This is a genomic window from Streptomyces plumbidurans, assembly GCF_019857225.1.
GTDB classification, from domain to species: Bacteria; Actinomycetota; Actinomycetes; order Streptomycetales; family Streptomycetaceae; genus Streptomyces; species Streptomyces plumbidurans.
In genome coordinates, this window is record NZ_JAFJSY010000033.1 from 1 (window position 1) to 55962 (window position 55962).

Annotated in this window: 56 protein-coding genes (1 of these 56 only partly in view); 23 read left to right on the top strand and 33 right to left on the bottom strand. The window is 70.4% G+C overall.

Annotation, left to right across the window (positions count from 1 at the left end):
- From pta to pyk, 3 genes are all read left to right on the top strand, one after another.
- Window positions 1-1373 (top strand): phosphate acetyltransferase (pta, locus tag JYK17_RS21425; RefSeq protein WP_222811013.1); only part of this gene is annotated, 1373 nt, incomplete at its 5' end.
- Window positions 1370-2575 carry an acetate kinase gene (locus JYK17_RS21430; protein ID WP_108014947.1) on the top strand — a complete coding sequence of 402 codons (1206 nt, stop codon included), beginning with the start codon at window positions 1370-1372 and terminating at the stop codon, window positions 2573-2575. The genes pta and JYK17_RS21430, both read left to right, overlap by 4 nt.
- Window positions 2576-2679: 104 nt before the next feature.
- The gene (gene pyk / locus JYK17_RS21435; RefSeq protein WP_108014946.1) at window positions 2680-4107 is read left to right on the top strand and encodes a pyruvate kinase; all 1428 of its coding nucleotides are present in this window, start codon (window positions 2680-2682) and stop codon (window positions 4105-4107) included.
- 109 nt (window positions 4108-4216) lie between these two features.
- Here pyk and JYK17_RS21440 read toward each other — a convergent pair whose 3' ends face one another.
- The 4 genes from JYK17_RS21440 to JYK17_RS21455 form a co-directional block, all read right to left on the bottom strand.
- The gene (locus JYK17_RS21440; protein ID WP_222811014.1) at window positions 4217-5557 is read right to left on the bottom strand and encodes a hypothetical protein; all 1341 of its coding nucleotides are present in this window, start codon (window positions 5555-5557) and stop codon (window positions 4217-4219) included.
- Window positions 5547-6104: a DUF6114 domain-containing protein gene (locus JYK17_RS21445; protein WP_108014944.1), complete on the bottom strand. Its 558-nt coding sequence runs from the start codon at window positions 6102-6104 to the stop codon at window positions 5547-5549. The genes JYK17_RS21440 and JYK17_RS21445 overlap by 11 nt, the downstream gene beginning before the upstream one ends.
- A 131-nt stretch (window positions 6105-6235) precedes the next feature.
- A complete protein-coding gene (locus tag JYK17_RS21450; protein WP_108014943.1) occupies window positions 6236-6868 on the bottom strand; it encodes a DUF6230 family protein in 633 nt (210 codons plus the stop codon).
- A gap of 645 nt (window positions 6869-7513) precedes the next feature.
- On the bottom strand, window positions 7514-8494 hold the full coding sequence (locus JYK17_RS21455; RefSeq protein ID WP_128801907.1) for a tetratricopeptide repeat protein: 981 nt from the start codon (window positions 8492-8494) through the stop codon (window positions 7514-7516).
- A 209-nt stretch (window positions 8495-8703) separates the two neighbouring features.
- On the opposite strand from JYK17_RS21455, the gene JYK17_RS21460 reads away from it, so the two are divergent.
- Window positions 8704-9333, top strand: coding sequence for a TetR/AcrR family transcriptional regulator (locus tag JYK17_RS21460; protein WP_108014941.1), 630 nt, complete (start codon window positions 8704-8706; stop codon window positions 9331-9333).
- 52 nt (window positions 9334-9385) lie between these two features.
- Here the strand turns inward: JYK17_RS21460 and icmA are convergent, their stop codons facing one another.
- The 5 genes from icmA to JYK17_RS21485 form a co-directional block, all read right to left on the bottom strand.
- Window positions 9386-11086, bottom strand: a complete 1701-nt coding sequence (icmA, locus tag JYK17_RS21465) for a coenzyme B12-dependent isobutyryl-CoA mutase large subunit (RefSeq protein WP_128801908.1) — start codon at window positions 11084-11086, stop codon at window positions 9386-9388.
- Between the two features lie 108 nt (window positions 11087-11194).
- Window positions 11195-11533 (bottom strand): DUF3817 domain-containing protein, encoded by a 339-nt coding sequence (locus JYK17_RS21470; RefSeq protein WP_108014939.1) that lies wholly within the window; start codon window positions 11531-11533, stop codon window positions 11195-11197.
- 67 nt (window positions 11534-11600) lie between these two features.
- Window positions 11601-12110 carry a MarR family winged helix-turn-helix transcriptional regulator gene (locus tag JYK17_RS21475; protein WP_108014938.1) on the bottom strand — a complete coding sequence of 170 codons (510 nt, stop codon included), beginning with the start codon at window positions 12108-12110 and terminating at the stop codon, window positions 11601-11603.
- 105 nt (window positions 12111-12215) lie between these two features.
- Window positions 12216-12509 carry an MTH1187 family thiamine-binding protein gene (locus tag JYK17_RS21480; RefSeq protein WP_108014937.1) on the bottom strand — a complete coding sequence of 98 codons (294 nt, stop codon included), beginning with the start codon at window positions 12507-12509 and terminating at the stop codon, window positions 12216-12218.
- Complete coding sequence (locus tag JYK17_RS21485) at window positions 12506-12850, bottom strand: DUF3817 domain-containing protein (protein ID WP_128801910.1); 345 nt, start codon at window positions 12848-12850, stop codon at window positions 12506-12508. Before JYK17_RS21485 ends, JYK17_RS21480 begins: the two co-directional genes overlap by 4 nt.
- 207 nt (window positions 12851-13057) lie before the next feature.
- On the opposite strand from JYK17_RS21485, the gene JYK17_RS21490 reads away from it, so the two are divergent.
- From JYK17_RS21490 to JYK17_RS21505, 4 genes are all read left to right on the top strand, one after another.
- The gene (locus tag JYK17_RS21490; protein WP_108014935.1) at window positions 13058-13690 is read left to right on the top strand and encodes an AIM24 family protein; all 633 of its coding nucleotides are present in this window, start codon (window positions 13058-13060) and stop codon (window positions 13688-13690) included.
- Window position 13691: 1 nt separating this feature from the next.
- Window positions 13692-14342 (top strand): AIM24 family protein, encoded by a 651-nt coding sequence (locus tag JYK17_RS21495; protein ID WP_108014934.1) that lies wholly within the window; start codon window positions 13692-13694, stop codon window positions 14340-14342.
- A gap of 2 nt (window positions 14343-14344) precedes the next feature.
- Window positions 14345-15139 (top strand): AIM24 family protein, encoded by a 795-nt coding sequence (locus JYK17_RS21500; protein WP_108014933.1) that lies wholly within the window; start codon window positions 14345-14347, stop codon window positions 15137-15139.
- 93 nt (window positions 15140-15232) lie between these two features.
- The gene (locus JYK17_RS21505) at window positions 15233-15709 is read left to right on the top strand and encodes a MarR family winged helix-turn-helix transcriptional regulator (RefSeq protein WP_108014932.1); all 477 of its coding nucleotides are present in this window, start codon (window positions 15233-15235) and stop codon (window positions 15707-15709) included.
- A 536-nt stretch (window positions 15710-16245) separates the two neighbouring features.
- On the opposite strand, the gene JYK17_RS21510 is transcribed toward JYK17_RS21505, so the two are convergent.
- The 3 genes from JYK17_RS21510 to JYK17_RS21520 all read right to left on the bottom strand — a co-directional run bounded on the left by JYK17_RS21510 (window position 16246) and on the right by JYK17_RS21520 (window position 19836).
- The gene (locus tag JYK17_RS21510; protein WP_222811015.1) at window positions 16246-17490 is read right to left on the bottom strand and encodes an MFS transporter; all 1245 of its coding nucleotides are present in this window, start codon (window positions 17488-17490) and stop codon (window positions 16246-16248) included.
- Window positions 17491-17645: 155 nt separating this feature from the next.
- On the bottom strand, window positions 17646-18602 hold the full coding sequence (gene meaB, locus JYK17_RS21515; RefSeq protein ID WP_108014930.1) for a methylmalonyl Co-A mutase-associated GTPase MeaB: 957 nt from the start codon (window positions 18600-18602) through the stop codon (window positions 17646-17648).
- Between the two features lie 34 nt (window positions 18603-18636).
- Window positions 18637-19836, bottom strand: coding sequence for an acetyl-CoA C-acetyltransferase (locus tag JYK17_RS21520; RefSeq protein ID WP_108014929.1), 1200 nt, complete (start codon window positions 19834-19836; stop codon window positions 18637-18639).
- A 149-nt stretch (window positions 19837-19985) separates the two neighbouring features.
- Here JYK17_RS21520 and mce point away from each other — a divergent pair, with 149 nt between their 5' ends.
- From mce to JYK17_RS21555, 7 genes are all read left to right on the top strand, one after another.
- Window positions 19986-20426 (top strand): methylmalonyl-CoA epimerase, encoded by a 441-nt coding sequence (mce, locus tag JYK17_RS21525; RefSeq protein WP_108014928.1) that lies wholly within the window; start codon window positions 19986-19988, stop codon window positions 20424-20426.
- A 211-nt stretch (window positions 20427-20637) separates the two neighbouring features.
- Window positions 20638-24483: a polarized growth protein Scy gene (scy, locus tag JYK17_RS21530; protein ID WP_108014927.1), complete on the top strand. Its 3846-nt coding sequence runs from the start codon at window positions 20638-20640 to the stop codon at window positions 24481-24483.
- A 183-nt stretch (window positions 24484-24666) separates the two neighbouring features.
- Window positions 24667-25602, top strand: coding sequence for a coiled-coil domain-containing protein (locus tag JYK17_RS21535; protein WP_108014926.1), 936 nt, complete (start codon window positions 24667-24669; stop codon window positions 25600-25602).
- Between the two features lie 123 nt (window positions 25603-25725).
- On the top strand, window positions 25726-26724 hold the full coding sequence (locus JYK17_RS21540; protein ID WP_108014925.1) for an ABC transporter ATP-binding protein: 999 nt from the start codon (window positions 25726-25728) through the stop codon (window positions 26722-26724).
- A complete protein-coding gene (locus JYK17_RS21545; RefSeq protein WP_108014924.1) occupies window positions 26721-27491 on the top strand; it encodes an ABC transporter permease in 771 nt (256 codons plus the stop codon). Before JYK17_RS21540 ends, JYK17_RS21545 begins: the two co-directional genes overlap by 4 nt.
- 113 nt (window positions 27492-27604) lie before the next feature.
- Complete coding sequence (locus tag JYK17_RS21550) at window positions 27605-28831, top strand: ABC transporter ATP-binding protein (RefSeq protein ID WP_108014923.1); 1227 nt, start codon at window positions 27605-27607, stop codon at window positions 28829-28831.
- Entirely contained in the window at window positions 28828-29703 is an 876-nt protein-coding gene (locus tag JYK17_RS21555; protein WP_108014922.1) for an ABC transporter permease, read from the top strand. The genes JYK17_RS21550 and JYK17_RS21555 overlap by 4 nt, the downstream gene beginning before the upstream one ends.
- Before the next feature lie 16 nt (window positions 29704-29719).
- Here JYK17_RS21555 and JYK17_RS21560 read toward each other — a convergent pair whose 3' ends face one another.
- Entirely contained in the window at window positions 29720-30061 is a 342-nt protein-coding gene (locus tag JYK17_RS21560) for an Rv1322 family protein (RefSeq protein WP_108014921.1), read from the bottom strand.
- 222 nt (window positions 30062-30283) lie between these two features.
- Between JYK17_RS21560 and JYK17_RS21565 the strand changes: the two genes are divergently transcribed.
- Window positions 30284-31315, top strand: coding sequence for an LLM class flavin-dependent oxidoreductase (locus JYK17_RS21565; protein ID WP_108014920.1), 1032 nt, complete (start codon window positions 30284-30286; stop codon window positions 31313-31315).
- Between the two features lie 130 nt (window positions 31316-31445).
- Here JYK17_RS21565 and JYK17_RS21570 read toward each other — a convergent pair whose 3' ends face one another.
- On the bottom strand, window positions 31446-31838 hold the full coding sequence (locus JYK17_RS21570; protein ID WP_016438217.1) for an SCO5389 family protein: 393 nt from the start codon (window positions 31836-31838) through the stop codon (window positions 31446-31448).
- Window positions 31839-32149: 311 nt separating this feature from the next.
- Between JYK17_RS21570 and nucS the strand changes: the two genes are divergently transcribed.
- Complete coding sequence (gene nucS / locus JYK17_RS21575) at window positions 32150-32821, top strand: endonuclease NucS (protein WP_016438218.1); 672 nt, start codon at window positions 32150-32152, stop codon at window positions 32819-32821.
- A gap of 68 nt (window positions 32822-32889) precedes the next feature.
- Here nucS and JYK17_RS21580 read toward each other — a convergent pair whose 3' ends face one another.
- The 4 genes from JYK17_RS21580 to JYK17_RS21595 form a co-directional block, all read right to left on the bottom strand.
- A complete protein-coding gene (locus tag JYK17_RS21580; protein WP_222811016.1) occupies window positions 32890-35424 on the bottom strand; it encodes an ATP-binding protein in 2535 nt (844 codons plus the stop codon).
- Window positions 35425-35691: 267 nt separating this feature from the next.
- A complete protein-coding gene (locus JYK17_RS21585) occupies window positions 35692-36015 on the bottom strand; it encodes an STAS domain-containing protein (RefSeq protein ID WP_016438220.1) in 324 nt (107 codons plus the stop codon).
- Window positions 36016-36184: 169 nt separating this feature from the next.
- The gene (locus JYK17_RS21590) at window positions 36185-37033 is read right to left on the bottom strand and encodes a 3-hydroxyacyl-CoA dehydrogenase family protein (RefSeq protein WP_108014917.1); all 849 of its coding nucleotides are present in this window, start codon (window positions 37031-37033) and stop codon (window positions 36185-36187) included.
- A gap of 137 nt (window positions 37034-37170) precedes the next feature.
- Window positions 37171-37812 (bottom strand): TetR/AcrR family transcriptional regulator, encoded by a 642-nt coding sequence (locus tag JYK17_RS21595; protein WP_222811017.1) that lies wholly within the window; start codon window positions 37810-37812, stop codon window positions 37171-37173.
- An 80-nt stretch (window positions 37813-37892) separates the two neighbouring features.
- Here JYK17_RS21595 and JYK17_RS21600 point away from each other — a divergent pair, with 80 nt between their 5' ends.
- Genes JYK17_RS21600 through JYK17_RS21610 form a run of 3 tightly spaced genes read left to right on the top strand, consistent with a single transcriptional unit; the run spans window position 37893 to window position 40044 of the window.
- Window positions 37893-38678 (top strand): ABC transporter ATP-binding protein, encoded by a 786-nt coding sequence (locus JYK17_RS21600; RefSeq protein ID WP_108014915.1) that lies wholly within the window; start codon window positions 37893-37895, stop codon window positions 38676-38678.
- Window positions 38679-38708: 30 nt separating this feature from the next.
- Window positions 38709-39458, top strand: a complete 750-nt coding sequence (locus tag JYK17_RS21605) for an ABC transporter permease (RefSeq protein ID WP_108014914.1) — start codon at window positions 38709-38711, stop codon at window positions 39456-39458.
- A gap of 13 nt (window positions 39459-39471) precedes the next feature.
- The gene (locus JYK17_RS21610; RefSeq protein WP_128801913.1) at window positions 39472-40044 is read left to right on the top strand and encodes a cob(I)yrinic acid a,c-diamide adenosyltransferase; all 573 of its coding nucleotides are present in this window, start codon (window positions 39472-39474) and stop codon (window positions 40042-40044) included.
- Window positions 40045-40384: 340 nt separating this feature from the next.
- Here the strand turns inward: JYK17_RS21610 and JYK17_RS21615 are convergent, their stop codons facing one another.
- From JYK17_RS21615 to JYK17_RS21635, 5 genes are read right to left on the bottom strand one after another with little or no spacing between them, the layout of a single operon-like run.
- Window positions 40385-40603 (bottom strand): hypothetical protein, encoded by a 219-nt coding sequence (locus JYK17_RS21615; protein ID WP_108014912.1) that lies wholly within the window; start codon window positions 40601-40603, stop codon window positions 40385-40387.
- Window positions 40603-41010: a hypothetical protein gene (locus JYK17_RS21620; protein WP_108014911.1), complete on the bottom strand. Its 408-nt coding sequence runs from the start codon at window positions 41008-41010 to the stop codon at window positions 40603-40605. The genes JYK17_RS21615 and JYK17_RS21620 overlap by 1 nt, the downstream gene beginning before the upstream one ends.
- A 55-nt stretch (window positions 41011-41065) precedes the next feature.
- Window positions 41066-42544 (bottom strand): sensor histidine kinase, encoded by a 1479-nt coding sequence (locus tag JYK17_RS21625; RefSeq protein ID WP_128801914.1) that lies wholly within the window; start codon window positions 42542-42544, stop codon window positions 41066-41068.
- A gap of 7 nt (window positions 42545-42551) precedes the next feature.
- Window positions 42552-43244, bottom strand: a complete 693-nt coding sequence (locus tag JYK17_RS21630) for a response regulator transcription factor (RefSeq protein WP_108014909.1) — start codon at window positions 43242-43244, stop codon at window positions 42552-42554.
- Between the two features lie 11 nt (window positions 43245-43255).
- The gene (locus JYK17_RS21635; RefSeq protein WP_108014908.1) at window positions 43256-43834 is read right to left on the bottom strand and encodes a hypothetical protein; all 579 of its coding nucleotides are present in this window, start codon (window positions 43832-43834) and stop codon (window positions 43256-43258) included.
- 161 nt (window positions 43835-43995) lie between these two features.
- Here JYK17_RS21635 and JYK17_RS21640 point away from each other — a divergent pair, with 161 nt between their 5' ends.
- The 3 genes from JYK17_RS21640 (at window position 43996) to JYK17_RS21650 (ending at window position 47765) form a co-directional block, all read left to right on the top strand.
- Window positions 43996-45168, top strand: a complete 1173-nt coding sequence (locus JYK17_RS21640) for a sensor histidine kinase (protein ID WP_108014907.1) — start codon at window positions 43996-43998, stop codon at window positions 45166-45168.
- Complete coding sequence (locus JYK17_RS21645; protein ID WP_222811018.1) at window positions 45165-45815, top strand: response regulator; 651 nt, start codon at window positions 45165-45167, stop codon at window positions 45813-45815. Before JYK17_RS21640 ends, JYK17_RS21645 begins: the two co-directional genes overlap by 4 nt.
- A gap of 123 nt (window positions 45816-45938) precedes the next feature.
- Window positions 45939-47765 carry a glycoside hydrolase family 18 chitinase gene (locus tag JYK17_RS21650; protein WP_128801916.1) on the top strand — a complete coding sequence of 609 codons (1827 nt, stop codon included), beginning with the start codon at window positions 45939-45941 and terminating at the stop codon, window positions 47763-47765.
- A 14-nt stretch (window positions 47766-47779) separates the two neighbouring features.
- Here the strand turns inward: JYK17_RS21650 and JYK17_RS21655 are convergent, their stop codons facing one another.
- The 10 genes from JYK17_RS21655 to JYK17_RS21700 form a co-directional block, all read right to left on the bottom strand.
- Window positions 47780-48226: a DUF2550 domain-containing protein gene (locus JYK17_RS21655; protein WP_108014904.1), complete on the bottom strand. Its 447-nt coding sequence runs from the start codon at window positions 48224-48226 to the stop codon at window positions 47780-47782.
- Between the two features lie 153 nt (window positions 48227-48379).
- Window positions 48380-48754: a F0F1 ATP synthase subunit epsilon gene (locus JYK17_RS21660; protein WP_108014903.1), complete on the bottom strand. Its 375-nt coding sequence runs from the start codon at window positions 48752-48754 to the stop codon at window positions 48380-48382.
- 111 nt (window positions 48755-48865) lie between these two features.
- A complete protein-coding gene (gene atpD / locus JYK17_RS21665) occupies window positions 48866-50302 on the bottom strand; it encodes a F0F1 ATP synthase subunit beta (protein WP_108014902.1) in 1437 nt (478 codons plus the stop codon).
- Window positions 50302-51243, bottom strand: coding sequence for a F0F1 ATP synthase subunit gamma (locus tag JYK17_RS21670; protein ID WP_222811019.1), 942 nt, complete (start codon window positions 51241-51243; stop codon window positions 50302-50304). The genes atpD and JYK17_RS21670 overlap by 1 nt, the downstream gene beginning before the upstream one ends.
- Window positions 51244-51264: 21 nt before the next feature.
- Entirely contained in the window at window positions 51265-52857 is a 1593-nt protein-coding gene (gene atpA, locus JYK17_RS21675; protein WP_128801917.1) for a F0F1 ATP synthase subunit alpha, read from the bottom strand.
- Between the two features lie 149 nt (window positions 52858-53006).
- Entirely contained in the window at window positions 53007-53822 is an 816-nt protein-coding gene (locus JYK17_RS21680; protein ID WP_128801918.1) for a F0F1 ATP synthase subunit delta, read from the bottom strand.
- The gene (locus JYK17_RS21685; protein ID WP_108014977.1) at window positions 53819-54364 is read right to left on the bottom strand and encodes a F0F1 ATP synthase subunit B; all 546 of its coding nucleotides are present in this window, start codon (window positions 54362-54364) and stop codon (window positions 53819-53821) included. Before JYK17_RS21685 ends, JYK17_RS21680 begins: the two co-directional genes overlap by 4 nt.
- A 37-nt stretch (window positions 54365-54401) precedes the next feature.
- Window positions 54402-54647: an ATP synthase F0 subunit C gene (atpE, locus tag JYK17_RS21690; RefSeq protein ID WP_016438241.1), complete on the bottom strand. Its 246-nt coding sequence runs from the start codon at window positions 54645-54647 to the stop codon at window positions 54402-54404.
- Between the two features lie 85 nt (window positions 54648-54732).
- Entirely contained in the window at window positions 54733-55539 is an 807-nt protein-coding gene (gene atpB, locus JYK17_RS21695; RefSeq protein WP_108014898.1) for a F0F1 ATP synthase subunit A, read from the bottom strand.
- A 294-nt stretch (window positions 55540-55833) separates the two neighbouring features.
- A protein-coding gene (locus tag JYK17_RS21700; RefSeq protein ID WP_108014897.1) for a hypothetical protein crosses the window boundary here: on the bottom strand, window positions 55834-55962 show its 3' end. The gene runs 324 nt beyond the window's last position; 129 of the gene's 453 nt are visible here — the last part of the coding sequence; its start codon lies off the right edge, out of view; the stop codon is at window positions 55834-55836.

The window sequence follows — 55962 nt, forward strand, 5'->3', positions numbered from 1 at the left end:
TGCCGAACTTCCTCACCGCCCTGACCCCGGGCTGCCTGGTCGTCACCCCCGGGGACCGCGCCGACCTGGTGGTGGGCTCGCTGGCCGCGCACAGCGCCGGCACCCCGCCGATCGCCGGTGTGCTGCTCACCCTGAACGAGGTGCCGCCCGAGGAGATCCTCACCCTCGCCGCCCGGCTCGCGCCGGGCACGCCGGTGCTCTCGGTGGCCGGCACCAGCTTTCCCACGGCCGCCGAACTCTTCTCCCTGGAGGGGAAGTTGAACGCGGCCACCCCGCGCAAGGCGGAGACCGCGCTCGGCCTCTTCGAGCGCTACGCCGACACGGGCGAGCTGCTGAAAAGGGTCTCCGCGCCGAGCAGCGACCGGCTCACGCCGATGATGTTCGAGCACAAGCTGCTCGAACAGGCCCGCTCCGACAAGCGCCGGGTCGTCCTCCCGGAGGGCACCGAGGAGCGCGTCCTGCACGCGGCCGAGGTGCTGCTGCGCCGCGGCGTGTGCGACCTGACCCTGCTCGGGCCGGTCGAGCAGATCCGCAAGAAGGCCGCCGACCTCGGCATCGACCTGGGCGACTCGCAGCTGATCGACCCGGCCACCAGCGAGCTGCGCGACTCCTTCGCCGAGCAGTACGCCCTGCTGCGCGCCCACAAGGGCGTCACCGTGGAGCTGGCGTACGACGTCGTCTCGGACGTCAACTACTTCGGCACGCTGATGGTGCAGGAGGGCCTGGCCGACGGCATGGTGTCGGGCTCGGTCCACTCGACGGCGGCGACCATCCGGCCCGCCTTCGAGATCATCAAGACGAAGCCGGACACCGCCATCGTCTCGTCCGTCTTCTTCATGTGCCTCGCCGACAAGGTCCTGGCCTACGGCGACTGCGCCGTGAACCCGGACCCGGACGCGCGGCAGCTCGCCGACATCGCCATCCAGTCGGCCGCCACGGCCGCGCAGTTCGGCGTGGAGCCGCGGATCGCGATGCTGTCGTACTCCACGGGCACCTCCGGCACGGGCGCGGACGTGGACAAGGTGCGCGAGGCCACCGATCTGGTGCGCTCGCGGCGGCCCGACCTGAGGATCGAGGGGCCGATCCAGTACGACGCCGCCGTGGAGCCGAGTGTCGCGGCCACCAAGCTGCCGGACTCCGAAGTCGCCGGTCAGGCAAGCGTGTTGATCTTCCCCGACCTGAACACCGGCAACAACACCTACAAGGCCGTGCAGCGTTCGGCCGGCGCGATCGCGGTCGGCCCGGTGCTGCAGGGCCTGCGCAAGCCGGTCAACGACCTCTCCCGGGGCGCCCTCGTCTCGGACATCGTCAACACCGTCGCCATCACGGCCATCCAGGCCCAGCACCCGAACGAGAAGGCAACCGCCCAGTGAGCCCGTCCCGCGTCCTCGTCCTCAACTCCGGCTCCTCGTCGGTGAAGTACCAGCTGCTCGACATGCGCGACAGCAGCAGGCTGGCCGCGGGGCTCGTCGAGCGGATCGGCGAGGAGACCTCGCGGCTTCGGCACACACCGCTGGCCCGGGGCGGCGAGACGCGCGAGTGGAACGCCCCGGTCGCCGACCACGAGGCGGCGCTCAAGGCCGTGTCGCAGGAGCTGGCGAGGGACGGGCTGGGGCTCGACTCGCCGGAACTGGCCGCGATCGGCCACCGGGTGGTGCACGGCGGGAAGCGGTTCACCGAGCCGACCGTGGTCGACGAGGCCGTGCTCGCCGAGATCGAACGGCTGATCCCGGTGGCACCGCTGCACAACCCGGCGAACCTCACCGGCATCCGCACGGCCCAAGCGCTGCGCCCGGACCTGCCGCAGGTCGCGGTCTTCGACACCGCCTTCCACACCACGATGCCGGAGTCGGCCGCCCGCTACGCGATCGACGTGCGCACCGCCGACGAGCACCGCATCAGGCGCTACGGCTTCCACGGCACCTCGCACGCCTATGTGTCCCGGGCGACCGCGAAGCTGCTCGGCAGGGCCCCGGAGGAGGTGAACGTGATCGTGCTGCACCTGGGCAACGGCGCGTCCGCCTCCGCCGTGCGGGGCGGCAGGTGCGTGGACACCTCCATGGGGCTGACGCCTTTGGAGGGACTGGTGATGGGTACGCGCTCGGGGGACGCCGATCCCGCCGTCATCTTCCATTTGGCGCGTGTTGGCGGAATGTCCATCGATGAAATCGACACTCTTCTCAACAAGAAGAGCGGGCTGGTCGGCCTGTGCGGCGACAACGACATGCGGGAGATACGACGTCGTATCGACGAGGGCGACGCTCAAGCACAGCTCGCCTTCGACATCTACATTCACCGTCTGAAGAAGTACATAGGCGCCTATTGCGCCGTTCTCGGTACGGTGGACGCGATCGCGTTCACCGCCGGAGTCGGCGAGAACGCCGCGCCGGTGCGGGAGGCGGCCGTCGCGGGCCTGGAGATCCTGGGCCTCGCGGTGGACGGCGCACTGAACGCCGTGCGCAGTGACGAGCCGCGGCTGATCTCCCCCGAGGACGCACGGGTGAAGATCGCCGTGGTGCCGACCGACGAAGAACTGGAAATCGCGACGCAGACCTTCGCCCTGGTCGAAGGGTGACGATATGCGGCTGCCCCGGGTGGGCAACTGAGCACCCGGCCGCCCATTTGTATCTTCCGCCAGACGGAATATTCCGCGGCGAAACAAACCGATAGGATCGCCCCATGCGCCGTTCGAAAATCGTCTGTACTCTCGGCCCCGCGGTCGACTCCCACGAAATGCTGGTCTCGATGATCGAGGCCGGAATGAATGTGGCCAGGTTCAACTTCAGCCACGGCTCCCACGCCGAGCACCAGGGGCGGTACGACCGCGTCAGGGCCGCGTCCAAGGAGACCGGCCGGGCCATCGGCGTCCTCGCCGACCTGCAGGGCCCGAAGATCCGCCTCGAGACCTTCGCCGAGGGCCCGGTCGAGCTCGAGCGCGGTGACGAGTTCGTCATCACGACCGAGGACGTCCAGGGCGACAAGTCCGTCTGCGGTACGACGTACAAGGGCCTGCCCGGCGACGTCGACCGCGGCGACCAGATCCTGATCAACGACGGCAACGTCGAGCTGAAGGTCCTGGACGTCGAGGGCCCGCGGGTGAAGACGATCGTCATCGAGGGCGGCGTCGTCTCCGACCACAAGGGCATCAACCTGCCCGGCGCGGCCGTCAACGTGCCCGCGTTGTCCGAGAAGGACGTCGAGGACCTCCGCTTCGCGCTGCGCATGGGCTGCGACATGGTCGCGCTGTCCTTCGTGCGGGACGCCAAGGACGTCGACGACGTCCACAAGGTGATGGACGAGGAGGGCCGCCGGGTCCCCGTCATCGCCAAGGTGGAGAAGCCGCAGGCGGTGCAGAACATGGAGGGCGTCGTGATGGCCTTCGACGCCGTCATGGTGGCCCGTGGCGACCTGGCCGTGGAGTACCCGCTCGAGAAGGTCCCGATGGTGCAGAAGCGCCTCATCGAGCTGTGCCGCCGCAACGCCAAGCCGGTGATCGTGGCGACCCAGATGATGGAGTCGATGATCACCAACTCCCGTCCCACGCGCGCCGAGGCGTCCGACGTCGCCAACGCGATCCTGGACGGCGCCGACGCGGTCATGCTGTCCGCCGAGTCGAGCGTGGGCGCGTACCCGGTCGAGACCGTGAAGACGATGTCGAAGATCGTGACCGCGGCCGAGGAGGAGCTGCTCTCCAAGGGCCTGCAGCCGCTGGTGCCGGGCAAGAAGCCGCGCACGCAGGGCGGTTCGGTCGCCCGTGCCGCCTGCGAGATCGCCGACTTCCTCGGCGGCCGGGGCCTGGTGGCCTTCACGCAGTCCGGCGACACCGCCCGCCGGCTGTCGCGCTACCGCGCCCAGCAGCCGATCATCGCCTTCACCACCGACGAGAACACCCGCAACCAGCTCACCCTCAGCTGGGGCGTGGAGTCGCACGTGGTGCCGTTCGTGAACACCACGGACGAGATGGTCGACATGGTCGACCAGGAGATCGCCAAGATCAACCGCTTCAACCCCGGCGAGATCGTCATCATCACCGCCGGTTCACCCCCCGGCGTCCCCGGCACCACCAACATGCTCCGGGTGCACCACATCGGCGGCGGCAGCAACTGACGTATCCGCACGGGGCCTTGAAGGCTCCTGTACGCCGCTGAGGGCGCCCCCTGCGACAGGGGGCGCCCTCAGCGCTTGTGCGGCTCCCGAACGGGCCTGTGCGTGGCGCTCAGCCGATTCCGTCGGTCGTGTACACGTGCATACCCGGCACGTGCAGGGTTCCGCCGAACTGCGCGGCCTGGACGACCTTCACGTTGGTGAAGTAGATCAGCGGGATGTTCAGCGGCGGCGGGAAGCCGGGCGTGAACGTGATCGGGATGAGCCCGAACAGGTTCCCGGAGATGGACTCCGTGTACATCGTCGTGTCGCCGTCACGGATCGTGGACGTCGTGCCCGAGCCGGCCTGGACGTGGTACGTCTTGCCCTGCTGCTTGTCCTTGACCGTCTGGTGCAGGTCGCCGATGTCGGTGCCGCCGGAGACGACGTACTTGAGCACCTTCTTGGTGGTGCCGTTGGCCGTCCTCACCTTGACGACGCCCTGGTAGTCGGCGCCCTTCAGGGTCAGCGAGCTGGCGCTCAGGTACCAGGGGTCGTCCGCCACCGGCACCTTGTTGTCGACGCCGCCCTCGTCGTCCGTGGCGGTGGGGCAGTCCCCCGCGTCCGCGCTCGAACTCGGCGAGGGGTCGGCCGCCTTGGTGGCCGAATCGGCCGCCTTCTCGGCCGCCTTGGTGGCGTCGTCCACCGCCTTGGAGACCTTGTCGGTCGTGTCCTTCACGGTGCCGTCGACCGTGTCGGTGACCTTCTTGGTCGTGTCCTTGACGGTGCCCGCGAGACCCTTGCCGGACGAGTCCGAGGACGCGCTCGCGCTCGGCGTGGCGGACGCGGACGGTGTCGCGCTCGCGCTCGGCGAGGAGCTGTCGCTGCCGCCGCCCAGCAGACCGCCGAGCGCGTCACCGAGGCCGCCCAGCAGACCGCCTCCGCTGCTCGCGGACGCCGAGGGGCTCGACGAGGCGGTGGAACCGCTCGACGTGTCCTTGCTCGAACTGCCCGACGCGGACGGCGAAGGCGTCGCCTTGTCGCCCGAACCGGAGTCCGACGAGTCCGCCTTGTCCGAGCCGGAGGGGCTCTTCGAGGAATCCGAGGAGTCCTTCGAGGAGTCCGACGCGGACGGCGAGGGCGAGGCCTTGTCGTCCTTGCTCTTTGAGGCGGAGGGCGACGGCGAGGCCGAGGCGTCGTCGCCGAGGGCGGCGACACAGTCCTTGTACTCGTCCGCCGTCAGGCTCTTCGCCGTCGGGGACGGCGTACCGCCACCCCCGGCCGCGAGGGCGAGCGAGGACGTGAAGCCCATGCCCACGAGCACCGCGGTCGGCATCGCGGCCATGGCTATCGCCTTGCCCGCAGGCATGTGGAACCTGGTGAACAACGGCTTCTTGGGAGCCGCGTGGCGGGCCCTGGTTCTCTCACGGGACTCGTCCACATCAGCCCCGTGGATCACCTCGTCAGCCGGCACTGTGCCTCCCGTTCACCCCGTTGGCCGGGCTCGTTCCTGACAGATCGTGCGGCTCGCCCACCACGGGCTTGAGGATGGTGGTGTCCGTGTCCATGGCCTGCGGAGCACCGCCCGTACCCGGCGTGTCCTCCCGCTCCTCCTCCACGGGCGGCTCGCCCGGCGCCCAGGCCACGGCCATGGATCCGCCGATCAGCGAGAGCAGGAAGCCCAGGAGGAATCCACCGAGGTTGGACACGGGGATGGACACCAGCCCCAGAAGGATCGCCGCGATACCCGCGAAGGTACGCACGTGCTTCTGGAACCAGAGGCTGAAGCCCAGGACGACCAGCAGCACCCCGATGATCAGGGACCCGGCACCGGCGGTGGTGGCCATCGCCAGCGTCAGGTGCCCCACCTGGAGGTGGGCGTACGGGAAGTAGGCGATGGGGAGTCCGGCCAGCATGACGAACAGGCCGGCCCAGAACGGCCGCGTGCCCCGCCAGGCGCGGAACTGCACCCTCCGGCGGCTGAACTGGCCGGCGGGCTCGGCAGGAGTCTCGGCGCTCATGGAATACAGCTCCCTGGTGCGGCTTTGCTGTGGTGATGGTGCTGTGGTGGTGGGTTGTAGTACGTGTGAAGACAGCCCTGGAAGGGTGACGGGCGGGGGCGCCATCGGCTCCCCCGCCCGTCAACGAGCGCCTAGTAGCACTCGTGCGTACCCGTCTTCACGGACATCTTCAGCCCGCTGAGCTTGAAGGTTCCGGCGGTGGTCGCCCACGCCGTCTGCTTCACACCGCTCAGCGTGGCCGAGTCGGCCTGCTGCGCGAACCCGTTCGGGTTCGCGGCGTCACCGCTGTGAATGCCGGGACCCTTGCTGGCGTCCTTGGCGGCCACACCGATGTCGATGTTCTTGAACGTCGCGTCGGCGCTCAGGTCATCGAGGTCGATGTACAGGTTGTCGGCCTCGACGGGGGTGCTGCCACCGCCCGCCTTCAGCACGAGGCTGACGGTGCCGATCACCGGGATGTCCGGGGTGACCACGGACTGGCACAGGTCCTTGATCGACGCGGACTTGAACGCCGAGACGGCGACCGGGTGGGCCGTCTTCTTGCCGTCGAGGGTGTACCCCGAGTCAACGGCGCCGTACTGCGAGAAGCCGGTGCCGGTCAGCTGGTCGGCCGTCACCTTGAACTGCTGGCCGGACACGCTGAATGACGCGGCGAGAGCGCCCTGCGCGAGGGCGACACCTATCGCGGCCGTAGCGGCGACGCTGGGCACCATGACCACAGCGAACCGCTTCCATCTGGTCCCGCCACGCACCTGGGACTCCATATTTCCTCCTTCTCGGACGTACATCTCCTGGTCCCGACCGCCCCTTTGTCGGCGGCTCGGCCGGGCAGGGATGGGAGAAGTGCTACGTCCTCGGGAAGGAGAGCGCCTGTCTCGGAGGCGCGAACCGCGCACCGATCACCGGCGATCACCCCCGAGCGACAACCACTGGTCGCGCCTGACACGCATCACGCACAACCTTGCTGGACAGGCTTCGCCGCCTGGACGAAGACCCCCCTGCCCAAGAGCCGGCGTCAGGGACGTCGGCTCTGCTCGGTGGGGACCCAGGATCTCCCGCGACCCAACCGGCTGTCGGGGTACGGGATAGGACCGAGCGTCGCCGATCGTGGTGCATTCTCGCCGCCCGCACAAGGGGCTTCGTTACTGGGTAGTAACGGCCGGATAACCGAAGGACGACCCACAGGTCTCGGCCGACGACGGAGGGTGCTGCCGGGGGCGCAGACAAAACCATTGATCATTGGACAGAAACCGACAGATCAACGCTCGGAACTTACTGGCAGTAACAGCGGCCGCGTTTACCAAGTTTTGGTAAAGCACGGCCGCACTGACGTTCCGTCGGCAAATCTTTCACTTGGGCATCACATGCCCCAGCGTTTAGCGACTGGTCAGAACCGGCCCCACGCCCTGCTAGAAGAGTGCGCGCGCGAGTGCCCTGCGTGACGACGCCACTCTCGGATCATCGGTCCCGACAACCTCAAAAAGCTCCAGCAGTCGCACCCGTACCGTGTCCCGCTCGTCACCCGCCGTGCGCCGGACCGTGTCGATGAGCCGCCCGAAGGCGTCCTCGACATGACCGCCGACGAGATCCAGATCGGCCGCGGCGATCTGCGCCTGGGCGTCGCCCGGCCGGTCCGCGGCGTCCCTGCGCACCTGCTGCGGGTCAAGACCCTGCACCCGCTGGAGCAACTCGGCCTGGGAGAGCCCGAGTTTGGCCTCGGGGTGGCCCGGGTCCTCGCTCAGCACGTTCTTGTACGCCTGCACCGCGCCGGCCAGGTCGCCCGAGTCCAGGGCTCGCACGGCCGCCTCGAGGAGCGCGTCGTACGGCCCGGCCGGAGCCGTCTCGGCCGCGGCGGGGCCGCCGCCCGGCTCGGCGTCCGGGTCGACCGTCAGGCCGGTCAGACCGAAGCGCTGCTCGGCCACCTGCACCAGCTGGTCCAGGGTCTGGCGGATCTGGGCCTCGCCGGCCGCCCCCTGGAAGAGCGGCAGCGCCTGCCCGGCGACGACCGCGAAGACCGCCGGGATGCCCTGGATCCCGAACTGCTGCATCAGCATCTGATTGGCGTCGACGTCGACCTTTGCGAGCAGGAAGCGGCCGTTGTACTCGACGGCGAGCCGTTCGAGCACGGGGCTCAACTGCTTGCAGGGCTCGCACCACTCGGCCCAGAAGTCGATGACGACGGGCACCTCGGTGGACCGCTGCAGGACGTCGTTCTCGAATCCGGCCTCGTCTACGTCGATCACCAGGTCGGCCGGAGAGACGGCACCCGGGCCGCCGCCCTGCCGCGCGGCTTCGGCGCGCGCCTGCTCCGCCTTCGCCTTGGCCTCCTGGGCCGCCTTCACCGCGGCGAGGTCGACGACTCCGCTCATGGACATGTTCCGTGGCTGCATGCGTCTATCCTCCCCCGTCCGCCCGCGGTGTGTGAAAAGCCGTGTGAAAGCCGGTCGTACTGCGTTGTGTTCCGCGCCGGGTCCCCACCCCGCGCCACGCCAGTGGTTTCGCTACGAGTCGTAGCGTAATGGCTTCGGGTGCCCGTCCGCGACCACCCCCCGGTGATCTCCCTCACGGCTTCACGAGAACGGCCGGTTATGGTCGATGGATGCAGAGCCGCACCCCCGCCACCCGTGCCTCGGGACGCCCGCGCAGCGTCGAGGCCGATGCCGCGATCCTCGCGGCCACGCGGGAGGCGCTGGTGGAGCTGGGCTGGTCGAAGCTCACCCTGGGAGACGTGGCGACGCGCGCCGGGGTTGCGAAGACGACCCTCTACCGTCGCTGGGCGGGCAAGAACGAGTTGGTGGTCGACGCGGTGGCGGAGCTCTTCGACGAGCTCGCCCTGCCCGACCGCGGCACCCTCGCCGCCGACATCGAGGGCGTGGTCCTGCAGTTCGCGGCGATCCTGGCCCGCCCGGAGGCCAGGAGCGGCCTGATGGCGGTGGTCGCCGAAGGGACCCGCGACGAGGCGCTGCGCGAACGTATCCGCGAGTCGATCGTCACCCGTCAGAAGCGGCTGGTCGTGGAGGGGCGGGCGCGCGCCCAGGCGCGCGGCGAACTGCCCCCGGAGAACGACCCCGTGGAGGCGGCCCGCACGGTCGACCTGATCTTCGACGTGGTGGCCGGCGCGGTGGTGCACCGCACCCTGGTGAGCGCGGAGCCGGCCGACGAGGAATGGGTGCGCGACTTCACGCGCGTACTGCTGCTGGGCCTGAAGGGGGCCTCCCAGGCCGGCTAGGGGCCCCTCGGACTGTCAGAGGCCCCTGCGGCGGCTTCGGAACTCGACTGGTTCAGAACCCCGCGGGTTCCGTGTACACCCCCCACTCGTCCCGCAGCACCCCGCAGATCTCGCCCATGGTGGCCTCTGCGCGCACGGCGTCCAGCATCGGCTCGATCATGTTGGCGCCGGAGCGGGCCGCCTCCAGCATCGCGTCCAGGGCCGTGCGCACGGCGCTGTCGTCCCGGGCGGCCTTGCGGGCGGCCAGCGCCCGCACCTGCTCCCGCTCGACCTCGTGGCTGACGCGCAGGATCTCCAGGTCGCCGGTGACGGACCCGGTGTGGACGTTCACGCCCACGACCCTCTTCTCGCCCTTCTCCAGCGCCTGTTGGTACTGGAAGGCGGACTCGGCGATCTCGCCGGTGAACCAGCCGTCCTCGATGCCGCGCAGGATCCCGGAGGTGATCGGGCCGATCGGGTGCCTGCCGTCGGGATGCGCCCGCAGACCCCTCTCCTTTATCTGCTCGAAGATCTTCTCGGCGTCCGCCTCGATCCGGTCGGTGAGCTGCTCGACGAACCACGAACCGCCCAGCGGGTCGGCGACGTTGGCGACGCCGGTCTCCTCCATCAGCACCTGCTGCGTGCGCAGCGCGATCTCCGCCGCCTGCTCGCTGGGCAGCGCGAGGGTCTCGTCCAGGGCGTTGGTGTGCAGCGAGTTGGTCCCGCCGAGCACCGCCGCGAGCGCCTCCACGGCCGTACGCACGACGTTGTTGTACGGCTGCTGCGCGGTCAGGGAGACGCCGGCGGTCTGCGTGTGGAAGCGCAGCCACTGCGCCTTCTCGCTCTTGGCGCCGTAGACGTCGCGCATCCAGCGGGCCCAGATGCGGCGCGCGGCGCGGAACTTGGCGATCTCCTCGAAGAAGTCGACGTGCGCGTCGAAGAAGAAGGACAGGCCGGGGGCGAACACGTCCACGTCGAGCCCGCGGCTGAGCCCGAGCTCCACGTACCCGAACCCGTCGGCCAGGGTGTACGCCAGCTCCTGCGCGGCCGTCGAGCCGGCCTCGCGGATGTGGTAGCCGGAGACGGACAGCGGCTTGTAGGCGGGGATGCCGGCGGCGCAGTGCTCCATCAGGTCGCCGATCAGGCGCAGATGGGGCTCGGGCTGGAAGAGCCACTCCTTCTGCGCGATGTACTCCTTGAAGATGTCCGTCTGCAGCGTGCCGTTGAGCACGGCGGGGTCGACGCCCTGCCGCTCGGCCGCGACCAGGTACATGCAGAAGGCGGGCACGGCCGGTCCGCTGATCGTCATGGACGTGGTCACATCGCCCAGCGGGATGTCCTTGAACAGGACCTCCATGTCGGCCGCGGAGTCGATGGCCACCCCGCAGTGGCCGACCTCGCCGAGCGAGCGCGGGTCGTCGGAGTCGCGGCCCATGAGCGTCGGCATGTCGAAGGCGACGGACAGACCGCCGCCGCCATTGCGCAGGATCATCTTGTAGCGCTCGTTGGTCTGCTCGGCGTTGCCGAACCCGGCGAACTGCCGGATGGTCCACGTACGCCCCCGGTATCCGGTGGGATACAGCCCGCGCGTGAAGGGGTACTCCCCGGGCCACCCGATGCGCTCGAAGCCCTCGTACGTGTCCCCCGGCCGGGGTCCGTACGCGGGCTCCACGGGGTCACCGGAGAGCGTGGTGAAGTCGGCCTCACGCTTGCGCGAAGCGTCGTACCGGGCCTGCCAGCGACGGCGGCCCTCCTCGATGGCGTCAGCGTCCATACGATCCAATTTACTTGGACGTCCTAATAAATGTCGAGGTACTAGGACGTCCAACTAAATTGGCCGAGGCGACCGCCGTACGCACACACGGGCGTACGGCGGTGTCGTTCAGGCCTTGGCGACCGCGGGGGCCTCGTCGGCGGTCCGGGCCTGAAGCTCGTGGGTGATCCTGCGCTCGACGAAGAACGCGGCCGTCGGAACCGTCCCCGCGAGCAGCACCCACAGCTGCTTGCCGACCGGCCACTTCGCCTTGGAGCCCAGGTCGAAGGCGAAGATCAGGTAGACGACGTAGAGCCAGCCGTGCGCGATGGCGACGACGCGGGTGAAGTCCGCGGCGCCGTCCACGTCCAGGCCGTACTTGGCGATCATGCTCAGGCACAGCAGGACCAGCAGGACACCGGTGACATAGGCCATGACGCGATAGCGGGTCAGCACGCTCTTCTTCATGCCGTCGAGCGTAACCGCACGTTCCGGGAGATCTTGGGCCGGGTCGGGCCCGCGTCCCGGGGGCGGGTCAGTCCTCGTCGAAGTCGTGGGCGGCCACCCGCAGCGGCCGCAGCATCGCGAAGATCTCCCCGCACTCCTCGGCGTCGTAGGCACCGAGGCCGAAGTCCATCGCCATCAGGTCGCGGGTGGCCGCCTCGACCACCTCACGGCCCTTGCCGGTGATGGACGCGAGCGTGCCGCGCCCGTCGTTGGGGTTGGGGCGCTTGGCCACCAGGCCCGACCGCACCAGCCGGTCCACGGTGTTCGTCACCGAGGTGGGGTGCACCATCAGCCGCTCGCCGATCTTCGACATCGCCAGCTCGCCCTCCTTGGAGAAGGTGAGCAGCACCAGCGCCTCGTACCGCGCGAACGTGAGTCCGTACGGCTTGACCACCGCGTCGACCTCGGCGAGCAGGATCTGGTGGGCACGCATGATCGAGGTGATGGCCGCCATGGACGGCACGTTTCCCCAGCGCTGCTTCCAGAGCTCGTCGGCGCGGGCGATCGGATCGAAGGGAAGGCTGAGCGGCTTCGGCACGGCACAGACCTTACCGGCCGGTCATATGGTGGTCAGCCCCGTCTCGCCCTTCAATACCGCGGACTTGGAGCGCCGGCAGCGCACGGCGCACCGCCCAGGACGCGGCTACTCGGCGAGGTGGCGCTCCACCGTCTCCACCTTGGAGGTGAGCCCGTCGCTCACGCCGGGGCGGATGTCGGCCTTGAGGACCAGCGAGACGCGCGGCGCGCGCTCCTCGACGACGGCGACGGCGCGCCTGACGACGTCCATGACCTCGTCCCACTCACCTTCGACCGAGGTGAACATGGCGTCGGTGCGGTTGGGCAGACCGGACTCGCGGACGACCCGGACGGCGTCGGCGACGTACTCCCCCACGTCCTCGCCGACGCCCAGCGGCGTCACGGAGAAGGCGACGATCATGCGTTCACGACCCCTTCCTGGCGGGCGCGCGAGGCGATGACCTCGTCCTCGGCGGCGCGCTTGAGCTTGCGCTCGGCGAAGAAGCCGCCGGTCGGCAGGACGGAGAGGACGAAGTAGAACGCCGCGGTCTTGAGCGGCCACTTGGTGCGGTTCCAGGCGTCGGCCCAGAAGACCACGTACAGGATGAAGAGCACGCCGTGGACCATGCCCATCACCGGCACCGCGTTGAAGTCCGTGGTCCGCTTCAGCACGGAGCAGACCAGCAGGAGCAGGAAGGACACGGCCTCGGGGGCCGAGACGAGTCGCAGGCGGCGGAGGGCGGTGGCGGTCTTGAGGTCCACGGGTCACCTTCGGTGGGAGACGGGTTCGCTTTTTGTGAACGGATGCACAAGCGTTCGTCCATTCTGGCAAACGCCGGGACCGGCACCGGCCGGGGGGTCGTACGAAACGGGCTCTCACGGGCCCCCTAGGGGTCCGGTCTGGGGTTTTCTCCACCCTTCGGGCCCTGTTCCGCGCGCCCGCCCGGCGGCTACCTTCGCAGCGTGGCGATGTTCCGACTTCAAGGCAGCAAGGTGCTCGCCGTCGACATGACCGGGGACGCCGTGAAGGCGAAGAACGGCTCGATGGTCGCGTACGACGGTCAGATGGCCTTCAAGAAGCTCAGCGGCGGCGGTGAGGGGCTGCGCGGGATGGTGACGCGGCGGCTCACCGGCGAGCAGATGACCGTGATGGAGGTGAAGGGGCACGGCACGTGCTGGTTCGCGGACCGGGCCTCGGAGATCAACCTCGTGGGACTCCAGGGGGAGAAGCTGTATGTGGAGTCGAGCAATCTGCTCGCGACCGACGCCGGCCTGCGGACCGGCACGACCTTCACCGGACTGCGCGGCGCCTCGCAGGGCAACGGGCTGTTCACGACGACCGTCGAGGGCCACGGCCAGGCGGCGATCATGTCGGACGGCCCGGCGGTGGTGCTCAGGGTGAGCGCGCAGTACCCGCTCACCGTCGACCCGGGGGCGTACATCGCGCACCAGGGCAATCTGCGGCAGTCCTTCCAGTCCGGTGTGACGTTCCGCACCCTCCTCGGCGAGGGCGGCGGGGAGGCCTTCCAGATCAGGTTCGAGGGGGACGGGCTGGTGTACGTGCAGCCGAGCGAGCGGAACACGATCGCGGGGGACGTCTGAGATGCCCTTCCGCGAGATCAACTCCAAGATGGTGGAGGCCACGCTGCTGCCCGGGCAGCGGCTGTTCAGCCAGCGCGGCGCCATGCTCGCCTACCAGGGCGAGGTGACCTTCACGCCCAACATCCAGGGCGGCCAGGGCGGGGTCATGTCGATGATCGGCCGCCGCGTCGCCAACGAGGCCACCCCGCTGATGAGCGTCGAGGGCAGCGGCACGGTCCTGTTCGGGCACGGCGGCCACCACGTCCAGGTGATCAACCTCACCGGCGACACCCTCTATGTGGAGGCGGACCGCCTGCTCGCCTTCGAGGGCACCCTCCAGCAGGGCACGATGTTCATGGGCTCGCAGGGCGGCGTGATGGGTATGGTGCGCGGCCAGGTCACCGGCCAGGGGCTGTTCACGACCACGCTGAAGGGCCACGGCTCGGTCGCCGTGATGGCTCACGGCGGCGTCTTCGAGATCCCCATCAACCCGCAGCACCCGGTCCATGTCGACCCGCAGGCCTACGTCGCCCACCACGGCGACGTGCGCAACAAGCTGTCCACCGCGCTGGGCTGGCGGGACATGGTGGGCCGCGGCTCCGGCGAGGCCTTCCAGCTGGAGCTCAGCGGCAACGGCTCGGTGTACGTCCAGGCCTCGGAGGAGAAGCTGTGAGCATGTACGGGGCTCCGGGCGGCGGCCCGACGGTCTACGACCCCATGACCCTGCCGGTCGACGACAACGTCAACAAGTACACCTTCTGCGTGGAGCTCAAGGGGAGCCAGTGGTTCCTGCAGAAGGGGAAGATGATCGCCTACTACGGCTCGATGGAGTTCAACGGCATCGGGCACGGCCGACTCGACCGACTTGTCCGTACGTCCTTTCATTCGCCACTGCACGCGAGCGAGTGGGTCGTGGCGGAGGGCTCGGGCAAGATGCTGCTCGCCGACCGGGCCTTCGACGTGAATTCGTACGACCTCGAAGACGGCAACCTGACCATTCGCTCGGGCAACTTGCTCGCTTTTCAGCCAAGTCTCGCTCTCAAGCAATCGATCGTGCCGGGTTTTCTGACCCTCATCGGAACCGGAAAGTTCGTGGCCGCGTCGAACGGTCCGGTGGTGTTCATGGAACCCCCGATCCGGGTGGACCCGCAGGCGCTCGTCGGCTGGGCCGACTGCCCCTCGCCGTGCCATCACTACGACCACTCGTACATGACAGGCCTGATGGGCGGTCTACGTGCGATGACGGGCCTCGGCGGGGCTTCCGGGGAGGAGCACCAGTTCGAGTTCGTGGGGGCCGGAACGGTCCTGCTCCAGTCCTCGGAGACCCTCATGGCCGAGCAGGCCACGGGGGCGGTTCCGAACGAGCCGGGAGTACCCGGTGGAGGGGCACACACAGGTCCTTCACAGCAAGCCGGCGCACCGCGCCTTCCCGGACAGCTGGGGGACCTCCAGCGTCGCTTCGGGCTGTGAGCGGTAGTCTGCGGAGTGTGACGTCGAACGTATGCGCGCCGTCACACGACCCCCCGTTAGTTCGCCTTTCAACATTTTAGGTAGACTTCATTCATGGAGACCGAGACGGCCACGCGCTGGCTGACCGATGCGGAGCAGTGCGCCTGGCGCACCCACCTGGAGGTCAACAGGCTGTTGACGTACCAGCTCGAGCGGGACCTGCAGCCGTTCGGCCTGACAATGAACGACTACGAGATCCTGGTGAACCTCTCCGAGTCGGAGGACGTACGGATGCGGATGAGCGACCTCGCGTCCGCCACCCTCCAGTCCAAGAGCAGGCTCTCCCACCAGATCACCCGGATGGAGAACGCGAACCTGGTCAGGCGCGAGAACTGCGAGTCGGACCGGCGAGGGCTCTACGCCGTGCTGACCGAGCACGGCATGGAGACGATGAAGAAGGTCGCCCCCCATCATGTGGCGTCCGTGCGCAGGCACTTCATGGACCTGCTGTCCCCCGAGGCCCTGGCGGAACTCGACAAGGCCCTCAAGCCCATCGCGCAACACCTGCGCGGCCACCGGGGACGCCCCTAGCACCGACCCGGGACCCATCCCCGCAACACGGCCATCGGCAGGCGGAGCCCAAACAGGGCCCCGCCTGCCGGCGTGTCGGGCCACGAGGGTTCCGCCGCGCCGGGCGACAGGACGTCCCGGGCGATGCGGCGTCCCGGGCGTCGGCAGGACCGATCCCCGCGCGCTCGCGGTCGCCCTCGGGCACACCGTCCCTGTCGTGGACCACGACCTCCCGCGGCGGCTGGTGCAGCGTCCTCGCGGGGGCTCGCGCCCCCAGCAGAGCCACCATCCCTGCCGCCGCAAAGCACAGGGCCGTCGGCAGGGCGCTGACCAGGAGAGCGGCTGCGGTGGCGAAGACCGCAAGCGACGGCCGACGGACGTCACGCGGCGGCGGAGGCGGTGGCGACCTCGCGCAGCGCGGTGCAGCGTCCTCCCGGTGGCCGAGGCCATTAGCGGGGCCGCCGCTTCCTTTCGGCGCACAGCACGCCGCGATCGGCAGCCCGACCACCAAGAGCCCGGCTCCTGGGGCGACGAGCAGAAGCGACGACCGACGATCGTCACGCGGCGGCGGACGTCGGGGCGACCTCCTGCCGCGGCCGGTGCCGTCCCCTGGCCGTGGCCACGGCCGTGAGCAGGGCCGCCGCGCCCGCCGCCGTGAAGCACAGGGCCGTCGATACCCCGCCCAGCGAAAGCCCAGCTGCGGCTGAACCCGCTGTGCTGCCTGCGTTTACGGCTGTGTTGACCCAGGCCCCGGCTCGTACGCGGGTTTCGGGGGGCGCCGTGTCGTCGGCGGTGAGGTAGGCGGTGGTCAGGGCCGGGGCTACGAAGAAGCCGGCGGCTGCGAGTGTGAGTGCGAGTGTGACGAGGTCGGGGGCGAGGGCCGCGCAGAGGAGGGCCGTGCCCAGGCCGGCGACCATCAGCGGGAGCCGGGCGCCCGCCGGGGCGCGCCAGGGGACGGCTCCGTTCAGCAGGCCGCCCACGGCGCTCCCGGCCGACAGGGCCGCCAGCGTCCAGGCCACGGCGTCGTCGCCGTAGTGCCGCTGCCCGGCGAAGGCCACGACCACGAGGTCGACGGCCCCCAGGGCGAGGCCCACGCCGGCGGCGCCGACGACGGGCCGGAGGATGCCGCGCAGCGTCCCTCGCGGGGCGGCAGCGCGCCGCTCACCCGTCTTCCGTCCGGCGGGACGCATCCCCCGCACGGCGGGCGAGCTCACGAACCCGGCGGTCCCGGCTGCCATCAGGCACGTACCGAGGACGATCCCGGCCGACGGCGGGGTGAGGCCCACGAGCACGCCGACCGCCAACGGCCCGGAAACGAAAAGGAGTTCCTCGGCGACCCCGTCCAGGCTGTATGCGCGCTGCAGCAGCGCCCGGTCCGGGGCGAGCCCGCTCCACACGGCCCGCATGGTCGGTCCCAGCGGAGGCGTGCAGGCACCGGCCGCGGCAGTCACGGCGCCCACGACGAGCGGTGAGGCGGACCCCGGGCGCCATACGAGCGCCGTCAGCAGGCCGAGCAGCGCGCAGTAGGCGCCCGCCATCGGGACGAGCGCGCGGCGCGGCCCGTGACGGTCGATCAGGGCCGCCCTCGCGGGCGACAGGAAGACGCTGGTGCCGCCGAACAGGGCCATGACGGTGCCCGCCACCGCGTACGACCCGGTGGCCCGGGTCACGGCGAGCATCACGGACAGGGGGACGATTCCGTACGACAGTCTGCCGAGCAGGGCCGCCGCGAAGGTGCGGCGGGCGTACGGGATTTGGAGGACGGCGGCGTACGACGGCCGTACAACTGGTGTGCAAGACACGGGAGTTCCTCGACTCGAGGCGAAAAGGGGACATCGGATCGCCGCGCGGGCCGTACAGCACGGTCGCGCGGGCTCGGATGTGCCCTATGCCATGAGGAGGTACATGTCGTTCAACGTAGCAGCGGCGGCCGGGAGTCGGCCACGGCAATCCCGCGTCAGCTCTGCGTCAGCCCCGCCACCAGCTCGTCCGCCGCGCGGTACGGGTCCAGTTCGCCGCCCACGATGCGCTCCGCGAGCGCGCTCAGCCGGCGGTCGCCGTGCAGGTCGCCGATGCGCTCGCGCAGGGCCGTGACCGCGATGGTCTCGACCTCGCGGGCGGCGCGGGCGAGCCGCCGCTCGGCCAGCACACCGCGCTCCTCCATCCAGGCGCGGTGCTTCTCCAGCGCCTCGACGACCTCGTCGACACCCTCCGCGCGGGCGGCGACCGTCTTGACGATCGGGGGGCGCCAGTCGCCGGGCCCGCGGGACTCGCCCAGGCCCAGCATGTGGTTCAGCTCGCGAGCGGTGGCGTCGGCGCCGTCGCGGTCGGCCTTGTTGACGACGTAGACGTCACCGATCTCCAGGATTCCGGCCTTCGCCGCCTGGATCCCGTCGCCCATGCCGGGCGCCAGCAGGACGACGCTGGTGTCGGCCTGGGAGGCGATCTCCACCTCCGACTGGCCCACCCCCACCGTCTCGACCAGGATGACGTCGCAGCCCGCCGCGTCCAGCACCCGGATCGCCTGCGGCGCGGACCACGCGAGGCCGCCCAGATGGCCCCGGGTGGCCATCGAGCGGATGTAGACGCCGGGGTCGGAGGCGTGCTCGGACATCCGCACACGGTCGCCGAGCAGGGCGCCCCCGGAGAACGGCGAGGACGGGTCGACGGCCAGGACCCCGACCCGCCTGCCCTGCCTGCGGTACGCCGTCACCAGCGCCGAGGTCGAGGTGGACTTGCCGACGCCCGGGGAGCCGGTCAGGCCGACCACGTACGCGTTCCCGGTCAGCGGCGCCAGCGCCTCCATGACCTCCCGCAGCTGCGGGGACGCCCCCTCGACCAGCGAGATCAGCCGGGCCACGGCCCGCGGCCGGCCTTCCCTGGCCTGGGTCACCAGGGTGGAGACGTCCTGCATCACAGCTCCGTTCAGAGGTTCGCTTACCGAGGCCTCAGGCCTTGGTCACTCGCACGATCAGTGCATCACCCTGACCGCCGCCACCGCACAGCGCGGCCGCGCCCACACCGCCGCCCCGCCGCTTCAGCTCCAGCGCCAGGTGCAGCACCAGACGGGCGCCGGACATGCCGATGGGGTGACCGAGGGCGATGGCGCCGCCGTTGACGTTCACCTTTTCCGTGGAGATCCCGAGGTCCTTCATTGACTGCACGGCCACGGCGGCGAAGGCCTCGTTGATCTCGACGAGGTCGAGGTCGGAGACCTCCAGGCCCTCCTTCTTCAGGGCGTGCAGGATCGCGTTGGACGGCTGGGACTGGAGGCTGTTGTCCGGACCGGCCACGTTCCCGTGGGCGCCGATCTCGGCGATCCACTCGAGCCCCAGCTCCTGCGCCTTGGCCTTGCTCATCACGACCACGGCCGCCGCACCGTCCGAGATCTGCGAGGCGGTACCGGCGGTGATCGTGCCGTCCTTGGTGAACGCCGGGCGCAGCTTGCCCAGGGACTCGGCGGTGGTGTCGCCGCGGATGCCCTCGTCCTTGCTGAAGACGACCGGCTCGCCCTTGCGCTGCGGGATCTCCACCGGGGTGATCTCGGCCTCGAAGACGCCGTTCTTCTGGGCGGCGGCCGCGCGCTGGTGGGACAGGGCGGCGATCTCGTCCTGCTCGGCGCGCCCGATGCCCAGGCGCGTGTTGTGCTTCTCGGTCGACTCGCCCATGGGGATGTTCTCCCACGGGTCGGTCAGGCCGTCGTACGCCATGGCGTCGAGCATCTCGATCGCGCCGTACTTGAAGCCCTCGCGGGACTTCGGCAGCAGGTGAGGCGCGTTGGTCATGGACTCCTGGCCGCCGGCGACGATCACGTCGAACTCGCCGGCGCGGATCAGCTGGTCGGCGAGCGCGATGGCGTCGAGGCCGGACAGGCAGACCTTGTTGACGGTGAGCGCCGGGACGCTCATCGGGATGCCGCCCTTGACGGCCGCCTGGCGGGCCGGGATCTGCCCCGCACCGGCCTGCAGCACCTGGCCCATGATGACGTACTGGACCTGGTCGCCACCGATCCCCGCACGGTCGAGGGCGGCCTTGATCGCGAAGCCGCCGAGGTCGGCCCCGGAGAAGGACTTGAGCGAGCCGAGCAACCGGCCCATGGGCGTACGCGCGCCCGCGACGATCACCGAGGTGTTCGTTCCAGATGACATGAGCTGCGATCCCCTTACCGGCTGCACAGCCGAGGAGTGAACGAGGGTTTACTTCGAATGTACTGAGTGGCACTCCGTGCCGTCACCCGGCCGTCGATGTGATCGCTGGCACGTTGCGCAACCATACGAAGCGCGCTGCACTGACACACATGCTGACGCGAATCGACCACATCGGGATCGCCTGCTTCGACCTCGACAAGACCGTCGAGTTCTACCGGGCCACCTACGGCTTCGAGGTGTTCCACTCCGAGGTCAACGAGGAGCAGGGCGTGCGCGAGGCCATGCTCAAGATCAACGACACCTCCGACGGCGGCGCCTCGTATCTGCAGCTCCTGGAGCCGACGCGGCCGGACTCGACCGTCGCGAAGTGGCTCGACAAGAACGGCGAGGGCGTCCACCACATCGCCTTCGGCACGGCCGACGTGGACGCCGACGCCGCCTCCGTGAAGGAAAAGGGCGTCCGCGTCCTGTACGAAGAGCCGCGACGCGGCTCCATGGGGTCACGGATCACGTTCCTGCACCCCAAGGATTGCCATGGCGTACTGACAGAACTGGTCACTTCGGCGCCTGTTGAGTCACCTGAGCACTGACCCTCGTACATATGGGCCGGTAGGGTTGGGGGCGGTCGCTCCTCGAACCGGGGTGGCCACATGCCGGGGTCCGGGTTTCGGGGGGCGAGCGTCGGGGCAGCAGCCCATGCTCCGCCGTTGATCTGACACCATTCCCCCGGGGGCCCCGTCCGTCGGACGGACGGAGCTCGTTTGGCCAGACTTGCGACCAGGGGACGGATGGGACCGCGCAGTGCGGGGCTACGAACGCCAGGAGCGAGAGCCGGCGGCTGACGTCGACCACCTCTCTCGGTTCGAGGCCGAGATGGATCGGCTGAAGACCGAGCGGGAGAAGGCGATCCAGCACGCCGAGGACCTCGGCTACCAGGTCGAGGTGCTGCGCGCCAAGCTGCACGAGGCGCGCCGCACCCTCATGTCCCGGCCCTCCTTCGACGGCGGTGACATCGGCTACCAGGCCGAGCAGTTGCTCCGCAACGCCCAGATGCAGGCCGACCAGCTGCGTCAGGACGCAGAGCGCGAGCTGAGCCAGGTGCGCGCGCAGACCCAGCGCATCCTCCAGGAGCACGCCGAGCAGGCCGCCCGGCTGCAGGCCGAGCTGCACCAGGAGGCGGTCACCCGCCGCCAGCAGCTGGACCAGGAGCTCGCCGAGCGCCGCCAGACCGTCGAGTCGCATGTCAACGAGAACGTGGCGTGGGCCGAGCAGCTGCGCGCCCGCAGCGAGTCCCAGGCCCGCCGGCTCCTGGAGGAGTCCCGCGCCGAGGCCGAGCAGGCCATGGCCGCGGCGCGCGCGGAGGCCGAGCGGCTGACCACCGAGGCCCGCGAGCGCCTGACGAACGACGCCGAGGCGGCCCGCGCGGAGGCCGAGCAGATCCTGCGCCGGGCCCGCACGGACGCCGAGCGGCTCCTCAACGCCGCCTCCACCCAGGCGCAGGAGGCCACCGACCACGCCGAGCAGCTGCGCACCTCCACCGTCTCGGAGTCGGACAGCGCACGGCGCCAGGCGCAGGAGCTGAGCCGGGCCGCCGAGCAGCGGATGGCGGAGGCCGAGGAGGCGCTGCGCAAGGCGCAGGCCGAGGCCGACAAGCTGATCACCGAGGCCACGGCGTCCGCCGAGAAGGCGCTCGCCAGCGCCGAGTCGGCGAACGAGCAGCGCACGCGCACGGCGCGCGAGCAGGTCGCCCGGCTGGTCGAGGAGGCCACCAAGGACGCCGAGGCCACCCGGTCCGCCGCCGAGGAGGTCGTCGCCGACGCCCGCGCCCAGGCCGAGCGGATCGTCGCCGAGGCCTCCGAGAAGGCCCGCACGATCACCGCCGAGGAGAGCGCGACCCAGCTGTCGAAGGCGGCCAAGACCGCCGAGGACGTCCTCAACAGGGCGCAGGAGGACGCGCGGAACACCACGAAGGCCGCCGCCGAGGAGGCCGAGCGGATCCGCGCCGAGGCCGAGGCGGAGGCGAACCGGCTGCGCTCCGAGGCGCAGGACATCTCCGAGCAGCTCAAGGGTGCGGCCAAGGACGACACCAAGGAGTACCGCGCCAAGACGGTCGAGCTGCAGGAGGAGGCCCGCCGGCTGCGCGGCGAGGCCGAGCAGCTGCGTGCCGACGCGGTCGCCGAGGGCGAGAAGATCCGCGCGGAGGCCCGCAAGGAGGCCGTCCAGCAGATCGAGGAGGCTGCGAAGACCGCCGAGGAGCTGCTGGCCAAGTCCCGGCAGGACGCCGACGAGCTGCGCCAGAAGGCGACGACGGACAGCGAGAAGGTCCGCACCGAGGCCATCGAGCGGGCGACGACGCTGCGCCGGCAGGCCGAGGAGACGCTGCAGCGCACCCGGCAGGAGGCCGAGCGGCACCGCGAGGAGGTCGTCGAGCAGTCCGAGGGCATCAAGGCCGACGCCGAGCGGGCCGCACGCGAGCTGCACGAGGAGACCGAGCGGGCGATAGCGGCCCGTCGCGCGGAGGCCGCCGACGAGCTGACGCGGCTGCACACCGAGGCCGAGGAGCGCCTCGCCGCCGCCGAGCAGGCGCTGACGGAGGCCCGCGAGGAGGCGTCACGCATCCGCCGCGAGGCCGCCGAGGAGACCGAGCGGCTGCGTACCGAGGCCGCCGAGCGGATCCGCACGCTGCAGCAGCAGGCCGAGGCGGAGGCCGAGCGGCTGCGCAACGAGGCCGCCTCGGACGCCTCCGCGTCCCGCGCCGAGGGCGAGGCCGTCGCCGTACGGCTGCGTTCGGAGGCCGCCTCGGAGGCCGAGCGGCTGAAGGCGGAGGCGCAGGACACCGCCGACCGGATCCGGTCGGAGGCCCAGGCGGCCGCCGAGCGGCTGGCCACGGAGACCACGGAGACGCTGGCCGCCGCCCAGGAGGAGGCCGAACGGCGCCGGCGCGAGGCGGAGGAACTCCTCGGCGCCGCGCGCACCGAGGCCGACCAGGAGCGGGAGCGGGCCCGCGAGCAGAGCGAGGAGCTGCTGGCCTCGGCGCGCAACCGCGTCGAGGAGGCGCAGACCGAGGCGGTCCGGCTGGTCGAGGAGGCCGACCGGCGCGCGAACGAGATGGTCTCGGCGGCCGAGCTGCACGCCCAGCAGGTACGGGACTCGGTGTCCGGGCTGCACGAGCAGGCGCAGGAGGAGATCACCGGGCTGCGCAGCGCCGCCGAGCACGCGGCCGACCGCACCCGGCGCGAGGCCCAGGAGGAGGCCGACCGGGTCCGCGCCGACGCCTACGCCGAGCGCGAGCGGGCCAGCGAGGACGCGGGCCGGCTGCGGCGCGAGGCCGCCGGGGAGACGGAAGCGGCCAAGTCGCTTGCCGAGCGCACCGTTTCGGAGGCGATCGCGGAGGCGGAGCGGCTGCGCTCGGAGGCGGCCGAGCACGCCCAGCGGGTGCGCACGGAGGCCTCGGACGCGATCGCGGAGGCCGACGAGGCGGCGACACGCACCCGGGCCGAGGCCCGCGACGACGCCAACCGCATCCGCTCGGACGCGGCCACGCAGGCCGACACCCTGATCACCGAGGCACGCAACGAGGCCGAGCGGCTCACCACGGAGACGGTCACCGAGGCGGACCGGCTGCGGGCCGAGGCGGTCGCCAAGGCGGAGAAGCTCATCGCGGACGCCACCGGGGACGCGGAGCGGCTGCGCGCCGAGGCCGCCGAGGCCGTCGGCTCCGCCCAGCAGCACGCGGAGCGGGTCCGCAGCGAGGCCGACCGGCTGCGCGCCGAGGCGGAGGCGGAGGCCGAACGGCTCGTCAACTCCGCGCGCGAGGAGGCCGACCGGACGCTGGACGAGGTCCGCAAGGAGGCCAGCAAGCGGCGCCAGGACGTGGCCGAGCAGGTCGACAAGCTCATCACGGAGACCACGGCCGAGGCCGACAAGCTGCTGACCGAGGCTCAGCAGCAGGCCCACAAGACCACCGCCGACGCCGAGGCACAGGCCGACACCATGGTGGGCGCGGCCCGCACCGAGGCCGACCGCCTGGTGGCCGAGGCGACGGTCGAGGGCAACGCACGGGTGGAGAAGGCCCGTACGGACGCGGACGAACTGCTCGTCGGCGCGCGCCGGGACGCCACCTCGATCCGTGAGCGGGCCGAGGAGTTGCGGGACCGCATCACGGGCGAGATCGAGGCGTTGCACGAGCGGGCCCGCCGGGAGTCGGCCGAGACGATGAAGTCGGCGGGCGACCGCTGCGACGCGCTCATCAAGGCCGCCGAGGAGCAGCTGGCCAAGGCGCAGGCGAAGGCCAAGGAGCTGGTCTCGGAGGCCAATTCGGAGGCCGGCAAGGTCCGTATCGCCGCCGTGAAGAAGGCCGAGGGGCTCCTGAAGGAGGCCGAGCAGAAGAAGTCGGCGCTCGTGAAGGAGGCCGAGGAGCTCAAGGCGGAGGCGGTCCTCGAGGCCAAGCGCACGGTCGAGGAGGGCAAGCGTGAGCTGGAGATCCTGGTGCGCCGCCGCGAGGACATCAACGCCGAGATCTCCCGTGTCCAGGACGTGCTGGAGGCGTTGGAGTCCTTCGAGGCCCCCGGGGCGGGCAAGGACGGTGGCGTCAAGGCCGGAGCCACGGTCGGCGCCCCTCGTTCGGGTAAGCCGTCGGACAGTTGATCGACAGGCCCGCATCCGGTGCCGTCTGGGGCCTTTGACCGAGTTTTTGGCAAGTGGTCCGCCGGCTAGCCACTCAAAAGGGGTGTCATTCTCCAGATCAAACACGTATCCGCTCGATGACACACCGCTTCGGCCCCTAGGATTCCCCCTATCACCTCACCGGTCTCAGTTGACAGGAACCCCATGAGCGACACTTCCCCCTACGGCTTCGAGCTTGTGCGGCGTGGGTACGACCGCGCTCAGGTGGACGAACGGATCTCGAAGCTCGTCTCCGACCGTGACAGTGCCCTCGCCCGTATCACCGCTCTGGAAAAGCGCATCGAGGAGCTCCACCTCGAGACGCAGAACGCCCAGGCTCAGGTGACCGACGCCGAGCCGTCGTACGCCGGTCTCGGCGCGCGTGTCGAGAAGATCCTCCGCCTCGCCGAGGAGGAGGCCAAGGATCTGCGCGAGGAGGCCAGGCGCGCGGCCGAGCAGCACCGCGAACTCGCCGAGTCGGCGGCCCAGCAGGTCCGCAACGACGCAGAATCGTTCGCGGCGGAGCGCAAGGCCAAGGCCGAGGACGAGGGCGTCCGGATCGTCGAGAAGGCCAAGAGCGACGCCTCTCAGCTGCGTTCCGAGGCGCAGAAGGACGCGCAGTCCAAGCGCGAGGAGGCGGACGCCCTCTTCGAGGAGACCCGCGCCAAGGCCGCCCAGGCCGCGGCCGACTTCGAGACGAACCTCGCCAAGCGCCGCGAGCAGTCCGAGCGCGACCTGGCGTCCCGTCAGGCCAAGGCCGAGAAGCGCCTGGCCGAGATCGAGCACCGCGCCGAGCAGCTGCGCCTGGAGGCCGAGAAGCTGCGCACGGACGCCGAGCGCCGCGCCCGCCAGACGGTGGAGACGGCCCAGCGCCAGGCCGAGGACATCGTGGCCGACGCCAACGCCAAGGCCGACCGCATCCGTTCGGAATCCGAGCGCGAGCTGGCCGCCCTCACCAACCGCCGCGACAGCATCAACGCCCAGCTGACGAACGTCCGCGAGATGCTCGCGACGCTCACGGGCGCCGCGGTGGCCGCCGCCGGCACGCCGACCGAGGACGAGCCGATCACCCGTGGGGTTCCTGCCCAGCAGTCCCGGTAACACCGCCTGACGGCAACGCGAAGGGTCCGCACCCTCTCCCCCGAACGGTGCGGGCCCTTCGTCGTGCGACTCTGTTTGGCCGTACGGGTGGCAGGGGCCCAACCCGGGTCTTAGCGTGGCCGCATGATCGAGCTGGAGGGCCTGACCAAGCGGTACGGCGAGAAGCTGGCGGTCGACGACCTCACCTTCACCGTCAGACCCGGCATGGTGACCGGGTTCCTCGGCCCGAACGGGGCCGGCAAGTCCACCACCATGCGCATGATGCTGGGCCTCGACCGGCCCACCGCCGGGGACGTCCGGATCGACGGGCAGCACTACGACCGGCTCAAGGACCCGCTGAAGTACATCGGCGCCCTGCTCGACGCCAAGGCCATGCACGGCGGCCGCAGCGCCCGCAACCACCTGCTGTGCCTCGCGCAGAGCAACGGCATCCCCGGCCGCCGGGTGGCCGAGGTGCTCGACACGGTGGGCCTGACGGCCGTCGCCCGCAAGAAGGCCAAGGGGTTCTCGCTCGGCATGGGGCAGCGGCTCGGCATCGCGGGCGCCCTGCTCGGCGACCCCCGGATCCTGATGTTCGACGAGCCCGTCAACGGCCTCGACCCCGAGGGCATCCACTGGATCCGCAATCTGATGAAATCGCTCGCGGCGCAGGGTCGCACCGTCTTCGTCTCCTCCCATCTGATGAGCGAGATGGCGCTGACCGCCGACCACCTCGTCGTCATCGGACAGGGGCGGCTGCTCGCCGACACCTCCATGGCCGACTTCATCGCGCAGAACTCGCGGTCGTACGTCCGCGTGCGGACCCCGCAGCGCGAGCGGCTGCTCGATGTGCTGCACCTGGCCGGTGTCACCGTCGTCGAGTCCGGCAGCGGTGTGCTGGAGGCGGACGGCGGCAGCGCCGAGCAGATCGGCGAGCTGGCCGCGCAGCACCAGATCGTGCTGCACGAGCTGAGCCCGCAGCAGGCCTCGCTGGAGGAGGCGTTCATGCAGCTGACCGCGGGGTCGGTGGAATACCACGCGCACACGGACGCCCCCTATGACGTGCCGCCGCCCGCCGCGCAGCAAGCGCAGCAGCCGCAACCGCGGCAGTGGGGCGACGACTGGAACAGGAGCAGGCGATGACCGCGGCCCAGGTCGTACAGTCCGAGTGGACCAAGATCCGGTCGGTGGCGTCCACGGTGTGGACGCTCTCCCTCGCCGTGGTCGTCACCGTTGCGCTCGGCATGTTGATCTCGGCGCTGTCGAGCAACGAGTTCGACAACATGAGCACGAAGGACCGGCTCTCCTTCGACCCGACCTTCATCAGCTTCGCCGGGATGAGCCTCGGCCAGCTCGCGATGATCGTGTTCGGGGTGCTGGTCGTCTCGAACGAGTACAGCACCGGCATGATCCGCACCTCGCTGGCCGCCGTGCCGCAGCGCGGCACCTTCCTGTTCAGCAAGATCGCCGTGGCGACCGCGCTCGCCCTGGCCGTCGGGCTGGTCACCAGCTTCGTCGCGTTCTTCCTCGGACAGGCGATGCTCGGCTCGCACCGCGCCGAGATCGGCGATCCGCACGTGCTGCGTGCCGTGATCGGCGGCGGTGTCTACATGACCCTCATCGCGGTCTTCTCCATGGGCGTCGCCGCGATGCTGCGCTCGCCGATGCTGTCGCTGGGCATCCTGATGCCGTTCTTCTTCCTGATCTCCAACATCCTGGGCAACGTCGACGCGACGAAGAAGATCGGCCGGTACCTGCCCGATCAGGCCGGCAGCAAGATCATGCAGGTGATCACGCCGATCGACGACGACACCCCCTACGGCCCCTGGGGCGGCCTCGGGATCATGGCGCTGTGGGTGATCGCCGTGCTCGTCGGCGGTTACGTGTTGCTGAAGCGCCGCGACGCGTGAACGGGGCCGGTCTTTTACCTCCTCTTGAGCGGAACCGTCAGCGCATGGATATCCTCCTAACCCTTACGGGGGCGTGTGCCCCGCTGTCCTGATCCTTTCGATGGGTGCGGAGCATGATCGAGGCTGTCGGCCTGACCAAGCGCTACGGCGACAAGACCGCCGTGTACAACCTTTCCTTCCAGGTGCGACCGGGTGCCGTCACCGGGTTCCTCGGGCCCAACGGCTCGGGCAAGTCGACGACGATGCGGATGATCCTCGGCCTGGACAACCCCACGGCGGGGCAGGTGACGATCGGCGGCTACCCGTACCCCAAACTCCCCAACGCCCCCCGCCAGGTGGGCGCGCTGCTCGACGCCAAGGCCGTGCACGGCGGCCGCAGCGCCCGCAACCACCTGCTGTCCCTGGCCCAGCTCTCCGGGATCCCGGCCCGCCGGGTCGACGAAGTGCTGGGCGTGGTCGGGCTCCAGGACGTGGCCAGAAGGCGCTCCAAGGGGTTCTCGCTCGGCATGGGGCAGCGGCTGGGCATCGCCGCCGCGCTGCTCGGCGACCCGCAGGTGCTGCTCTTCGACGAGCCGGTCAACGGCCTCGACCCCGAGGGCATCCTCTGGGTGCGCAATCTGATGAAGGCGCTGGCCGCGGAGGGCCGCACCGTCTTCGTCTCCTCCCATCTGATGAGCGAGATGGCGCTGACCGCCGACCACCTCATCGTGATCGGGCGCGGCCAGCTGCTCGCCGACATGAGCATCAAGGACTTCATTTCGGCCAACTCCGCCGACTTCGCGCGCGTACGCACCCCCGACAGCGAACCGCAGCTGCGCGAGAAGCTGACGTCCGCGCTGACCGAGGCGGGCGGTCACGTGCTGCCCGAGCAGGACGGCGCGCTGCGCATCACGGGACTGCCGCTCCCGCGCATCAGCGACATCGCGCACGACGCCGACGTACGCCTGTGGGAGCTGTCGCCGCACCAGGCCTCGCTGGAGGAGGCGTACATGCGCATGACGCAGGGGGCCGTCGACTACCGCTCGACGATCGACCAGAAGGAGGGGCTCATGCAGCCCCTGCCGCCGGGCGCGCAGCCGCCGATGCCGGTGCCCGGGCAGGGCCAGCCCGACTGGTACGCCCCGCCGCCGCCCCAGCAGGGCGGGCAGCCGTTCGCGATGCCGCAGGGCCAGGGCCCGTACGCCGGCGCCGGACAGCCCCAACCGGGGCCCTACGGCGCCCCGTCGGCGCCCGGCGCGGACGGCAGCAACCCGTACGCCCAGCCGGCGCCCGCCGCGCCCCAGGCGCCCCAGCAGCCGCCTGCCCCCGCCGACCTGACCAAGCCCGAGGACGCCCGATGAGCACGCCCCAGCCCCCGATGCCGCAGACCGCCCCGCCCGACCTGCAGGCGGCGGCGCCCGGTTCGCCGTATCCCGGCTACACCTCGCCGATCCCCGTCGTACGCACGCACCTCGGGCACGCGATCGCCTCGGAATGGACGAAGATCAGGTCGGTGCGCTCCACGATGTGGACGCTCGGGGTGTTCGTGCTGCTCGTGGTGGGCATCGGTCTGCTGACCGCCTCGCTGCTCGCCTCGAACGAGTCGGAGGGCAGCCTGAGGGGCGAGAACCCGCTCTCCTTCGGCGTCTTCGGACTGCTCCTCGGCAGCATGTGCATCATCACGCTCGGCGTGCTGACCACCGCCTCCGAGTACGGCACCGGCATGATCCGGACCACGATGACCGCGTGCCCCTCGCGGCCGCGGGTGCTGGCGGCGAAGGCAATCGTGTTCTTCGCCGTGTCCTTCGTCGTCACCTTCGTCTCGGTGCTGCTCGTCGCCCTCGCGGACGTGGCCCTGCTGGACGGCGCCAGGACTCCGAGCAACTCGGAGTGGCTGAAGGGCACGCTCGGCATCTCGCTCTACGTCGCGCTGATCGGGCTGCTCTCGCTCGTCGTCGGCTCGGTGATCCGGCACTCGGCGGGCGCCATCACCCTCATGATCGGCCTGGTGCTGGCGCCGCTGGTGATCGCGCTCTTCATGGTCTCCTCGGCGCTCGAGGACCTGCGCCAGGCGCTGTTCGACTACTCGATCCCGAACCAGCTCGGCGTCTTCTACACCAACTCCCTCAGCGACTCGGGCCCGACCGGCTGGGACCCGCTGTGGATCGCCCTGGGCGTGACGGCCGCGGCGTTCGCCGGAGCGGTCGCGCTGCTGCAGAAGCGGGACGTGTAGCGACGCGCGGCCCGGTTCAGAACCTCGGCGCGTTGCGGGACCGCTGCACCCTCGTGGTGCGGCGGTCCTTCGCGTTCCAGCAGGCCTTGTGCCAGTGGCGGCGGTCGTCGACGCCCGCGTGCTCCGGCCAGGCCACGACGTGCGGGACGCCCGAGGGGATCAGCTGGTCGCAGCCGGGGCAGCGGTAGGTCTTGCCCTGCGCGCTCGCGCCCGCCACATGCCGTACGTTCCACTCCTCGCCCTGCCAGCTCTCGGTCGACTGCCAGCCGCCGTAACGGCCGGAGCGGTCGTCCTCGGCGCTGCGGCCGGACGTACCCGACGAGCCGGCTCCCTTGGGCCGGTTGCGACGCGGGGACACAGGACACCTCACGGGGCTATACAGGAAGCACGGGTCGTGCCCAGCCTACGGGGCTCGGAGACGCCTCGCGGACAGGACGGAACCGGCGCCGGACCCACGTCACTTGTACCCATTCTGCAGACAATCCGGAAATCTCTCCGCCAGGCCGTGTCCTCGGCACGTGTCAGACGGTTATGCGGTGTGGGGGAGCTCCGCGTCGGGGCCAAGGAAGCAGGCAGAGCAATGCGCGTTGGAAGTTTTGTGTTGGCGGCCCAGTTCCCGGGCCAGGGCCAGGGGGAGGCGCTGCACCGGGCGGTCCGCTCGGCCGAGGTCGCCGAGGAGGCAGGTCTGGACTCGGTCTGGCTGGCCGAGCACCACTTCGTACCGTACGGCACCTGCCCGTCCGCGATCACGCTGGCGGCCCTGCTGCTCGGCCGGACCCGGCGGATCCGCGTGGGCACGGCGGTCACCGTCCTGCCCACCGCCCACCCGGTGAAGGTGGGCGAGCAGGCCGCCCTGCTGCACATCACCTCCGGCGGACGCTTCTCGCTGGGCGTGGGCCGCGGCGGGCCGTGGGTCGACCTGGAGGTCTTCGGCTCGGGCATCGAGGCCTACGAGGAGGGGTTCGGGGAATCACTCGATCTGCTGCTGCGCTGGCTGCGCGAGCCGTCGGTCGCCGGTCCCCCGGGGGGCCGCTTCCCGTTCCGTGAAGTCCCCGTCGTACCAAGGCCGTCGGAGTCCCTGTCGGAGGCCGAGGGCCCCGAGGTGGTCGTGGCGTGCACCTCGCCGTCGAGTGTGCGCCGGGCCGCCGAGCACGGGCTGCCGATGCTCCTCGGGATGCATGTGGGCGACGAGGAGAAGGCCGAGATGGTGTCCCTGTGGCGGCGGCACGCACGCACCGCCGGGCACCCGGCGGACGTCGTCCTGGGCGCCGGTCATGTCTCGGCCGGCGTCTGCCAGATCGCGGACCGGCGCACGGACGCGGTGGAGGCGCTGACGAAGGCGATGCCGGGCTGGCTGAAGCAGGGGCTCGAGGCGCATGTCACGGTGGACGGCCGGATCCGGCGGATGCGCGACCCGCTGGGCTACACCGAACTGCTCTGCGGGCTGCACCCGGTGGGGACGCCGCGATTGTGCGCCGACCGGCTCGCGGCGACCAGCGAGCGGACGGGCATCTCCCGGTTCGCCCTGCTGGTGGAGGGCTCGGGAGATCTGGCGGCCACCGAGGAGAACGTCCGGCGGCTGGGCGCCGAGGTGCTCCCGCACCTCGGTTGAACGGACCTGCCCTGCAACGGATCTGCTGTGCAACGGATCTGCTGTGCAACGGACCTGCCCTGCAAGGAGCTTGCCGCCCCAGTACTGAATGCACCTCCCGCGTACGGAGCGGCAAGCAAGCGGCTTGCTCTCAGCAGTCCCTGAACTCCGGGGACTGGTTGAGCACCTGACTGCGGACCGAGGTGAAGCGGGCCAGCGTCTCGTCGACCGAGGCGTCCAGCGGGAACACCGCCACCCGGTGGCAGTTCTGGAAGGCCAGCCGCACACCGAAGTGCCTTTGCAGCGCGCCGCGTATCGCGTCACTCGCGAGCGCACGCAGCAACTGTCCGCGTGCCTGCTCGTCCGGCGGAGGCGTCTGGTTGTCGGCGAAGGTGCCGCCGTCGACCTTCAGCTGGGCCACCAGGGAGCTGATCATCTCCCATGCGTAGGGCAGGGAGGTCCGGACGCAGTCGACGAATTCGGATTCGTCGACCTCGCCTCGCTCGGCCTTCTCGAGTAGGGCCGGTGAGACGTCGAGCGACATGGGTTCTCCTCTCGCACCCCCGTGGTCGACAGGGGTTGCCGGACAGATAAGGGAGTTCGCGATACCGAACACGCTCAGTACCCGTCTCGCGACCTCCCGTTTACTACGGTAAGCAACGGACGGTGACCGCACCACAAGAATGCGTACATGGAGCGGCCTCATTGGGCCCACAATCAGCCATCAATGAACAAGGGTTGTCTCGGGTGTTCAGGGACAACAGGGGCGGCCCGCACGGCCGCGCCGGAGGCCGATCGGGCGGGCCCGGAGGGCGAATCGCGCGCGGGCGCGTGCGTCGAGTAGCGTTGCCGACCATGCGTCTCGTCATTGCCCGATGCTCCGTGGACTACGCGGGCCGGCTCACCGCCCATCTCCCCTCGGCACCCCGCCTGATCCTGGTGAAGGCCGACGGCAGCGTCTCCATCCACGCGGACGACCGCGCCTACAAGCCCCTGAACTGGATGTCGCCGCCCTGCACCCTGAAGGAGGGCGCGGACGGCGAGGAGGGCGTCTGGACCGTCATCAACAAGGCGGGCGAGAAGCTCATCATCACGATGGAGGAGATCCTCCACGACTCCTCGCACGAACTCGGCGTGGATCCCGGCCTGATCAAGGACGGCGTGGAAGCACACCTCCAGGAACTCCTCGCCGACCGCATCGAGACCCTCGGCGAGGGCTACACGCTCATCCGGCGCGAATACATGACCGCAATCGGCCCGGTCGACATCCTGTGCCGGGACGCCGAGGGGCAGACGGTCGCGGTCGAGATCAAGCGGCGCGGCGAGATCGACGGCGTGGAGCAGCTCACCCGCTACCTCGAACTACTGAACCGCGATCCCCATCTCGCCCCGGTCCGCGGCATCTTCGCGGCCCAGGAGATCAAGCCCCAGGCCCGCGTCCTCGCCACGGACCGCGGAATCGGCTGCGCGGTCCTGGACTACGACGCGCTGCGCGGCATCGAGGACGACAAGCTGCGGCTGTTCTGAGAGACAGTGCTACGACGGTGAGGGCCGGGTCCGCCGCAGCGGACCCGGCCCTGTTGTGCGCACGGTCGTCAGATCACCGCGCCGGTGGCGGTGCTCGTCGGCGTGCCGGCGGTCGTCGTAGCCGGAGCGCTCGACGACGCCGGGGCGCTGGAGGCCGGGCCGCTGGCCGAGTCCGAGGTCGACGGTGACGACGGCGGGGGCGAGGTCGGCGGCTCGGACGTCGGGGGCTCGGAGGTGGGCGGCTCGGACGTCGGCGGCTTGGACGTCGGAGGCTTGGAGGTCGGGCTGTTGGTCGGCTTCTTCGTCGGCGACTTGGACGGCGAGTGCGACGAACCGCCCCCCGAGCCCTTCGTACCGCTCGGGCTGTCGGACGGCTGGCCCGTGTCGGACGGCGGGGTCGGGTCGTCGGACGTGCCGTAGGTGCCGTCGGGGCCCGGGTCCGTCGGGCGGCTGGTCGCGGTGCCGGTGTCGCCCTTGCCGGTGTCGCTCTTCGGCTTGTCGGCGCCCAGGCTGCCGTCGTCCACTCCCTGACTGGCGGACGGGTTGACGCCCACGTTGTCGGACGGGGTGTTGGCGTCGTTGTTGGACGTCGCGCCGAGGGTGACGACCGTGCCGAGCACCGCCACCAGCAGCGCGCCCGCGCCCGCCGCGACCAGGTTGCGCCGGGCGAGGCCGCGGATCCCGGCCCGGTGCTGCTTGGGCGCCGGACCGGACGGTGACCGGTGCACGAGCAGCGTCGAGTCCTCGGAGGACAGCGGCGGCGGAACGCCCGGCAGCGCGGCGGCCACCACTCCCCCGGACGGCGACTGCGACTCCTCGTGGCGCGCGTCCGGAACCTCCTCGCCCGCGGTCGAGCCGAGCCCCGACGTCGAACCGAGCCCCGGCGTCGTGCCGGTGCGGTCGGCGACCAGGGCGAGGGCGCGGCGGCCCGCGACGGTGCCACGCTTGTCGGCGAGGGCGCCGCGCAGTCCGACGGAGGTCTCCAGCTCGGAGCGGGCCCGGTCGAACTGTCCGCCGCAGAGCGCGAGGATGCCCAACTCGTGGTGGAAGTAGGCCTGTTCGGACACCTCGCCGGAGAGCCGGGATGCCTCGGCGCCGGACCGCAGGGCCCGCTCCCAGGCGCTCCAGTGCAGACCCGCGGCGAACGCAGGCGCCGCCGTGCGGGCCAGCTGCACGGTGAGGCTCTCCTCGCCCTCGTCCGGCGCCGTCGTGGCCGGCACCAGGATGCCGAGGGCGGCGAGCACCGCGTCGGCCTCGGCGCACACCCGCTCCGGGGTGACCGAGGGGTGCCCGGCCCACCAGGCGTAGTGCTGGGCGGCGGTCAGGGCGCGGGCATCGATGTCGTCGCCGTATCCGGCGGCCTCCAGCTGCTGCAGCACCAGGGCCGCGAGGCGGTAGCGGGAGCCGACGGGTGAGAGGAGTCCGCAGGACGCCAGCTCGCCCAGCGCGGCGTCCGCGTGGGTGTCGCCGACGAGCGCGGGCAGATGGGCCTGGTGCGGCACCTCGCCGCCGAGCGCGACGGCGAACCGCAGGGTGGCGCGTGCCGAGGCGCTGAGCCGGGAGGCCAGCAGCGGCGCGGGCGCGGCGGCCTCGCCCAGCGACGGCAGCGGTATGTCGTCGCCGGTCTCGGTCTCGAAGGGCGCGTCGACGGGCAGGGCGTCCTCGAAGACGCCGAACTCGTCCACGGCGTCGGTCCCGGCCCGCAGCCGGTCGCGCTGGCGCAGCAGGGCGCCGGCCTGGACGAAGCGCAGCGGCAGGCCCTCGGACTCGAACCAGAGGTCGCCGGCCCAGTTGGCCTCCTCCTCGGTCAGGGCCCGGCCGACGGTGCGCTCGATGATGTCCACGCCGCCCGCGCGCTGCAGTCCGCCGAGGAAGACCTCTTCGAGCTCGGAGTCGGCGGAGGGCGCGGGAACGTCGGGGGTGGCGCCTATGACGAAGGCGCACTCGGGGGTCGCGTCCAGCAGCTCGTCGAGCGCGGCGCCGCCGAACTCGATGTCGTCGAGGACGACGACCGCGCCGATCTCCCGCACGTGGGCGAGCAGTTCGTCCCGTTCCGGTCGGTGCAGGGGCGCGTTGTAGACGGCGTAGAAGAGGTCGTAGAGGAGTTCGTCAGCGGTGCGGTGGAAGCCGTTGAGGCGGATCACGCCGTCGGGGGCGAGGTCCGAGCAGTCCTCGGCGATCAGGTCGAGGAGGCTGGTGCGGCCGGAACCGGCCGGTCCGGTGAGCCGGACCGAGCGGCCGCGGGCGAGGAGACGGACCAGCCGCTCGCGTTCGTCCTGGCGCTCCAGCAGCGGCAGCGACACCGGGGCCGGGCCCGGTGGGACGGGCGGCCTGGCCGCGCGTTCCACCTCGGCGCGCTCGGCCGCCGTGAGCTTCGCGGGCCGGCCCGGGCGCTCGCCCGGCGGGCAGGCCTCTATCTCGCTGCCGTCGACGGGGTTGACGGTGAGCAGGTAGTCGCCCGTGACGAGCTGCACCGTGCGTGCGAGCGCGGGCGTGTGCTGTCCGAAGTCGGGTGTGAGGGGGTCCCTGGGCGGGCGCTGGCGTGGCGTGTCGCCGCCGCCGTCATGGCCGTACTCCTCGGGTCCCCGGCTGTTCGGGTCCATAGGTTTCAAGCCCCCCAAAAGCGTCGTGTGTGCTTCCAGCCCCTCCCGGCCTTGCTGCACACCGCGCTGTCGCTTCTGGTCCGGGCCCGCTCGCAGGGACATCAGGCAGCGGGCGACCGAACCCTAAACCTTCGCTCAGTATCTACGACAGCCCGGGGTACCGCTCCGTGCGAGACGTCACAGTCTCATGAGGATTGCACCTGACATGTCCTGCGGCGCGGTGCGGCCGGTGCTCCCCCGCATCCCGGTGCACACCGATCCACGGGGTCACACGCGGGGCAGTGACTCCACCCCGATGCCCCCTTCGATCGCCAGGATCCGGTGCAACCGGGTCGCCACCAGCAGGCGCTGCATCTGCGGCGGTACGTCGCGCAGCACCAGGCGGCGGCCGCAGCGGCCGGCCCGCCGGTGGACACCCATGATCACCCCGAGTCCGGTGGCGTCCCAGGAGTCCAGTTCGGACAGGTCCAGCACCAGGTCACCGGCTCCGTCGTCGACAGCCGAGTGCAGGACCGTACGGGCGTCCGCCGCGCTGCGGACGTCGAGGCGGCCCCCGACGACCAGCTCGGCGTGGTCGCCCCTGATGTACATATGCGCTCCCCGTGAATGCGGTGGCGTACTCCGTGACGGTGGCTGTGCAACGTCTGACTGCTTCAGCGGCAACGAAGTTGCCGTCTGTAAGCGAACCGATACCGAATTCACCCCTGCGGGTGATGCTCCAGGGGCTTGTGCGGTCTCAGTGGCGGTACGTACTGATGTGTCAGTACGTGTAGAAGCCCCGGCCGCTCTTGCGTCCGATGTCCCCGGCGTCGACCATCCGGCGCATCAGCTCCGGCGGGGCGAACTTCTCGTCCTGCGACTCGGTGTAGATGTTGCCGGTGGCGTGCAGCAGGATGTCGACGCCGGTCAGGTCCGCCGTGGCCAGCGGGCCCATCGCGTGGCCGAAGCCGAGCTTGCAGGCGAGGTCGATGTCCTCGGCGCTCGCCACGCCCGACTCGTAGAGCTTGGTCGCCTCGACGACGAGCGCCGAGATGAGACGGGTCGTCACAAAGCCCGCGACGTCGCGGTTGACGACGATGCAGGTCTTGCCGGTGGACTCGGCGAACTCCCGCGCGGTGGCGAGGGTTTCGTCGCTGGTCTTGTAGCCGCGGACGAGTTCGACGAGCTGCATCATCGGCACGGGCGAGAAGAAGTGGACACCGACGACCCGCTCGGGGTGCTCGGTGGCCGCCGCGATCTTGGTGATCGGGATCGCGGAGGTGTTGGAGGCGAGCACGGTGTCCGGGCGCACGATCTTGTCGAGCGCGCGGAAGATCTCGTGCTTGACCTCGAGCTTCTCGAAGACGGCCTCGACCACGACGTCGGCGTCCGCGGCAGCGTCCAGGTCGGTGGTCGTGGTGATGCGGGCGAGGGCGGCGTCGGCGTCGTGCGCCTCCAGCTTCCCCTTGCTCACGAACTTGTCGTACGACGCCTTGATGCCGCCGACGGCACGGTCGAGGGCTTCGTCGGTGACGTCTCGCAGGACGACCTCCCAGCCCGCCTGGGCGGAGACCTGGGCGATGCCGGAACCCATCAAGCCGGCGCCGATGACGGCAAGCTTCCGTGCCACTGTTGCGACTCCCCTTTGAAACGCCTTACACGCTGTTTACGTATGTTCTTCGGCGGACCTTAGCGCTCTGTCGGTGCCGTGTGACCGGTAAGTAATGCGCGTCACGTCTCATCTGACGGACATCACACCGGCACGGGTCATTCGCTGCCCCGGACGGCGTAGTTGAGGACCTTCTCGCCCAACAGGTCCTCGATGTCGTCGAGGAGGACGAGGACTTCCCGGGACACCTCGCGCGGATCGCGCCGGTCGGCCATCGCCCGGCCGATGGCCGCCATGACCGTCTGATGGGCCCAGTTGATCTGACCCGCGATCAGGGCCGGCAGCGGGTCCGCGTCCGTGGTCCCGGTCTCCTCGCGCAGGGTCTGCTCGAGGTGCTCCTGGATCTGCTGCTGCATGCCCCACATGCGCGAGCGCAGGGAGGGGGCGCCGTGCAGGACCCGCATGAAACGGTCGTAGCCCTCCACCAGTCCGACCCCGGGCGAGACCGTCTCGACCTCGCGGCGCAGTTCGCGCAGCACGGCGTGGGCGGCCGACTCCCCCGCGTCCCGGGCCCGTACCCAGCGCGAGAGGCGGTCCACGACTCCGGCGGCACGGTCGAGGAAGAGGTCTTCCTTGGCGGGGAAGTAGTTGTAGACGGTGTTGACGGAGACGTTCGCGGCGTCGGCGACCTCGGCGACGGTCACCGCGTCGAAGCCGCGCTCGACGAACAGGCCGGTGGCGACGTCCGAGATGTACTGCCGGGTCTGCCGTTTCTTCCGCTCCCTGAGCCCCTCTGCCATGTCCGGATCGTAGTACTCGCCGGTCTCCCTGAAAATTTGGAGTCATTGCAAAATTTCAATGACTCTGTTTTTCTGGAGGCATGGCACCAGTCATCAGCGCGGCCTCGCTGGCCCGCACCTTCCAGACCAAACGCGGCCCCGTGCAGGCCGTCCGCGGCATCGACCTCACCGTCCACGAGGGCGAGATCCTCGGCTTCCTCGGGCCCAACGGCGCGGGCAAGACCACCACCCTGCGCATGCTCACGACCCTGCTCGCCCCCACCGGCGGCACGGCCACCGTGGCCGGGCACGACCTCGCCACCGATCCGGCGGGCGTGCGGCGGAGCTGCGGATACGTCGCGCAGTCCGGCGGGGTCGACGGGCAGATCGGCGTGCGCGAGGAACTCGTGACGCAGGGGCGCCTGTACCGCCTGACAAGGACTCAGGCGCTGGCCCGCGCCGAGGAGTTGGCCCGCGACCTGGACCTCACCGACCTCCTCGACCGCAGGACGGCCACGCTCTCCGGCGGCCAGCGCCGACGCCTGGACATCGCCATGGCGCTCACCCACCGCCCGAAGGTCCTGTTCCTGGACGAGCCGACGACCGGGCTCGACCCGGGCAGCCGCGCCGACCTGTGGGACCTGATCCGCGGCCTGCGCGACGAGCACGGCACGACGGTCTTCCTGACCACGCACTACCTGGACGAGGCCGACGCGCTCTCCGACCGCCTGGTGATCGTCGACAAGGGCGTGGTCGTGGCCGACGGCACGCCGAGCGCGCTCAAGCTCCGGTACGGCGGCTCGATCGACGCGAGCCTCCAGGACACGTTCCTCGCGATCACCGGCCGCGGCCCCGCGCCGGTCGACGCGGCTCCCGTAGCCGTATAACCCGTAGCCGTCACAAGGAGTCCCTCCACCATGCTGCTCCAGGACACGGCCCTCATCTACGGCCGCTATCTGCGTCAGTCCCTGCGTTCCCGTGCCGCCCTGCTCTTCGGGCTGCTGATGCCGCTGCTGTACCTCCTGTTCTTCGGGCCGCTGCTGACCGGTCTGCCGCTGGGCGGGCGGGGCAGCTCGTGGCAGCTGCTGGTGCCCGGGCTGCTGCTGCAACTCGGCCTGTTCGGGGCCTCGTTCGCGGGGTTCGCGATCATCATCGAGAAGGGGCAGGGGGTGGTCGAGCGGATGCGGGTGACCCCGGTCAGCCGGCTCGCGCTGCTGCTCGGGCGGGTGCTGCGGGACGCCACGGTCTTCGTCTTCCAGGCGGTGCTGCTGGTTCTGGCGGCGGTCGCGATGGGCCTGCGCGCGCCCCTCGGCGGGGTGCTGATCGGCTTCGCGTTCGTCGCCCTGCTCACGGTCTCGCTCGGCTCGCTGTCGTACGCCCTGGCGATGAAGGTGAGCACTCCGCAGCAGTTCGCGCCGGTGATCAACGCCATGACCATGCCGTCGATGCTGCTGTCCGGTCTGATGCTGCCGATGAGCCTCGCCCCGGCCTGGCTGGACGTGCTCTCGCACGTGATGCCGTTCCGCTATCTGGTGGACGCGGTGCGGGACGCGTACGTCGGCTCGTACGCCACCGCTCACATGCTCTACGGCGTCCTGGTCGCCCTCGGGCTCACGGTGATCGCCGTGACAGTGGGCACACGCGTGTTCCGGACGGCCGGAGCGTAATTACGCTGGCCACATGGTCAATCTGACGCGCATCTACACCCGGACCGGCGACCAGGGCACCACCAACCTCGGTGACATGAGCCGGGTCGCCAAGACCGACCTCAGGATCTCGGCGTACGCCGACGCCAACGAGGCCAATGCGGTGATCGGCACCGCGATCGCGCTGGGCGGTCTGGACGCGGAGGTCGTGCGGGTCCTCACCCGCGTCCAGAACGACCTGTTCGACGTGGGCGCCGACCTGTCGACGCCGGTGGTGGACAACCCCGAGTTCCCGCCGCTGCGGGTCGAGCAGTTCTACGTCGACAGGCTGGAGGCGGACTGCGACCGCTTCAACGAGCAACTGGAGAAGCTGCGCTCGTTCATCCTCCCGGGCGGTACCCCGGGCGCGGCCCTCCTCCACCAGGCCTGCACGGTCGCCCGCCGAGCCGAACGCTCCACCTGGGCCGCCCTCGAAGCCCACGCCGACACCATGAACCCCCTCACCGCCACCTACCTCAACCGCCTGTCCGACCTGCTCTTCATCCTGGCCCGAGTGGCGAACAAGGAGACGGGGGACGTGCTGTGGGTGCCGGGCGGGGAGCGCTGAGTGCGCCTGGCGGCGGGCGTCAGCGGGGCTTGTCGGACGGCGCGCACGGAGGCCGCGCCCGGCCGGGATCGCCGACGGTCCGTGTCGGGCGGGGTGCGTCAGCGGGCCACGCCCGGCGGGGGCCCTGGCGCACCCCGCCCGGCGGCGAGCGCCAGCAGTCTGTGACACGCGAGGAGCGCTAGGCGAGCCGCGCCGAACGAAGAGCGCTGCTGGGCCGTGACGAGCGGCGACCGCCCAGGCCGCGCAGGGACTCGGGAGCACTGGCGGGCCGCGCCCGGCGGCAAGCACTGAGGCCGCGCCCGGCCGGGAGCGTCAGCGGACCCGCGCCCGGCTGCAGCCGTCAGCGGTCCGTGTCGTCCTTTGCTGCGTCCTTGTCCGCCTGGGCCAGGGCGGACTCGGCTGCGGCGACCTTCTTCTCCATGTCCGCGTAGCCCGAGGGGCTTGTGGACGGCGAGGTGGACGAAGAGGGTGGGGTGGCCGTCGAGCCGTGATTTCCCGCGCAGCCGGCGAGCAGGGCGATGGCCAGCAGGGTCGTGGCTGTTGCCGTTCGGGTGCGCATTACTTGCTCTTTGTGCCGTTGGCGTTGTTCGCGCACCATGTGCGTACGTCGGCCAGGTCCTTCTGGCGTTGCTGCAGCGTGGTGACGAGGGACTTGCGGAAGGTGAGCCGGTTCTGCAGGTAGGTGGCGATCTCGTCGTGGCCGGCGGTCTTGGCGTTGTTCACGCGCGCCTGGAGCCGGGCGACGGAACCGCGTGTGCCGGCGCCGGCGTCCAGGCGTTTCAGGGCGCGGTCGATGCGGTGGTCGATCTTCGGCAGCCGCTTGCACAGGCGGTGCGCCCCGTCGCCGGTCGGTGCCGCCGCCGGGGAGGGCGTGCTCTCGGCCGCGGCCACACCGGTGCCGGTCGCCACGAGTGCCGCGGCGGCCATCCCGACGAGAAGGGTGCGCCTGCGTCGTCGTACGTCCATCTCAGCCTCCGTCTTCAGCGGACGGCCACCTGCGGCCGTCCGGGTCCCGGGGAGGCTAGGAGGCATCTTTGGGGAAACTCTGTGACCGTTTTGTCCCGGCGGTGGTGATCAGCCAGTCGCGCCGCGCGGGCAGCGTGCCCCCGGTGGACGGCAGCCGTACCTCGAAGCGGGCCCCGATGCGCCCGGGACCGTCGGTGACCGTGACGGTGCCCCGGTGCAGCGCCGTCTGCTGGGCCACGAGCGTCAGGCCGAGTCCGGTGCCCGCGCTGCCGGAACCGCGCCGGAACCGTTCGAAGATCCGGGTACGGGCCTCGGGCGGCACCCCGGGGCCGCGGTCGTCGACGGTCACCACGACCTGCCCGCCCGCGTCCTCTTCGGCAACGCGCCGCACCCCGACCGCCACACTCGCCCGGCCCGCCGCGTCCCGCCCGTGCGCCAGCGCGTTGGCCAGCAGGTTGTCCAGCAGCAGCCGCAGCCCCGGCTCCCAGCCGTGCACCGTCGCCCCGGGCGCCGCGTCCAGGGTGATCCGCGCGTCCGGCACCCGCGCCCGCGCCTCCGCCACCGCGGCGTCCGCCGTCTCCGACACGTCCACCGTCCGGAACGCCTCCGCCTCGACCAGGTCGCCGCGGCCCAGTTCGCGCAGCATCACCAGCAGGTTCAGCAACCGGGCATGCTCGGCGCGCAGATCGGCCAGCACCTCGGCGCGCTCGGCCTCGGGCAGCCCGGGGTGCCCGGCGAGGATGTCGAGGTTGGTGCCCATGCTCATCAGCGGGGTGCGCAGTTCGTGGGAGGCCGCCGCGGAGAAGGAGCGGGCGGTGTCCAGCGCCTCGGCAGTGCGCGCGGCCTGCTCGTCGTAGCGGGCGAGGGCCATCCGCAGGGTCGCCGCCAGCTCGTCGACCTCGGTGACCCCGGTCGGCTCGTGGTGCAGCCGGGCGGTGCTGGTGCGCGGGTCGAGTCCGGCGGTACGGCGGCCGAGGCGGCGCAGCGGCCCGCTCGCGCCGGTGGCGATGCCCCAGGCCAGCAGCCCGGACAGCGGCACGGCGAGCAGGGTCGTCCACAGCACCCGGCGCCGTACGAGCCGCAGTTGGCCCTGGTCGGCGGCGTTGGGCGAGAACACCGTCAGGGTGCCGGGGCCGCGGCCGGTGCGCACCGGCACGGTCAGTGCGCGCCAGCTGGTGGCGCCGTCCCGCACGGTGACCGGCGTGTTCCTGCGCGCCGGCAGCGGCACCGAGGCGTCCGGCTGCGGGCCTCCGCTGAAGGTGCCGTCCGGGCCGACGACGCGTACGCCGACGTCGAGGGCGGCGGTGTACAGCTGCCGTTCCCGGTTGTCGGCCGCCTTGGGCCGCCCGCCCGCGCTGGCCCGCAGCAGGGCCCGGGCGTCCGGCACCACGGCGGCGGCGCGGGCCCGCAGATGGTCGTCCTCGGCGCTGTGCAGATCGTGGTCGACCAGCCGCAGCAGCAGCCAGCCGCTGGCCAGCACGAGCAGCGGCACGGTGAGCCCGACGGCGAGTCCGATACGGGTGGACAGCCTCACGACGGCCTCACGCCTCGTCCCGGAGCACGAAGCCCACTCCGCGCACGGTGTGCACGAGCCGGGGCCGTCCGTCCGCCTCCAGCTTGCGCCGCAGATAGCTGACGAAGGTGTCCACGGCGTCGGTGCGGACGTCGAAGTCGTAGCCCCACACCCGCTCCAGGAGCTGGTCGCGGGTGAGGACCAGGCCGGTGTTGCGGGCGAGCACTTCGAGGAGTTCGAACTCGCGCCGGGTCAGCTCCAGCGGCCGCCCGTCCCGCTCGGCGGTGCGCGCGGCCGGGTCGATCACCAGGCCCGCGACCCGCAGCACCTCCCCCGCGGGCGGCCGGCGGCGCAGCAGGGCGTGCAGCCGCAGTACCAGTTCCTGCAGGGCGAACGGCTTGACCAGGTAGTCGTCGCCGCCCGCCTGCAGCCCGGCGATGCGGTCGGCCGTCTCGTCGAGCGCCGAGAGCATCAGCACGGGCAGGTCCTGGCCGTCCGCGCGGAGCCGTTCGCACACCTCGATGCCGCTCATCCGGGGCATCGACACATCGAGGACGAGAACGTCCGGCGGCGCCTGGCCGATCGCCGCGAGCGCCTCGTGACCGCCTTCGGCCGTGCGCACCCGGAATCCACTCAGCCGCAGGCCGCGCTCCAGCGAACGGCGGATGGCCGGATCGTCGTCCACGACCAGCACACCGCCGGGTCCGCCCGTCTCACTCATGCACCCCTCCCTCACCGTCCGGTCAGGGTACGGCCCTCCTCGGAACGCGCGGCAGCGTCGGCCGGGGCCTTCTTGGGCCAGATCAGATACGTCAGCGCGATCAGCCCGTGGATGCCAAGGGCCCTGAGCGCCACCCACTGGAAGGTGCGCAGCGAGGAGGTGTCGCCGTCGCCGACGTACCAGACGGCGGCCTGCAGCAGGGCGCAGGCGACCGCGGCGGCGACGAGGGTGCGCAGCCACAGCCGGCCCTCGTGCCGCGCGCGGGCCAGGCCGTACCGCGGGGGCCGGGGCGGACGCGGGGCGCCCGCGAGACGGTGGGCGGCGTGGCCGTCCAGCCAGCTGATCGTGGAGTGGCCGTAGGCGACGGTGAAGCCGATGTAGAGGGCGGCGAGGCCGTGCTCCCAGCTCGGTTCGGCGCCGTTCCTCAGGTCCACGGCCGTCACCACGAACAGCACCAGTTCGAGGACCGGTTCGCACAGCAGCAGGACCACGCTCGTACGGCGTCGTTCCAGCAGGTAGCGGACGGCGAGTCCGGCCGCGAGCAGGACCCAGAAGCCGACCTCGCAGGCGATGATCAGTGCGACGATCACGGTTCGCTCCTCACCCGGGATGCGGTCATGTCTCAAGGCTCGCGGCGACCTGCGGGCGTTGCGTCGTCGTCGCTGACGAAGTCGCGGTACATCGAAAGATGCAGCTGGGGACCCTTCCCGGGGATCAGGCGCGGGGCGCCCGTGCCGTGTTGGATGGAGACATGGCCCTGCGACTTCCCCGCCCGCACCGGTTCGACGTGTACGTCGCCGTCGGCGGTCTGCTCGGCGGTCTGCTGTTCGTGGCCGCCGGCCTCGGCACCCGCGCGGCGGGCGATCCGCGCACCCTCGTCGAGGGACGCTGGCCGGTCCTGCTGCCGCTGACGGTCATGGCCGGGTGCGAGCTGCTGCGCCGGACCGCCCCGCGCACGGCCCTGCTGACCGGCACGGCCGCGATCGTCGCGGACCAGACGACCCAGGGGAACATCGCCACGGTCCTGATGTTCACCGACCTCGTCTACGCCGCCGTCCTGTACGGCCCGCCCGCCTCGGCCCGCCGCATCCCCAGGATCACCGGGCTGCTGACGGTGGCGGGCGCCCTGGTGCCGTTCGCGGTGTGGCGCGAGCCCGAGGCCCTGCTGATCGGTGTCCTGATCGGCCTGGTCTGCTTCGCCCCGGCGGCGACCGGCTGGATCGTCCGCGACCACCGCGACGCCGCCGAGGCCGCCCGGCTGCGCGCCGAACAGACCGCGCTGCTCGCGGAGATGGACCGCGTACAGGCGGTCACCGCGGAACGGGCCCGGATGGCACGGGAGTTGCACGACATGGTCGCCAACCACCTCTCGGCGATCGCCATTCACTCCACGGCCGCGCTGTCGATCGACGAACCGGCCACCGCCCGGCAGGCGTTGACCGTGATCCGGGAGAACAGCGTGGCGGGACTGGCCGAGATGCGGCGGCTCATCGGCATCCTGCGCGACGCCGGCGCCGCGGTGGAACCGGCCGCCGCACCCACCCTCGACGGGCTTTCCGCCCTCGTCGACGGGGCCCGCGCCAACGGCCTCGACATCACGCTCGACACCGAGCACGGCGAGGTGCCCGCGCCGGTCGAACTCGCCGCCTACCGCATCGTCCAGGAGTCGCTGACCAACGCCCTCAAGCACGCCTGCCCCGGACCCGTCACCGTGGCCCTCGCCCAGCGGGGCGCTGTGCTCGACATCCGCGTGACCAGCCCCTACGGCGACCGGGACGGGCCGCGCGCCCCCGGTTCCGGGGCCGGTCTCACCGGGATGCGGGAGCGGGCCGCGCTGCTGGGCGGCACGTTCGAGGCGGGCCCCGACGGCGCTTTGTGGGCCGTGCACGCGACGCTTCCCGTGACCGAAGGAGATCTCGAATGAGCCGTGTCGTCAGGGTGCTGGTCGCCGAGGACCAGTCCGCCGTACGCGCAGGACTCGTCCTGATCCTGCGCAGCGCACCCGACATCGAGGTGGTCGGCGAGGCGGGGGACGGCGAGCAGGCGGTGGCGCTGGCCCGGGAGCTGCGCCCCGACCTGGTCCTGATGGACATTCAGATGCCGCGTCTGGACGGGGTGTCGGCGACCCGGAAGGTCGTCGAGGAGCGCCACGCGGACGTGCTCGTGCTGACCACCTTCGACCTCGACGAGTATGTGTTCGGCGCGCTGCGCGCGGGGGCCGCGGGCTTTCTGCTCAAGAACACCGACGCGAAGGACCTGCTGGCGGCGGTACGCACGGTCGCGCGCGGCGAGGGCCTGATCGCCCCGGCCGTCACCCGCCGCCTCATCGCCGAGTTCGCCGCCCGGCCGGTGCGTGAGCCGGCCGCCGATCCCGCCGTACTGGAGTCGCTCACCCGGCGCGAGCGCGAGGTGCTGTCCTGCCTGGGCGAGGGGATGTCCAACGCCGACATCGCGGCCCGCCTGGAGATGGCCGAGGCCACGGTGAAGACGCACGTCAGCCGATTGCTCGCGAAGTTGGAGCTACGCAGCCGGGTGCAAGCGGCGGTGCTGGCACAGGAGTTGGGAATCTGACGCAATCCATACCGCAATTGGTACAGACCTATTGACCGGTGGTCCAGACCTTTCTATTCTCGCGGCACCGTGGGCGCGAAGGCTCAGTTGCGCCCTCATCCCCTTACACGAGGGAGGCGCAGCATGCGCTTCAGACACAGAGCCGCGGCAGGGTTCGCGACCCTGCTGCTCCCCCTGGCGGGCCTGGTCGGCCTCGCGAGCCCCGCCCAGGCCGCGACGAACGCGACCGCCACGTACACCAAGACCCAGGACTGGGGCACCGGCTTCGGTGGTCAGTGGACCATCAAGAACACCGGGACCAGCAGCATCAGTTCGTGGACCGTCGAGTGGGACTACCCCTCCGGTACGTCCGTCACCTCCGCGTGGGACGCGGATGTCACGAGCTCCGGCACCCACTGGACCGCCAAGAACAAGTCCTACAACGGCACCCTCGCCCCCGGTGCCTCCGTCTCCTTCGGCTTCAACGGCGCCGGTTCCGGCTCCCCCTCCAACTGCAAGCTCAACGGCGACAGTTGTGACGGCACCACGGTCCCCGGCGACGCGGCACCCTCCGCGCCCGGCACCCCCACCGCCTCCTCCGTCACCGACACCTCGGTGAAGCTGTCCTGGGGCGCGGCCACCGACGACAAGGGCATCAAGAACTACGACGTCCTGCGCGACGGGGCCAAGGTCGCCACGGTCACCACGACGTCGTACACGGACACCGGCCTGACCGCCGGCACCGACTACTCCTACACGGTCCAGGCCCGTGACACCGCCGACCAGACCGGCCCGGCGAGCAGCGCGGTCGCCGTGCACACCACCGGCGGCACCACCGACCCGCCACCGACCGGCGGCGACAAGGTCAAGCTCGGCTACTTCACCGAGTGGGGCATCTACGGCCGCAACTACAACGTCAAGAACCTGGTGACGTCGGGCTCCGCCGCGAAGATCACGCACATCAACTACGCCTTCGGCAACGTCACCAACGGCCAGTGCGCGATCGGCGACTCCTACGCCGACTACGACAAGGCGTTCACCGCCGACCAGTCCGTCAGCGGCGTCGCGGACACCTGGGACCAGCCGCTGCGCGGCAACTTCAACCAGCTGCGCGAGCTGAAGGCCAAGTACCCGAACCTCAAGGTGCTGTGGTCCTTCGGCGGCTGGACCTGGTCCGGCGGCTTCGCCCAGGCGGCGGCCAACCCGACCGCGTTCGCGGACTCCTGCTACAACCTGGTCAAGGACCCGCGCTGGGCCGATGTCTTCGACGGCATCGACATCGACTGGGAGTACCCCAACGCCTGCGGTCTGAGCTGCGACACCAGCGGTGCGGCGGCGTACAAGAACCTGATGGCCGCGCTGCGCGCCAAGTTCGGCTCGAACAACCTGGTCACCGGCGCGGTCACCGCGGACGGTTCGGCCGGCGGCAAGATCGAGGCCGCGGACTACGCGGGCGCCGCCCAGTACGTCGACTGGTACAACGTGATGACGTACGACTTCTTCGGCGCCTGGGACGCGCAGGGCCCGACCGCCCCGCACTCCCCGCTCACCTCGTACTCCGGCATCCCGAAGGCCGGCTGGACCACGGCCGACGCGATGGCCAAGTTCAAGGCGATCGGCGTGCCCGCGAAGAAACTGCTCATCGGCATCGGCTTCTACGGCCGCGGCTGGACCGGTGTCACCCAGGACGCCCCGGGCGGCACGGCGACGGGCCCGGCGGCCGGTACGTACGAGCAGGGCATCGAGGACTACAAGGTGCTCAAGACGTCCTGCCCGGCCACCGGCACGGTCGCGGGCACGGCGTACGCGCACTGCGGCAGCAACTGGTGGTCCTACGACACCCCGTCGACCATCGCCGGGAAGATGAGCTGGGCCAAGTCCCAGGGTCTCGGCGGTGCGTTCTTCTGGGAGTTCAGCGGTGACACCAGCAACGGCGAGCTGGTGAGCGCCATCAACAGCGGCCTGTCGTAGGGGAGTTACGGCTCTCAGGCGACGTTGACGCGCTGACCGGGCGGGGCTGCCTCAAGCCACGCGAGGAAACCGGTCAGCGCGTCGTCGCTCATGGCGAGTTCAAGGCGCGTGCCCCGGTGCAGACAGGTCAGGACGACGGAGTCGGAGAGCAGCGCCAGCTCCTCCTCGCCCTCGGGCAGACGGCGGCCGGCGACCTCGATCGCGGCGCGCTCCAGGGTGCGGCGCGGGCGGTAGGCGTAGGAGAAGACGCGGTACCACTCGATGCGGTCGCCGTTGTAGCGGGCGACGCCGTAACTCCAGCCTTTTCCGCTGGTGTCGGGCTTCTCCGGGACGTCCCAGCGCAGCGAACAGTCGAAGGTGCCGCCGGAGCGCTGGATGAGTCTGCGGCGCAGGCCGAAGACGAACAGCCCCAGCACCACCAGGGCCACGACGATTCCGCACACAGTCAGAGCGAGGACCATCGACACCGACCTCCTCGTCTCCCAGATAGTGGAACTGCGTTCGACACTAGGTAATGAAACGGAAAAGACACCTACATCTGCCTCAGCCGCGGCCTGCACCGGATTGCTCCGGGCCGGCCGCGGCTGAGTGATGCGTTCACACCTGCAGCGGGATCAGCGCCCCGTCGCCGCCCGCAGTCGGACGTCCGCCCGGCGCTCGGCGTAGGCGTCGGCGTCCGACTTCGCGCGGTCGAGCGCCCGCTCGGCGCGCTGGACGTCGATCTCGTCCGCGAGCTCCGCGATCTCCGCCAGCAGCGACAGCTTGTTGTCCGCGAACGAGATGAAACCGCCGTGCACCGCAGCGACGACCGTTCCACCATCACTCGTACGGATGGTCACAGGGCCCGACTCCAGCACGCTGAGCAGCGGCTGGTGACCGGGCATGACGCCGATATCGCCGGACGCGGTGCGAGCGACGACCAGACGGGCCTCACCGGACCAGACCTGGCGGTCGGCAGCGACCAGCTCGACGTGCAGCTCAGCAGCCAAGGGTGGCTCCTCTGGTCACCACCCGGCGGTGTCGCCGGGTGTTGGTTACAAGTCTAGTGGGCGTGACGAAGGGGGCGGGACGCGCCCGCCCCCTTCAAGTGAGCCGGCGGCTCAGGAGACGCCCAGCTCCTTGGCGTTGGCCTTGAGGTCCTCCAGGCCACCGCACATGAAGAACGCCTGCTCGGGGAAGTGGTCGTAGTCGCCGTCGCAGATCGCGTTGAACGCGGCGATCGACTCGTCCAGCGGAACGTCCGACCCGTCGACGCCGGTGAACTGCTTGGCGGCGTGGGTGTTCTGGGACAGGAAGCGCTCCACACGACGGGCACGGTGGACGACGAGCTTGTCCTCCTCGCCCAGTTCGTCGATACCGAGGATCGCGATGATGTCCTGGAGGTCCTTGTACTTCTGCAGGATCGTCTTGACGCGCATGGCGGCGTCGTAGTGGTCCTGCGCGATGTAGCGCGGGTCCAGGATGCGGGACGTGGAGTCCAGCGGGTCCACGGCCGGGTAGATGCCCTTCTCGGAGATCGGACGGGACAGAACCGTCGTCGCGTCGAGGTGGGCGAAGGTGGTGGCCGGGGCCGGGTCGGTCAGGTCGTCCGCGGGGACGTAGATCGCCTGCATCGAGGTGATCGAGTGACCACGCGTGGAGGTGATGCGCTCCTGCAGCTGACCCATCTCGTCGGCCAGGTTCGGCTGGTAACCCACCGCGGACGGCATACGGCCGAGCAGCGTGGAGACCTCGGAACCGGCCTGCGTGAAGCGGAAGATGTTGTCGATGAAGAACAGCACGTCCTGCTTCTGGACGTCACGGAAGTACTCGGCCATGGTCAGGCCGGCCAGCGCGACGCGCAGACGGGTGCCCGGGGGCTCGTCCATCTGGCCGAAGACCAGCGCGGTCTTGTCCAGAACGCCGGACTCCTCCATCTCCGCGATGAGGTCGTTGCCCTCACGGGTACGCTCGCCGACGCCCGCGAAGACGGAGACGCCCTCGTGGAGGTTGGCGACACGCATGATCATTTCCTGGATCAGCACGGTCTTGCCGACACCGGCGCCACCGAACAGACCGATCTTGCCGCCCCTGACGTACGGGGTCAGCAGGTCGACGACCTTCAGGCCGGTCTCGAACATCTCGGTCTTCGACTCGAGCTGGTCGAACGCCGGGGCCTTGCGGTGGATGGTCCAGCGCTCACCGTCGTAGGCCTCGTCGCTGTTGAGCACCTCACCGAGGGTGTTGAACACCTTGCCCTTGGTGAAGTCGCCGACCGGGACGCTGATGCCCTTGCCCGTGTCGGTCACCGTGGCCTGGCGGACCAGACCGTCGGTGGGCTGCATGGAGATGGTGCGGACCAGGCCGTCACCCAGGTGCTGGGCGACCTCCAGGGTCAGCGTCTTCTTCTCGCCGGCGTTGGCCGGGTCGGCCACCTCGACGTGCAGCGCGTTGTAGATCTCCGGCATCGCGTCGACGGGGAACTCCACGTCGACGACCGGGCCGATGACCCGGGCGACGCGGCCCGTGGCAACGGCCGTCTCAACAGTGGTCGTCATTACTTGTCACTCCCCGCGGTCGCGTCGGCCAGGGCGCTGGCGCCACCGACGATCTCGCTGATTTCCTGGGTGATTTCGGCCTGGCGGGCCGCGTTGGCAAGGCGGGAGAGCGTGTTGATCAGCTCGCCCGCGTTGTCGGTCGCCGACTTCATCGCGCGGCGCGTGGCGGCGTGCTTGGAGGCAGCCGACTGGAGCAGCGCGTTGTAGATACGGCTCTCGACGTAGCGCGGCAGCAGGGCGTCGAGGACGTCCTCCGCCGACGGTTCGAACTCGTAGAGCGGACGGGGCTGGCCCTTGGCGGGCGCTTCCGTGCCGGTGGCCGCCGACGCATCGGTGGACACGTCCTCGAGGCGCAGCGGCAGCAGGCGGCCGTCGACCGCCGTCTGCGTCATCATCGAGACGAACTCGGTGTAGACGATGTGGAGTTCGTCCACGCCGCCCTCCGCCGTGTCCTTCTCTATGGCCTCGATCAGCGGCCCCGCGATCTTCTTGGCGTCGCCGTACGAGGGCTCGTCCGTGAACCCTGTCCACGAGTGCGCGATCGTGCGCTCGCGGAAGTTGTAGTGGGCGATGCCACGGCGGCCGACGATGTACGTGTCGACAGCCTTGCCCTCGGCCTCAAGGCGCGCGGTGAGGCGCTCGGCCGCCTTGATGGCGTTGGAGTTGAAGGCGCCGGCCAGACCGCGGTCGCTCGTCAGGAGCAGCACCGCGGCACGGCTCGCCGACTCCACCTCCGTGGTCAGCGGGTGCTTGGTGTTCGAACCGGTACCGACAGCCGTGACCGCGCGGGTGAGCTCGGTCGCGTAGGGCGTGGAGGCGGTCACCTTGCGCTGCGCCTTGACGACGCGCGAGGCGGCGATCATCTCCATCGCCTTCGTGATCTTCTTGGTCGCGGTGACGGATCGGATGCGACGCTTGTAGACCCGGAGCTGGGCTCCCATGAGTCAGGTCCCTTCCTTACGTCACTTGGCGGCAGCGGCAGGAGCGTCCTCGCCGAGCAGCTTCCCGTCGGCGGTCTCGAACTGCTTCTTGAACTCCGCGACCGCGTCGGCCATGGCCTGCAGGGTGTCGTCCGACATCTTGCCGCCCTCCTTGATGGAGGTCATCAGGCCCTGCTCCTTGCGGTGCAGGTACTCGAGGAGCTCCTTCTCGAAGCGGCGGATGTCGCCGACCGGGACGTCGTCCATCTTGCCGGTGGTGCCGGCCCAGATGGAGATGACCTGGTCCTCGGTGGCCATCGGCTGGTACTGCGGCTGCTTGAGCAGCTCGACCATGCGCTGACCGCGCTCCAGCTGGGCCTTCGAGGCGGCGTCCAGGTCGGAACCGAAGGCGGCGAACGCCTCCAGCTCACGGAACTGGGCGAGGTCGACACGCAGTCGGCCGGAGACCTGGCGGATCGCCTTGTGCTGGGCGGAGCCACCGACTCGGGAGACCGAGATACCGACGTTCAGCGCCGGGCGCTGACCGGCGTTGAACAGGTCCGACTCCAGGAAGCACTGGCCGTCGGTGATGGAGATGACGTTGGTCGGGATGAACGCCGACACGTCGTTGGCCTTGGTCTCGACGATCGGCAGACCGGTCATCGAGCCCGCGCCCATCTCGTCGGAGAGCTTCGCACAGCGCTCCAGCAGGCGGGAGTGCAGGTAGAAGACGTCACCGGGGTAGGCCTCGCGGCCCGGCGGGCGGCGCAGCAGCAGGGACACGGCGCGGTAGGCGTCGGCCTGCTTGGACAGGTCGTCGAAGATGATGAGGACGTGCTTGCCCTCGTACATCCACTGCTGGCCGATGGCCGAACCGGTGTACGGCGCAAGGTACTTGAAGCCGGCCGGGTCGGACGCCGGGGCGGCGACGATGGTCGTGTACTCCAGGGCGCCGGCCTCTTCGAGGGACCCACGCACGGAGGCGATCGTGGAGCCCTTCTGACCGATGGCGACGTAGATGCAGCGGACCTGCTTCGACGGGTCGCCGGTACGCCAGTTGTCGCGCTGGTTGATGATCGTGTCGACGGCCAGGGCGGTCTTGCCGGTCTGGCGGTCACCGATGATCAGCTGACGCTGGCCGCGGCCGATCGGGGTCATCGCGTCGACGGCCTTGTAGCCCGTCTCCATCGGCTCGTGCACCGACTTGCGCTGCATGACCGTGGGGGCCTGCAGCTCGAGGGCGCGGCGGCCGCTGGTCTCGATCTCGCCGAGACCGTCGATCGGGTTGCCGAGCGGGTCGACGACGCGGCCGAGGTAGCCCTCGCCCACGGCGACCGAGAGCACCTCACCGGTGCGCTGCACCGGCTGGCCCTCCTCGATGCCGCTGAACTCGCCGAGGACGACCGCACCGATCTCGCGCTCTTCCAGGTTCAGTGCGAGACCGAGGGTGCCGTCCTCGAACTTCAGCAGTTCGTTGGCCATGGCCGAGGGGAGGCCCTCGACCTTCGCGATGCCGTCGCCGGCAAGGGTGACCGTACCGACCTCCTCGCGCGAGGCCGCGTCCGGCTTGTACGACTGGACGAAGTTCTCCAGCGCGTCCCGGATCTCCTCCGGCCGGATCGTGAGCTCCGCCATCTGGGTTCCCTGCTCTCCTTGTTGGGCCCGAAGTCTTTGGGGGTCTGGGGCTGTTTCCCTCAGCGGCTGTGCCGCGGGCCCCCAGCAATCTTCTGCAATTTCTGCACGACCCAACCGGGCCGCTGTTCTTCTTGTCGGTCGGGCGGCCGTCAGCCGGCCAACCGCCGGGACGCCTCCGCGAGGCGTTCCGTGATCGTGCCGTCGATGACCTCTTCGCCGACCCGTACGGAGATCCCGCCGAGGACCGTGGGGTCCACGTCCAGGTTCAGATGCATCTGGCGTCCGTACAGCTTCGCCAGCGCAGCGCCGAGGCGCTGCTTCTGTGCGTCGGTGAGCGGCACCGCCGAGGTGACGACGGCCACCGCCCTGTCCCTGCGCGCCGCGGCAAGCCTGGACATGGCCTCGAGGCCTGCCTCCAGGCTACGTCCCCGCGGCCGGGTGACAAGGCGCACGACCAGGCGCTCCGTGACCGGGTTGGCCCGGCCGCCGAGCAGGCTGTGCAGCAGCTCGCCCTTGGCCTCGGTCGTGGCCGCCCGGTCGGTCAGCGCGGCACGCAGTGCGGTGCTGGACTGGACGATCCGGCCGAACCGGAACAACTCGTCCTCGACGTCGTCGAGCGTGTTGTTCTGCTGAGCCTTCGTCAGGTCGGCGGAGGCAGCGAGCTCCTCCACCGAGTCGACGAGGTCGCGCGAGCGCGACCAGCGGGCCCGGACCATGCCGGTGACCAGGTCGAGGGCGGGGCCGTCGACGTGTCCGGTCAGCAGCCGGGTCGCGAGCTCGGCCCGGGCCTCACCGGACTGCACCGGGTCGGTCAGGACGCGTCGCAGGCCGACCTCGCGGTCGAGGAACTCGGTGACGGCGGCCAGCTGCTCGGCGAGCTGCCCGGCGTCGACCGACGAGGAGTCGGTCAGCGCCTCGAGACGCTCTCGCGCGGCTGCGTGCGCTTCGCGGCTAGCTCCGTTCATGGCCTGGCCTCGGCCTTCGCCGCGGTCTCCTCGAGGCCGTCGAGGAAGCGGTCGACCGTACGGCTCTGCCGGGCGTGGTCCTCGAGGGACTCACCGACCAGCTTGCCGGCCAGTTCGGTGGCGAGCTTGCCCACGTCCTGGCGCAGCGCGGTCACCACGGCCTTGCGGTCCGCCTCGATCTGGGCGTGACCGGCGGCGATGATCTCCTCGCGCTGCCGCTGGCCTTCCGCCCTCATCTCCTGGATGATCGTGGCGCCCTGCTCGGTCGCCTCCTGGCGCAGGCGTGCGGCCTCGTGCCTGGCCTCGGCCAGCTGAGCCCGGTACTGCTCAAGGATCTGCGTGGCTTCGGCCTGCGCCTCTGCCGCACGCTCCAGGCCGCCCTCGATCGCGTCGTGCCGCTCTTCCAGGGTCTTCTGGATGTTGGGCAGGAGCTTCTTGCCGAGGACGCCGAAGACGATGAAGAAGCAGATCAGGCCGACGATCAATTCCGGGGTCGCGGGGATGAGCGGATTCTCCGCTCCCTCCGCAGCCAGGAAGGCCATCATGTCTGAACCTTTCGTCGAGAGTGGCTACTGGTCGTCAGCTGCTGAAGACGAAGGGGACGACCAGGCCGAGCAGTGCCAGCACCTCGCAGAGCGCGAAGCCCAGGAACATGTTGGTACGGATGATCGGCATGGCCTCGGGCTGACGGGCCATGGCCTCGATGGAGTGACCGAAGACCAGACCGATGCCGACACCGGGGCCGATGGCGGCGAGACCGTAGGCGATGGCGCCCATACGACCCGCGACGGAAGCGGCAGCAAGGTTAACGAGCTCGGCAGACATTTCCCTGTCTTCCTTTTGTGATGTGTGCGATGCGGTCCGTTGGGAGGGCTTCCCAGCGGCGGTGATACGGGGGATGCAGTGCGGGTCAGTGACCCTCTTCGAGCGCTCCCTGGATGTAGATCGAGGCGAGGAGCGTGAAGATGTACGCCTGGAGGAACTGGATCAGGACCTCCAGGGTGGTCATGGCGAGCGCCAGCAGGAACGAACCACCGGCGACGGCCGACATGATCGACGGAGTGAGCAGGTACCAGGTCGCCACGCTGAACATCACGATCAGCATGTGGCCGGCGAACATGTTGGCCCACAGCCGCACCGCGAGGGTGAACGGGCGCAGGATCACGTTCGAGAAGAACTCGAGCAGGACGATCAGCGGGATCAGCGGCTTGGGCAGACCGTCGAGCCAGACCAGGTTCTTGACGCCGCCCTTGAACCCGTGCGTCTTGAACGTCAGGAACATGTACGTGATGTAGACCAGCGCGGCCAGCACGACCGGGTACGCGAAGCGCGAGGTCGCCGGGAACTGTGCCACCGGGATGATGGACATCACGTTCATGATCCACACGAAGAAGAAGATCGACGTGAGGAAGGGGACGTACTTGCTGCCCTTCTTGCCGATCACTTCGAGGGCGATGCTGCGGGCGACGAAGTTGTAACCGATCTCGCCGACGAGCTGCAGCTTCCCGGGGACCAGCTTCGGCTTGCGGAACGCGGCGGCGAAGAAGCCGATCACGGCCAGCATGCAGATGACCGTCAGGAGCATCGGCTTCGTGAAGTCGAAGCCGCCGACGCTGAAGATCGGCTCGAAGTTGAACGAGTGGAGGCCCGGCGCGGGAAAGGCACAGTCAGCATTGATGTGGCAGCCGCTTTCAGCGAGCAGCATGTGGGCACTCACCCGTGACTCCTTCGTCGTGACGCATAAGTAACGGCAACCTTGTGTGTCAGCGCGGCTGGTGAGGCCGCTGATCGGCACTGGGGACGTGGTGGTGTGACGGTGCCGCCGCAGTCCGTGGGGCGCATCCGCCGAGGGCCCGGCCGCTCGGATTCCGTGCTGTGATCACAGCTGACGGTCCGAGTGCGCCGGCGGCCGTGGAGGCCTTGTCCTGTCCCGCTCGAGAAGCGGAAGGACCCCCCACCGGAAGCGCTTCCGGACGATAGCAGATAGGCATGTATCGCCTTTACCTGGCCCCTACGCCGCATCACGGGACTCCGCCTTGACCGGGTCCGCCTCCTTGGCAGGCACGGACGGTACGGGGTCCACGTAGAGCATGCGGCTGGTGAGACTCTGCTTCACCTGTCCGCCGACCCACGCCAGGGC

Bases quoted from the DNA above. Each gene is read 5' to 3' on its own strand.
- JYK17_RS21655 (WP_108014904.1), bottom strand. From the start codon at position 48,226: ATGGTCCTCGCTCTGACTGTGTGCGGAATCGTCGTGGCCCTGGTGGTG.
- JYK17_RS21605 (WP_108014914.1), top strand. From the start codon at position 38,709: ATGCTGCTCCAGGACACGGCCCTCATCTACGGCCGCTATCTGCGTCAG.
- JYK17_RS21645 (WP_222811018.1), top strand. From the start codon at position 45,165: ATGAGCCGTGTCGTCAGGGTGCTGGTCGCCGAGGACCAGTCCGCCGTA.
- JYK17_RS21585 (WP_016438220.1), bottom strand. From the start codon at position 36,015: ATGTACATCAGGGGCGACCACGCCGAGCTGGTCGTCGGGGGCCGCCTC.
- JYK17_RS21520 (WP_108014929.1), bottom strand. From the start codon at position 19,836: ATGTCATCTGGAACGAACACCTCGGTGATCGTCGCGGGCGCGCGTACG.
- JYK17_RS21455 (WP_128801907.1), bottom strand. From the start codon at position 8,494: ATGCAGCCACGGAACATGTCCATGAGCGGAGTCGTCGACCTCGCCGCG.
- JYK17_RS21610 (WP_128801913.1), top strand. From the start codon at position 39,472: ATGGTCAATCTGACGCGCATCTACACCCGGACCGGCGACCAGGGCACC.
- nucS (WP_016438218.1), top strand. From the start codon at position 32,150: ATGCGTCTCGTCATTGCCCGATGCTCCGTGGACTACGCGGGCCGGCTC.
- JYK17_RS21620 (WP_108014911.1), bottom strand. From the start codon at position 41,010: ATGGACGTACGACGACGCAGGCGCACCCTTCTCGTCGGGATGGCCGCC.
- atpD (WP_108014902.1), bottom strand. From the start codon at position 50,302: ATGACGACCACTGTTGAGACGGCCGTTGCCACGGGCCGCGTCGCCCGG.
- JYK17_RS21555 (WP_108014922.1), top strand. From the start codon at position 28,828: ATGAGCACGCCCCAGCCCCCGATGCCGCAGACCGCCCCGCCCGACCTG.
- JYK17_RS21545 (WP_108014924.1), top strand. From the start codon at position 26,721: ATGACCGCGGCCCAGGTCGTACAGTCCGAGTGGACCAAGATCCGGTCG.
- JYK17_RS21490 (WP_108014935.1), top strand. From the start codon at position 13,058: ATGTTCCGACTTCAAGGCAGCAAGGTGCTCGCCGTCGACATGACCGGG.
- JYK17_RS21640 (WP_108014907.1), top strand. From the start codon at position 43,996: ATGGCCCTGCGACTTCCCCGCCCGCACCGGTTCGACGTGTACGTCGCC.
- pyk (WP_108014946.1), top strand. From the start codon at position 2,680: ATGCGCCGTTCGAAAATCGTCTGTACTCTCGGCCCCGCGGTCGACTCC.
- JYK17_RS21445 (WP_108014944.1), bottom strand. From the start codon at position 6,104: ATGAGCGCCGAGACTCCTGCCGAGCCCGCCGGCCAGTTCAGCCGCCGG.
- JYK17_RS21450 (WP_108014943.1), bottom strand. From the start codon at position 6,868: ATGGAGTCCCAGGTGCGTGGCGGGACCAGATGGAAGCGGTTCGCTGTG.
- JYK17_RS21460 (WP_108014941.1), top strand. From the start codon at position 8,704: ATGCAGAGCCGCACCCCCGCCACCCGTGCCTCGGGACGCCCGCGCAGC.
- JYK17_RS21540 (WP_108014925.1), top strand. From the start codon at position 25,726: ATGATCGAGCTGGAGGGCCTGACCAAGCGGTACGGCGAGAAGCTGGCG.
- JYK17_RS21685 (WP_108014977.1), bottom strand. From the start codon at position 54,364: ATGGCCTTCCTGGCTGCGGAGGGAGCGGAGAATCCGCTCATCCCCGCG.
- JYK17_RS21615 (WP_108014912.1), bottom strand. From the start codon at position 40,603: ATGCGCACCCGAACGGCAACAGCCACGACCCTGCTGGCCATCGCCCTG.
- JYK17_RS21505 (WP_108014932.1), top strand. From the start codon at position 15,233: ATGGAGACCGAGACGGCCACGCGCTGGCTGACCGATGCGGAGCAGTGC.
- JYK17_RS21480 (WP_108014937.1), bottom strand. From the start codon at position 12,509: ATGATCGTCGCCTTCTCCGTGACGCCGCTGGGCGTCGGCGAGGACGTG.
- JYK17_RS21470 (WP_108014939.1), bottom strand. From the start codon at position 11,533: ATGAAGAAGAGCGTGCTGACCCGCTATCGCGTCATGGCCTATGTCACC.
- JYK17_RS21550 (WP_108014923.1), top strand. From the start codon at position 27,605: ATGATCGAGGCTGTCGGCCTGACCAAGCGCTACGGCGACAAGACCGCC.
- JYK17_RS21650 (WP_128801916.1), top strand. From the start codon at position 45,939: ATGCGCTTCAGACACAGAGCCGCGGCAGGGTTCGCGACCCTGCTGCTC.
- atpA (WP_128801917.1), bottom strand. From the start codon at position 52,857: ATGGCGGAGCTCACGATCCGGCCGGAGGAGATCCGGGACGCGCTGGAG.
- JYK17_RS21630 (WP_108014909.1), bottom strand. From the start codon at position 43,244: ATGAGTGAGACGGGCGGACCCGGCGGTGTGCTGGTCGTGGACGACGAT.
- JYK17_RS21495 (WP_108014934.1), top strand. From the start codon at position 13,692: ATGCCCTTCCGCGAGATCAACTCCAAGATGGTGGAGGCCACGCTGCTG.
- icmA (WP_128801908.1), bottom strand. From the start codon at position 11,086: ATGGACGCTGACGCCATCGAGGAGGGCCGCCGTCGCTGGCAGGCCCGG.
- JYK17_RS21595 (WP_222811017.1), bottom strand. From the start codon at position 37,812: ATGGCAGAGGGGCTCAGGGAGCGGAAGAAACGGCAGACCCGGCAGTAC.
- atpE (WP_016438241.1), bottom strand. From the start codon at position 54,647: ATGTCTGCCGAGCTCGTTAACCTTGCTGCCGCTTCCGTCGCGGGTCGT.
- meaB (WP_108014930.1), bottom strand. From the start codon at position 18,602: ATGCAGGACGTCTCCACCCTGGTGACCCAGGCCAGGGAAGGCCGGCCG.
- JYK17_RS21500 (WP_108014933.1), top strand. From the start codon at position 14,345: ATGTACGGGGCTCCGGGCGGCGGCCCGACGGTCTACGACCCCATGACC.
- JYK17_RS21680 (WP_128801918.1), bottom strand. From the start codon at position 53,822: ATGAACGGAGCTAGCCGCGAAGCGCACGCAGCCGCGCGAGAGCGTCTC.
- JYK17_RS21570 (WP_016438217.1), bottom strand. From the start codon at position 31,838: ATGTCGCTCGACGTCTCACCGGCCCTACTCGAGAAGGCCGAGCGAGGC.
- JYK17_RS21535 (WP_108014926.1), top strand. From the start codon at position 24,667: ATGAGCGACACTTCCCCCTACGGCTTCGAGCTTGTGCGGCGTGGGTAC.
- JYK17_RS21565 (WP_108014920.1), top strand. From the start codon at position 30,284: ATGCGCGTTGGAAGTTTTGTGTTGGCGGCCCAGTTCCCGGGCCAGGGC.
- mce (WP_108014928.1), top strand. From the start codon at position 19,986: ATGCTGACGCGAATCGACCACATCGGGATCGCCTGCTTCGACCTCGAC.
- JYK17_RS21600 (WP_108014915.1), top strand. From the start codon at position 37,893: ATGGCACCAGTCATCAGCGCGGCCTCGCTGGCCCGCACCTTCCAGACC.
- JYK17_RS21670 (WP_222811019.1), bottom strand. From the start codon at position 51,243: ATGGGAGCCCAGCTCCGGGTCTACAAGCGTCGCATCCGATCCGTCACC.
- JYK17_RS21580 (WP_222811016.1), bottom strand. From the start codon at position 35,424: ATGGACCCGAACAGCCGGGGACCCGAGGAGTACGGCCATGACGGCGGC.